This window comes from Morganella sp. GD04133, assembly GCF_029835375.1.
Lineage (GTDB): Bacteria > Pseudomonadota > Gammaproteobacteria > Enterobacterales > Enterobacteriaceae > Morganella > Morganella morganii_B.
In genome coordinates, this window is record NZ_JAODZS010000003.1 from 57672 (window position 1) to 115342 (window position 57671).

Genomic DNA, 57671 nt, shown 5'->3' on the forward strand with positions numbered 1-57671 from the left:
GAGCGCAATGCCCGGTTGCTGCACGATAACCGCTGGGCACAACAGTTACGTGAACGCCCGCTGGCATCGGTGCTGTATGACTGGTATCGTCAGGGCGTTTTTGCTGATCTCAATGAAGTTCAGCGGCAGCAGCGGGTGGAACAGCATCTGCACCATAATGCTTTTGCGATTGCGGATATGCTCTCTGACACTTCCCTCGGGCATCAGCCGCAGCTGGCGGAGAAACTGCATAACCTGAATCTGCCGCTGCTCTATCTTTGTGGTGAACGGGACAGCAAATTCCGCGCCATTGCAGAGGCACACCATTTTCCGTTACGGACTATCCAATATGCCGGGCATAACACCCATCAGGCAAATCCCGCCGCGTTTGCGGAGGCAGTCCGGACATTTTTATCATTACATTCTGTTTAAGGAACTCACCGCTATGATGTATCCGAGCGAAGAAAAGCTCTCTGCCCCGGTTGAATGGGTCGACTGTACCGGCGATTATCAGGATATTCTGTTTCATAAATCAAAAGACGGGATCGCCAAAATCACCATTAACCGTCCGCAGGTGCGCAACGCGTTCCGTCCGTTAACAGTGAAAGAGATGATCAGCGCGCTGGCGAATGCCCGTTATGATGACGGCATCGGTACCATTATTTTTACCGGACAGGGCGAAAAAGCGTTCTGTGCGGGCGGTGATCAGAAGATCCGCGGTGACTACGGCGGCTACCGTGATGACAGCGGCACACATCATCTGAATGTCCTCGATTTACAGCGCGATATCCGCACCTGTCCGAAGCCGGTTGTCGCCATGGTTGCCGGTTACGCTATCGGCGGCGGTCATGTGCTGCACATGATCTGTGATCTGACTATTGCGGCAGATAATGCAGTATTCGGTCAGACCGGGCCGAAAGTCGGTTCATTTGACGGCGGCTGGGGTGCCTCTTATATGGCGCGGATTGTCGGTCAGAAAAAAGCCCGTGAAATCTGGTTCCTGTGCCGTCAGTACAACGCGCAGGAAGCGCTGGATATGGGACTGGTCAACACTGTTGTGCCTTACGCGGAACTGGAAAAAGAAACCGTGCGCTGGTGCCGTGAGATGCTGGAAAACAGCCCGATGGCGCTGCGTTGCCTGAAAGCGGCACTCAATGCGGATTGTGACGGTCAGTCCGGTCTTCAGGAGCTGGCGGGTAATGCCACCATGCTGTTCTACATGACCGAAGAAGGTCAGGAAGGGCGTAACGCATTTAACGAAAAACGCTCACCGGATTTCTCTAAATTCAAACGTAACCCGTAATGCGCCACGCCACATTATACAGTTTCAGCCTGCCGATGGAGGCAGGCGTTATTTTGCGTAATCAGCGCCTGAAAACCCGTGACGGGCTGCTGGTCTGTCTGCGGGAGGATGGTCGTGAAGGGTGGGGGGAAATCTCCCCGTTGCCGGAATTCAGCAGCGAAACCCTTGCGCAAGCACAACAGGCGGCAGAAGCGTGGATCGCGGCCTGGTGTCAGGGCAATAATCCGGCGGAAAGCCCGCTGCCGTCAGTCGCATTCGGCCTGAGCTGCGCACTTGCTGAGCTGGATGATACGCTGCCGCAGATCCTCAGCACCCGCAAAGCACCGCTCTGCACCGGTGACCCGGATGATCTGATCCTTGCGCTCGATGCCATGGACGGTGAGAAAATCGCCAAAGTGAAAGTCGGGCTGTATGAGGCAGTCCGGGACGGCATGGTGGTGAATCTGCTGCTGGAGGCGGTGCCTGATCTGCGTCTGCGTCTGGATGCCAACCGCAGCTGGACCCGCGCCAAAGCGGACGGCTTCGCGAAATATGTCGCACCGGAACACCGCACGCGGATTGATTTTCTCGAAGAGCCGTGCAAAACGCCGGAAGAGTCCCTGTGTTATGCACAGGACACCGGTATCGCCATTGCCTGGGATGAATCTGTCCGTGAACCGGGATTTACGGTAACAGCACAGCCCGGTGTGGCAGCGATTGTGATCAAACCCACGCTGACGGGCAGTATCGCCCGCTGCCGTGAACTGATCACTGCGGCGCACCGCGAAGGGTTGCAGGCGGTGATCAGCTCCTCGGTGGAGAGCAGTTTCGGCCTGACACAACTGGCGCGTCTTGCCGGATGGCTGACCCCGGATACCCTGCCGGGGCTGGATACGCTTTCCCTGATGCAATCACAGCTGGTGCGCCCGTGGCCGGGCAGCACACTGGCGCTGATAACGACAGAACAATTAACTCAGACAGGACAATGGTAATGACGGCAGCACAATGGCCGTGGGTTGCACATGCTCAGCAGATGCCGCATAAAACCGCGCTGCGCTGTGCGGACTCATCGCTGACATGGACAGAGCTGACGGCGCTGGCGGATGCCCGTGCCGCCGGGTTTTATCAGCAGGGATTGCGGGAAAGTAACTGCGTGGTGCTGCGCGGCAAAAACAGCACAGCGCTGGTGATCGATTTTCTGGCGCTGCTGCGCTGCGGGGCGGTGATTCTGACACTCAATCCTGCGCTGCCGCGCGGGTTACAGACGGAACTGGTTGCGTCACTCGATGCGGATTATGTGTGTGACCGGAGCGACGGCACAATCGCGCTGCCGCTGAAAACACTGGATCCGTCTGTGAACGGCACAGCACCGCCGGATGTGATTCCGCATCCGAAACGGCTGGCAACACTGATCCTGACATCCGGATCCACCGGGTTACCGAAAGCCATTGCCCACCGTCCGGTCGCGCATCTGGCTGCGGCACAGGGCGTGGTGTCGCTGCTGAACTATCAGGCAGGTGACAGCTGGTTGCTATCGCTGCCGCTGTGTCATGTTTCCGGACAGGGGATCCTCTGGCGCTGGCTGTTACAGGGCGGTGAAATGGTGGTGCGGGCAGACGGTGAAACGCTGGCGGAATCACTGCGCGGATGCACGCACGCCTCACTGGTGCCGACTCAGCTCTGGCGTCTGCTGCAATCACCGGAACCTCTGCCGCCGCTGCGGGATGTTCTGTTGGGTGGTGCGGCTATTCCTGTTGCGCTGACGGAAGCGGCAGAAGCCCGCGGGATCCGTTGCTGGTGCGGCTACGGCATGACTGAATTTGCTTCAACTGTCTGTGCCAAACGGGCGGACGGCAAACCGGGTGTCGGGCATCCGCTGTCCGGCAAAGGTATTCGACTGGATGAACAACAGCAAATCCTGGTTAAAGGTGACAGTTTTGCCGCCGGTGTCTGGCTGAACGGCGCACTGCATACACTGCCGACCCATGACGGCTGGTATCCGACCCGTGACAAAGGCCATATGCAGGACGGTGAGCTGGTGATCGACGGCCGGCTGGATAATCTTTTCTGCTGCGGCGGCGAGAATGTGCAGCCGGAAATGACAGAAAAGCAGCTGATGCACTACCCGTTGATCACGGAGTGTCTGGTGGTACCGGTCAGCAGTGACGAGTTTGGTGCTGTGCCGGTGTATCTGATCCGTGATTATGATGACTGGACAGAGGAACAGCGGCAGCATTTCAGTGACTGGTGTCAGGCGGAACTGCCTGCCTTTATGCGTCCGGCGGCCTGCTATGCATTACCGGAAGCGGATGCGGGCAGCGGCATAAAACGTACCCGTGCGCCGCTGATCCGGATGGCGCAGGATCGTTTTCATACCCGTTGAATGCATATAAAAAAACCGCTGCGGTCACGGACCGCAGCGGTTTTGTCATGTTATCACACAATTATTTTTTCAGTTTTGCGATCGCGGCTTCCACACCGGCACCGTATTCCGGATGCACCTGTTTAAACAGGGCTATCTGGCGTGCCTGAGTCGCTTCTGCGGCCTGCACCAGCTCACCGGCGATACGGGCAAACATACGCTGATGCTCGGCGTCGCTGAGTAATTCATACAGCGCGCGCGGCTGGCTGAAGTAATCGGTATCTTCACGGTGGTTCCAGTGGTCGGCGGCACCGTCAACAGACAGCGGCGGCTCACTGAAATCCGGCTGTTCCTGAAAGAGACCGGCACTGTTCGGTTCATACGTTTCCGCATTACCGCTGTTACCGTCGATACGCATTGCGCCGTCACGGTGATAGTTATGGAACGGGCAGCGCGGTTTATTGACCGGGATCTGGTGGTGGTTGACCCCTAAACGGTAGCGGTGCGCATCACCGTAGGAGAACAGACGCCCCTGCAACATTTTATCCGGCGAGAAACCAATGCCGGGAACCACGTTGGCCGGGCTGAATGCTGCCTGTTCCACATCGGAGAAATAGTTTTCCGAGTTACGGTTCAGCTCGAAATAACCGACATCCATCAGCGGATAATCCGCATGCGGCCATACTTTGGTCAGATCAAACGGGTTATACGGGACTTTTGCCGCATCGGTTTCCGGCATCACCTGAATTTGCAGGTTCCAGCGCGGATAATCGCCTTTCTCGATCGCATTGAACAGATCACGCTGTGAACTTTCACGATCTTTCCCGATTAACTGCTCTGCCTCATCATCCATCAGGTTGGCAATACCCTGCTGGCAGCGGAAGTGGAATTTCACCCAGAACCGCTCATTATCAGCGTTGATAAAGCTGTAAGTATGACTGCCGAAACCGTGCATGTTGCGGTAGCTCTGCGGCAGACCACGGTCACTGACATCGATGGTCAGCTGGTGGAGGGATTCCGGCAGATGGGAGAAGAAATCCCACTTATACGCCATATTGCGCAGGTTGGTGCGCGGGTCACGTTTTACCACGTGGTTCAGATCCGGGAATTTCAGCGGGTCACGCAGGTAGAACACCGGCGTGTTGTTACCGACCATATCCCAGTTACCTTCCTCGGTATAAAATTTCAGGGCAAAGCCGCGGATATCCCGCTCTGCATCTGCCGCGCCGCGCTCACCGGCCACGGTGGAGAAGCGGGCAAACATATCGGTTTTTTTGCCGACCTGAGAGAAAATTTTTGCGCGGGTAAAACGGGTAATATCATGGGTGACAGTAAATGTACCGAATGCACCGGAGCCTTTGGCGTGCATACGGCGCTCCGGGATCACTTCGCGGTCGAAATGCGCCAGTTTTTCCAGAAACCACACATCCTGTAACAGCATAGGGCCGCGTTTTCCGGCGGTCATAACGTTGTTGTTATCAACAACGGGGGCGCCCGCAGCTGTTGTTAATCCTTTCTTTTTCATCACATATCTCCAGTCGGTAAAGGGAAAAAGACACTGATTGCAGAAATCGGCGCGATGTGCAAAATCAGCATGGTAAATCATAAATTGTACTGAGCGTTGTTGTTTTTATCTGTATTTATGACTTGCTATAAAATATAGCACTGTCATAAAAAGAATGTATCGATTTGATGGATTGGCGTGACCTATTGATTAAATATATAGATAACTTTACATAAAAATCAGAATATTAACTTTCAAACAGTGACAGTTTCGGGGAGAATGCCCGAAACCCTGTCTGAATTTATGTGGTGGCAAAAATGAAAAAATATAAAGCAGCTGTGGCTGCAACACTGATGCTTGCGGCAGGTGCTGCAAATGCAATCTCGATGGACGTTGAAGCCGGTAAAAAATATACCGATATCAATGTCGGCGTAGGTGACCCGTATTCCGGTCTGTCATTTGACGGTAACTGGGCACGCAGTGATCATCAGGGGCAGTTAGGCGGCGCACGTGCCAAATTTGCCTTCCCGCTGGGCTCGGTTTCCGCGAGTGTCGGCGGTAAAGCCGTATACCTGGACCCGGACGTGGGTAAAAAAGGCATGGCCGTTGCACCGGGTGTCGGTGTGGCGTGGAGCATCCTGCCGTCAGTGCGTGTTTACGGTGAGTTTTACGGCGCGCCGTCAGGGCTGACTTCCGGTAATGATTCATACAAAGAAGCGGATGTGGGTGCGAACTGGACAGTATTTGCGCCGCTGAATGTGAAAGCCGGTTACCGAATGATTGAAGTTGAATCGAATAACGGTCATGAAAACCGTATCGCGGATGGCGCTTATCTGGGCGCGGGTCTGAGTTTCTGATCCCCCGTTTTGCAGACAAAAAAAACCCGTTCACTGAACGGGTTTTTTTATACGGGAGAGCCGTTATCAGGCGTGACGTTCACCGATAGGTAAAATTGTCCGGCCATACTGCTCATTCAGTACTTCAGCCATTGCCAGATAAAATGCAGTCGCACCACATAAAATACCTTCATAACCGGCAAATTTCAGTAATGCAGCATTACCGGTAGCATTACCGATAACCAGCAGGGCGAATAAAATCACCAGTAAAAAGAAAACCGCGCGCAATGTCAGGTTTGCTTTCAGTGTGGCAATAAACATAAAGAACGAGAAAATACCCCACAGTGCCAGATACACAGCCAGGAATTCATGGCTGGTTGCTTCGCCGAATCCCATTGACGGCATAACCAGGATGCCGACCAGACTTATCCAGAAAAAGCCATACGATGTAAAGGCAGTGGCAGCGAAAGTATTTCCTTTCTTATATTCAAAAAGACCTGCGATGACCTGCGCAATGCCACCGTAGAAAATCCCCATGCTCAGAATAACAGAAGCCATCGGGAAGAATCCGGCGTTGTGGACATTCAGCAGGATAGTCGTCATACCAAATCCCAGTAAGCCCAGCGGGCCTGGATTCGCGATACGGTCAGAGCTCATAGAACCTCAATCAGATATATAAAAAGAGAGACACGCTATTCAAAGGCGCGGATGATAAGGGGAAACGCGCAGGAATACAACTATAAAAAACTGTTTACTGCAGGGGGAATGTTAAATATTAATATTTTGTAAAACAAGATGTCTTGTTTACGACAGATTTGTTTAAAAACATAGCGAAACGAAAGCCTTTTTCTGTGTGACGGAATAACCTGTTTATTTTACCGTTAATAAGTGTATTCAAATTATGATTAAGCGTAATTACGCGAAAGTATTTTATAATCTTATTAAATAAAGAGAATAGGGTAATAATAGAGCAGAGGGTGTTTATTCCTGTTACTAATAAAAATATAATTAACTATGGCAATAAAACTACGTATTATAGGTGTGATGTATATCGGTTAATACGTATATCCCAATATTGTGTAAATACCCTTATTCCCACATAAAGAGTAAAGGAATAATGTGAACCACTGCTTGTTGACGGAGCGTTGAGATTTTATATGATTATAATAATCCATAAATGAGTACGACGAATTTATTTAATCTTGTTTATTTAATGCTTAAAAAAGGACGTTATTTATGCAGGTAAAAATTGATAAATTTATGTATTTTAATAGCGAAAAAGCACATATCGCATGATATAGTATTAACGAATAAACAACCAGAAAGTAACAATCCACAGCAATGGTCACACGTGCTTTTCATAACCGTTTGATATTAGTAACTTTTCTGTGTTTTTAAAAAGTATTTTCCGGAATAATATGTTTTTCTTTGAACATTAAATGCAATGTGACGATAATAAATATCAAGGGACTTTTAGATAATTCTTACCGGAGAGCCAGTCAACAGCAGTGCCGGTATGTCTTAAGTAAAGATGGACAGGCTGTCGTTATATTAAAAATAAATAGGCACAAATATGATTTCAGAACGAGTTAGCGACGCATATGTTTATGGCGAAATTTGCCAGGCAATCGGCAGAGCCGCTGTCCTTTTATGCAAAAGTGGCGAGCCGGTGACTAAAGAAGCCATTCAGGTAATGCTGGAAATATATTGGGAACAGCAGAATGATGATTTTATGAATGTCATCTATGAAAAGGCTATCAATGCACTGGATTGATGGTTGTCAGTACTGATTTTGAATAAAGGAGAACTCAGCCGCACAGTCTTTCCCTTTTTGTGGTTGAGGTTCTCTTTTATAATGTCCGCATAATAATTATCTTTCGGGAGTGTCAGGTTTCATATGCGTTCTCTTTCTCAGCAGAGGTATGTATGAAATCATCACAATCAGGTTCGTTCCGTCTTTTTCTTACCCGTCATATCCGCCGTCGTATTTGTCAGCGTGGTTATGCACTGGCGCCTGAAATAAATGCACTGTGGCAGCAGCACGGCAGTTCTCTGACATGGGGACGGCTGATATTATGGTGTCTTGTGGTGACTGCGGGAATGTTATGGTTCTGAACGCAGTCAGAACAGCGAGAATAAAATCACCACCGGCAGTGACATCGGCCAGGTGAGCGCTATCAGCAGGCAACTAAGCAGGCGGAAAAACGGGTTCGGATCTTTTGTCAGAAAAAAAGTCAGAATGAATGAAAAAAGACCACCTGTTGCGTAGATAGCCAGTAAAATCTGTGCAGAGGACATAACGGTTACATTAGTTAAACTGAAGCGGGTAGTGTACCTCACCCGGCATGATAAATCATGGCGGATCTGCTGCCGGCACCGGAATTTTTGCGATTTTCCGTGCCGGCAGTGGTGTTTTACAGCCCGGCTGATAAGAAAATGCTCCCGTGAGGGAGCAAAAATAAAGAAAAATAACGAAGAAATGCACGATTATCTGTTCTGATAATAATGGTTAATAACAAAATTACTATACGGTTATTCCTGTCTTTATGCTAAATACAAGGCGGGATCACATTTCATTAGTCGTAATCTGACAGGACAGGCAAAAAAATTGCCGATCAGCTGACCGGCAAAAAATATATTAAGAGCAATGTATACAATCCGGCATATAACAGATTATATAGCGCTATGGTAGCGGAAACCGGTCAGCAGCGAAAGCTTTTTTTCACGAGAGTGTGCCGCAGAGCAAAGTTTGGCCCGGAATCAGTATCCGCCAGTGATGAACCGCGATGAGCGGGATACCCGGATTGCGCTTCTTATGCTGTGTTGCCGGTAACTGAAAGCGGGAATATTGCCCGGCAATAATGCCGGGATTTATTATTGGTCAGAAATATGGGATTTTATTATTAAGTCTTCCCGTTACTTAAAATAGTAAATAAAATAACACACGCTTTTAAAATAACAGGCAACACATTTTTAGTTTTCAGACTAAATGTAATCATATGTTTTAATTCAGACGATAAAATAAATTATGGCGGTAAATTGAAAGAAGCCCGTTATTTATCACGCCATAAAATAAGGTGATTCGTAACCATTTGTAATGGATGGAGTTTTTTGGCTTAGTTTTCGGCGTTTTTATTGAGTTAATAGATCACGTTAAACGCTGTATTAACGTGAAAAAGTAACGTTGATTAATAGAACGAAAAAAAAGAAATAAAAAAATATACAGGGAAATATTTCTTATGGTAAAGTTTGGCTGATTCTTAATAAGAGGTGTCTTTTTTTTAAACAATCACCATCAGATATGACAATACGGATATTACCTGTCATTCGTTAAGGGGCTTATTCGCCGCAAATCAGCACAGCAATATAAGAGGTATAACTTTGACCGATATAATTAATACATTAAACGGACTGCTCTGGAACCACCTGCTCATCTATTTATTACTGGGTATCGGACTGTACTTCACATTTCGTACCGGATTTATCCAATTCCGTCACTTCGGACATATGTTCAGCGTGCTAAAGCACAGTAAGAAATCGGATAAATCCGGCATCTCGCCGTTCCAGGCGCTTTGTACAAGCCTGGCCGCGCGGGTCGGTACCGGAAACCTGACCGGGGTGGCGATCGCCCTGACTGCAGGTGGTCCCGGCGCTATCTTCTGGATGTGGGTGGTTGCCGTGATCGGGATGGCGACATCCTTTATCGAAAGCACACTTGCACAGCTCTATAAAACACGGGACGACCAGGGAAATTATCGCGGCGGACCGGCGTATTATATGGAACGCGGATTGAAAGCCCGCTGGATGGGCGTGTTGTTCTCAATCTTTCTGATTATTGCGTTCGGGCTGGTCTTTAATGCGGTTCAGGCCAATTCGATTGCCCAGGCGTCCAAAATGGCCTTTGGTGCGGATGCCGGTTATGTCGGTGCCGTGCTGGTGGTTATCTGCGGCGTGATCATTTTCGGCGGTCTGCGTTCGATTGCCCGTGTGGCGGAGCTGGTGGTACCGGTGATGGCGGTTGCGTATCTTATCCTCGCCTTCTGGGTGATGGGCCATTACGCAGAGCGTCTGCCGGATGTCTTTATACTGATTATCAAAAGTGCCTTCGGGTTACAGGAAGCGGTTTCCGGCGCTGTCGGTTACGGTGTGGCACAAGCTATGATTAACGGCGTACAGCGTGGCCTGTTCTCGAATGAGGCCGGTATGGGTTCCGCACCGAATGCCGCCGCTTCCGCAGCACCGTTCCCGCCACATCCGGTTTCGCAGGGGTATGTGCAGATGCTGGGTGTTTTTATGGACACACTGGTTATCTGCAGTGCCACTGCAATGATTATTCTGTCCTCCGGTGTGCTGGATAATCCGCAGGGGAATATCAACGGGATTGAAATCACACAGCTGGCGCTGAGCTCGGTTGTCGGCAGCTGGGGTTCCATCTTTGTGGCTGTCGCTATTTTCTTCTTCGCCTTTACCTCCATTATTGCCAATTACGCCTATGCAGAGAGCAATATGGTGTTCCTTGAACATAAACACACCAAAGGGCTGTTTGTGCTGCGTCTGGCGGCGCTGGGTATGGTGATGTTCGGGGCGTTGTCAGAAATGCCGCTGGTCTGGAAAATGGCAGATTTCTCGATGGGGCTGATGGCGGTGACGAATCTGATTGCGATTCTGTTGTTATCCGGCGTTGCATTTAAGCTGGCGAAAGATTATAACCAACAGCGCAAAATGGGGAAATTACCGCAGTTTGATATCAACCTTTATCCTGAAATCCGTAAACAGGTCGAAGACGGCATCTGGGAAGAAACACCGGAATCGCTGGTTGAACAAAAAGTTAACTGATGATGGCACCCGCGAAAGCGGGTGTTTTTCTGTATGGGAGAGAATGATGGGCAACCCCCGGCTGAAACGGGCGAGGATAACCCGGTGTGATGTGCTTTGAACGCGGGTACATCACCACAGAATAGCGTTCTGTGGTAACGATTCATTTAATAATGAGATTTACCATGAAACAAAAACACTGGTCTGTCTGTGAACGGCTGCATGAAACCGTCACAAACCCGAATATTCATATCAAAGGTACGCACAGTTATTACAGCGATTGCTGGGATAACGGCTTTGAAGCCTCTGTTGTCCGCTATTTGCAGGGCGATGAAATCAGCCGTGACTGGCAACTCAGCTGGAAAGTGGATGAGCTGTATATCGGGGATTATGTCTGTATCGGGGCCGAAGCCGTGATCCTGATGGGGGGTAATCATACACACCGCCATGACTGGTTCAGCCTTTATCCGTTTCCGGATATGATTGATGAGGCTTATACCGGCAAAGGGGATACCCGTATCGGTGACGGCGCCTGGATAGGTATGCGGGCCATGATTATGCCCGGTGTGACTATCGGGGAGGGTGCGGTGATTGCCGCGAACAGTGTGGTTGTCCGCGATGTACCACCCTATGCCATTGTTGGCGGTAACCCGGCGGCCTTTATCCGCAGCCGGTTTGATGGAAATACCATCAGCGAATTGCTGGCCCTGTCTCTTTATGACTGGCCGCAGGCGAAGTTTGATGCGCTGAAGCCACTAATTTGTTCGGCGGATCTTGCCGGGCTGAAAGTGGCGTCAGAACGGTATGACAGGACAGAAAAACTCACTCAGTCATAACTGACTTATTGAATACCCGCCGCGGCGGGTATTTTTTATCGTGCGTGTTCAGCCGCCTGCTGCAGAAAAACATCATGATGATTCGCGCTCAGAGCATAGCACTGCCGCAGTGAAGTCGTCATAATACCCGCCCGTGATAGTCTGTCCGTTGTGAATAATCCGGTGGACATATTTTCCGGTAAAGGGGCTGTGCCGGCATCGTGCCGGATAACATTGAACAGGATAAAGAAAGATGTGGCGTAGTGTGTGTCTGGTGTGTGTGCTGATACTGACAGGATGCAGTAATCAGAGCCGGTATATTGATCGTGGTGAGTTTATTGTTGATCAGCGGAATATCAAAGAACCGTGGTTATCCAAACCGAATAATTATCTGGTTTTTCATTATACCGCGCTTAATGATGAGGCATCACTGCGTGTGCTGACCGCAGGCGGGGTGAGTGTTCAGTATCTGGTACCGACAATCCCGGCTGTCCGCGATGGTAAACCGGTGGTATTGCAGCTGGTGCCGGAGGGCAGTGAAGCCTGGCATGCCGGAAAAAGTTACTGGCGCGGCGAAAGCAGCCTGAATAAAAGCTCAGTCGGGGTAGAGATTGTCAATCCGGGGACAGTGAAAATGTCTGTCGGGCAGCGCTGGGTGCCGTATCAGACCGCTCAGATAGATCTGATTGTGAAACTGGCACAGGATGTGATCGCCCGGCGTAATATTGCCCCGCAAAATGTGGTCGGGCACAGTGATATCGCGCCGCAGCGCAAACTGGATCCGGGGCCGATGTTCCCGTGGGAATACCTGGCAAAACGCGGGATCGGTGCCTGGCCGGATGCGGCTGATGTGAAACGTTTTCTCGGCAACCGTCATCCGTCGGATAACATCAGCGTTGGAGAGTTACAGCAGGCACTGAAAAAATACGGCTATGAAATGACAGTAACCGGTAAGGCGGACGGAAAAACCCGTAATGTGATTAAAGCGTTCCAGATGCATTTTCGCTCTCATAACGTTAACGGGGAAGCGGACGCGGAGACGCTGGCGCTGATGAAAGCCCTTCTGAAAAAATACGGCGCACAATAACCCTGTTATCTGTCAGGTGATAAATTATGCTGTTTTGTTATGGTAAGGGCATTCACAGGAACGGTACAACAGGAGTGACAGAGTGAAAAAACGCATTCTGATTGGCTTATCCGGTATTATTTGTCTCTTATTGATAACAATGGCGAAAGGTATGGCAGAAACACATAAAACTGAGATGGTCACTGCCGCAGAACAGGGTGATCTCGTGACGGTTCAGCAGTTAATCGGAGAGGGCGGGGATATTGAGCAGCGTGATAACCGTCTGCGCACACCGCTGATGGCGGCAGTACACGGTAACCGTATTATCGTGGCACGCTATCTGATTGAACAGGGCGCCGATGTGAATGCCGCAGATGCCATTATGGATACGCCGTATTTATATGCCGGCGCGCGCGGGTTACAGGATATTCTGGAAATGACGCTCAGTCACGGGGCAGACCTGAAAAGTACAAACCGTTATGGTGGCACGGCACTGATCCCTGCGTCAGAGCGCGGACATGTCAACACAGTGAAGACGCTGATTGATGCCGGGGTGAATGTTAACCATGTCAATAATCTTGGCTGGACAGCGCTGATTGAAGCGATCATCCTCGGCGACGGCAGTCAGAAGTATGAGGATATTGTCACGTTGCTGATTGAAGGCGGAACGGACGTTAATCTGCCGGATGGCTCCGGAGATTCACCACTGACCCTGGCAAAACGTCATGGCTACCGTAATCTGGTCGCTGTTCTGGAACAGGCGGGAGCACACTGAACTGCCGCACATCATAAATAACGGAAAAAAAGCCCGGTCAGATGACCGGGCTTTTGTGTGTTTACGCAGTCACATCCGGCTGCGGTTTTGCCGGTCTCATATTGCCGGCAACAAACGAGATGATAAAGGCAATCACACCCGGCAGTAACCAGCCGATCCCTTCTTTAAACAGCGGCATCCGGTGTAATACCGCCAGCACATTTTCACTGAGCAGACCGATGTTATTCAGGGTGTCGAACGCACTCATCACCACCAGCACCGCGACAGTAAAGCCGTAGGTAAAGCGCGGGTTACGCATTTTACGGCGCGCAAACTGCAGGAACACCAGCGCAACGGTGGTCGGATAAATCAGCAGCAGCACCGGAATGGTGACGCGCAGCAGCGTATCCAGACCGAAGGTGGAGACAATGGTGGTCAGCAGTGTGGATACCACTACCCAGAAACGGTAGTCCAGGCGCGGGTTGAATGTCGCGAAGAAATCCGCACAGGCACTGGTCACGCCGACAAAGGTGGTCATACTGGCGAGCAGTACGATACCGCACATCAGCCAGGTACCGAGCGCGCCGTAAAGGGCATCGACATAACGGGAGAAAATCTGTCCGCCGTTGGTGGCTGTCTGTGACACCGCATCACTGGTTGCACCCAAATAAAACAGACAGATGTAGAGTGCAGCCAGCAGGCCGACCGCAATCAGCCCGGCTTTGATAGTGATAACCACCACTTCCTGCGGTGAGGTGATCCCGCGTGATGCCAGGGCTCGGGCAACAATACCGCCGAATGCCATTGCCGACAGCACATCCATGGTCTGATAACCATCAACGATGCCGGAGAAGAACGCAAAATCCACATACTGATTGATCGGTTCATTAATCGGTGACAGCGGTGTGCGCACCACGGCGATCCCCACAGCGACCAGCAGGAACAGCAGCGCCGGGGTCATAAACTTACCGATGGCACTGATCATCGTTCCCTGTTTAAGCATAAAAAACAGGGAAACGAAGTTAAACACAAAGGCAAAAATCAGATGGCTGGCGGTGCTTTTCTCAACAAAACCGAGCGGCAGAAAACCCAGTTCATACGCGGTGTTGGTGACACGCGGCATGGCGAATGTTGAGCCGAGGATCAGATAGAGCGCTACCCAGAATGTCACCGAAACCCAGCGCGGCAGATCGACAGAAAGCCGTTCACCACGGCCTTTGACCGCAACAGTAATCAGGGTGAGAAACGGCAGAACGACGCCGGTGACGATAAATCCGAGGGAGGTACTGAACCAGTCAGTACCCGAGTGATAACCCGCCATCGGCGGAAAAATGATATTGCCCGCACCCAGGAAAAGCGCAAAAACCATCATCCCGAGAACGAGCATGTCTTTTGTTGAAAACATAAAACAACCTGTACATGTTAAAATTAAATACTGTGATTTAGTTATTTTTTAAATGAAACCGTCAAAATAGTAACAAAATACAGGTTGATTAAAAGACGCTGAAGAGTAAACGGAACAAATTCCCTGATTAGGGGAATTTGAAAAAATATAATCCCGGTCACACAAACTTTTCTATGGCTGCCGCCACACCATCCTCATCATTGGAGGTTGTCACATATCCGGATTTCTGCTTGATGTGGTCAGCGGCGTTGCCCATAGCGACACCCACTCCGGCGTACTCCAGCATGGAAATATCATTGTTCTGATCGCCGATACACATGACTTTGTCCGGTGTCAGCCCCAGTTTTTCAGTGACCAGTGCAACGGCACGCCCTTTGGTGGCATTTTTGGCCGAAATCTCCACAAAATGCGGCGCCGTCCGCAGAATATTGTAACTGTCAAAGGAGATCTGCGGGATATACCCGGCGGCTTCACTCAGACGCACCGGGTTATCAACCATCATAAACTTGCTGAACTGCATTTCGCTGCTCATTTCCGCCAGCGGGCAGTAGTACAGTTGTGTTTGTGTCAGATAAGCATCCATCAGAGTATAGTGGCTGATATCACGGTTTGTGGTGAACATTTCGCCGTTACTCAGCACGTGGAAATGTACGTTTATGTCGCGGGCGAGCGCTTCAAAATAACGGTAGTCCTCAAAATCCATCAGCGTTTCAATAACCGGTTCGCCGGTTTCAGCATCATGAATCACCGCACCGTTGTTACTGATACAGTAATAACCGGCCTGATCCAGCCCTAATTCTCTGAGATAGGGCAGAATGCCGTTAAACGGGCGGCCGGACGTCAGGATGATATGAAGACCTTTCTCTTTTGCGCGGGTGACAGCAGCACTGACAGCGGGGGTAATCTGATGGTGAGAGTTAAGCAGGGTGCCATCGAGGTCAATGGCGATAAGTTTTACGGACATGCAGGCTCCTGAAAACAGCGGCAACAAAATAACAGACAGTTAAAATGTTATGCCGCCATTCGGGGGGGATGTCAATAAAGTCGCCTGTTGTGCGATAAGATTGCCGTTATTCATCAAAAACAGCTGAATACGCCGTATATTGTGCTGTGGCAGGAATTTCTCCTGCCGATCCGAATGCGGAATGGGATAGTTGAAATCATATGGCTAAATATAATTTTGTTATTAATTGTTTAAGTTGCCTTAGTTACAGTCGTGAGTGAAATGCCACGGCTCTTTGATATCCAGGATGATATCCGGGTTTTGGCGGTAGTCGTAAGGGGTGATGTTATATTCTTTGCGGAACATATAGGTGAAATGAGATTGTGACCCGAAACCGAAATCAAGGGCGATATCAAAGATAGTCTGTTCACTCTGGCGCAGGGCGTTAACCGCACCGGCCAGACGGCGCTGACGGATGTATTTGCCGAGCGAGATACCGGCAACTTCTTTGAAGATCTTCTGCATATGCCAGAGCGAGTACCCGGAATAGGCAGCCAGTTCTTCGAGGTGGATGACACGACCCGTGTGGTTTTCTATCCATTTGCTAAGTGCGCACACAAGTGCGACATGATTATCTTGCGGCATTGATGATTTCGGCTCAGTTTCAGGGTTTTCCAAGTATACAAGTTTATTTCATTATGACAAAACAGGGTGTTATCTGTTTATGCGCTTCCTGCTGATGAAATGAATTTTTTTGTGAAACAGCACACTCATTCCGCTAAAGTATGTGACGATACCGGAATGTAACGAAATCTTGTTAACGGGTATAATTCAGATGAAAATAGGCGAAACATGAAAAAAATCATAATTATCCTGCTGCTGATTGTTGCCGGTGTATTTTTTTATATTGCGGCGCTCGATAAGTACTGCGATCAGCGTGAGGGTTTTATGCTGGGAATCTGTGAGATTACGAAATTTATTCCGTCAGACAAGGGCTGAGTTTTGCCTTTTCCCTCTGATTATCTTGTTGCTAACGGTATTCAAGGCAGCAAAATGATGTTTTAATAACGGGCTTAAACTTTTCAGGATGCAGTGATGCACGACGCAGAATAATAATATAGCCGTTACAGAGGATCTAATGTCAGAAGTACAGCAGGAGCAGACGCTCAAGCGCGGATTAAAAAACAGACACATACAGCTTATCGCTCTGGGTGGTGCTGTGGGTACGGGGCTGTTTCTGGGAACAGCCACAACGATTCAGATGGCGGGACCTTCTGTCCTGCTCGGTTATGCAGTCGCCGGGTTTATTGCGTTTCTGATCATGCGCCAGCTTGGCGAAATGGTGGCGGAAGAGCCGGTGAGCGGGTCATTCAGCCATTTTGCCCATAAATACTGGTGTGGTTTTGCCGGCTTTTTATCCGGCTGGAACTACTGGGCGATGTTTGTCCTGGTCGGCATGGCGGAACTGACGGCGGTCGGCGAGTATATCAAGTTCTGGTGGGATGTTCCGACCTGGATCTCTGCGGCAGTTTTCTTTGTGCTGATAAACCTGGTTAATCTGGTGAACGTCAAGGTTTACGGAGAAACTGAATTCTGGTTTGCCATGATCAAAGTGGTGGCCATTCTCGGCATGATTGCCTTTGGTGCTTATCTGCTGATCAGCGGTAACGGCGGCCCGCAGGCTTCTGTCACTAACCTCTGGGAGCTCGGCGGATTTATGCCGCATGGCTGGAGCGGTCTGCTTTTCGCAATGGCGATTATCATGTTCTCCTTCGGCGGCCTCGAACTGGTCGGTCTGGCGGCAGCGGAAGCGGAAAACCCGCGTTACAGCATTCCGAAAGCCATCAATCAGGTGGTTTACCGTATCCTGATTTTCTATATCGGTTCCATTACCGTTATCCTTTCTCTCTATCCGTGGACAAACATTGTCGAGAACGTCAGTCCGTTTGTGCTGATCTTCCGTGAAATCGGCCATGCTTTTGGTGCCGCGGATTCTGTGCAGGGCAATATTAACCTGTGGATTGCTCATGCGCTGAACGTGGTGGTACTGACCGCCGCTCTCTCTGTTTATAACAGCGGCGTTTACAGCAACAGCCGCATGCTCTACAGCCTGGCCCGGCAGGGCAATGCGCCATCCTTCCTGCAGCGTATCAGCCCGCGCGGGGTGCCGGTAAACTCGATTATGCTGTCCGGCCTGGTCACCTCAGTGGGGATCCTGATCAACTACCTGCTGCCGAAAGAAGCATTCTCGCTGCTGATGTCGCTGGTGGTCACCACGCTGGTGATTAACTGGATCATGATTTGTATCTCTAACCTGAAATTCCGTCAGGCGAAGATAAAAGAGGGCGTGGAGCCGTTCTTTAAGGCACTGTGGTATCCGTGGGGCAACTATATCTGTCTTGCGTTCCTGGCCTTTATCCTGGTGCTGATCGCGCTGATGGAGCCGTTACGGATATCAGTGATCCTGCTGCCGTTCTGGATTGGCTTCCTGTGGCTGACATACCGCTATTATGAACGCCGCCGTGCCGCGAAAGCATAACTGCTGATAATAAAAAACTGGGGAAAAATCCCCGGTTTTTTATGTTCAGGAATACTTAAAACTGCCAGCGGGCCCACATAAACAGGACGTTACCGTTATTGTACGTGCCCGGAATATAAGTGGCCTGAATCGCCAGGCGGTTATATTCCACCGATGCCAGCGGCAGCGGTACCGGGATCGGGATATAGTGATAGTCATCCCGCGCAGTCACACCAATGGTAAAGCCGACACCGGCTTTGAAACCATCCTGTCCCTGCGGCATCCACATCTTCTGGAACCCGTAACCGACAATCGGCTCCCATTTATTGTGTGAATCCTTAAACGCCATGGCGTACAGACTGTGCCAGTCGTTATCCTCATCATAGTAGGATTTGCCGAACCCTGCCCCCCACGGCTTTTCATTGTATTTATCTGTTTTTTCTTTGTCGTAGGTCAGACGGTTATGCCATGTCCAGAACGGAACATATAAATCATACTGGTCTGACTGCCAGACGTTGGTGACATTGCGTTTAAATGTTCCCCACAGTCCTTCTGAAGCTGCTGTATCATTTGTGACGCTGTCACTCTTTGATGTGTCCTGCTCCTGTGCTGCTGCGGGCTGTCCGGCCATCAGCAGGGAGGTAAGCGTCAGGGCGCTGATTGTGCTTAAAGAAAGCTTCATGAATGACTCCTGGTGTGACAATAATCATTTATCCTAAAACGATTATTCTGCTCATAACAAAAGATTGTAATTAATAGATAACAATAATAATAACATATATTTCATATTATTTTTATACTGCCTGTCCGGTTTAAATCTAAACAAAATATCAACGGACCCCGGTACCCGGCAGATTCTTAGCACGGAAATAATGAAGTAAGGCAGCTTATCGTTCTTGCAGAAAAGACACAAAGTTGTAATTTCTTTATATGTTTAAACACAAGCGGTTATCAAATTTGCGTATAACGTTACCGGAACATGTTATTAATATTTCTAAATATGTGCACCAGATCTTCCCGCTGAAAAAATCGCTTGATTTCCGACCTGTCCTATGTGATAACTCAAATGGGTAAACGAGGTACGCTTCTGTTTTTTAAGCAGTAACGACTAGTTTGTATACGCCGGTTATCGGCAAATTTGTAGGATAGGAATTTTATCAATGGCTAAACTTAAAGGCACCGTTAAGTGGTTTAACGAATCAAAAGGTTTTGGTTTCATCACTCCGGCTGATGGCAGCAAAGACGTGTTCGTACACTTCTCTGCAATCATGACCGATGGTTTCAAAACACTTGCTGAAGGCCAACAAGTTGAATTTGAAGTGCAGGATGGTCCTAAAGGCCCTGCTGCTGCCAACGTCACTAAAGCATAATTATCGCCGGCAGCAATACTGCCTCTGATAGTTGGTTTTACCAGCGTGGTTAACGCGACAGCCTGATAGCCGTTTCAACAACGAGTGTATATCACTGACGCAAATTCAGACCCTGTGCCCTTGCGGCATGGGGTTTTTTATTGCCTGTTCTGCGGTGGTTTCCTGTCAGCGGATGCGTATAATTCACTATACAGAGTGGTTCAGCAAACAGGAGATATCAGGGTGAGAATCAACGCATTAACCATTGCAGGAACGGATCCGAGCGGCGGCGCAGGTATTCAGGCAGATTTAAAAACCTTTTCCGCACTGGGCGTTTACGGCACCACGGTAATGACAGCGCTGGTGGCACAAAATACCTGTGGCGTGAATTCTGTTCATTCTGTCCCGCCGGAATTTGTCGCAGCACAACTGGATGCGGTACTGACGGACGTCAGAATTGACAGCGCCAAGATCGGTATGTTGTCTGACGGCGGTGTGATCCGCACCGTGGCTGAGAAATTGCGTCAGTATCCTGTGCCGTATGTGGTGCTGGACACAGTGATGCTGGCGAAAAGCGGCGATCCGCTGCTGAAAGCCGAAGCGGTTGATTTACTGATCTCTGAATTATTACCTCACGTTTCGATTATCACCCCCAATCTGCCCGAAGCGGCGGCATTACTGAAAACGGCTGCCGCCACAGATGAAAAAATGATGCAGCAGCAGGGCGAGGCACTAATGGCCGCCGGGGCAAACGCCGTATTGCTGAAAGGCGGTCATCTGGATAACGCTGAAAGCCCTGACTGGCTGTTTCTGCCGGAAGGCCGTCACCGCTTTACCTCAACCCGTATTCCGACTAAAAACAGCCACGGCACCGGCTGCACATTATCTGCGGCAATGGCGGCATTGCGTCCGCAGTGTGCGGACTGGGCGGAAACCACGGAGGCGGCAAAACAGTATCTGCACGGGGCGCTGGCGGCGGCAGACAGCCTTGAAGTAGGCCACGGACATGGTCCGGTTCACCATTTTTATCAGTGGTGGTGATATCGCACGATAATTGGTGTATATTGCGCGCTTTTCAGGGGGGAAGATATGGAAACGGGTTCATCTGTGCGTCTTAATAAATACATCAGCGAAAGCGGCATCTGCTCCCGCCGGGATGCGGACCGCTACATTGAGCAGGGATTGGTCCTGATCAACGGCAAACGTGCGGCTATCGGCTCACAGGTGATGCCGGGTGATGTGGTTAAAGTCAATGGTCAGCTGATTGAGGCGCGGGAGCAGGATGATCTGGTGCTGATTGCCCTTAATAAACCGGTGGGCATTGTCAGCACCACCGATGACGGCGAGAAAGACAATATAGTCGATTTCGTCAATCACAGCACCCGTATCTTCCCTATCGGTCGCCTGGATAAAGATTCTCAGGGATTGATTTTCCTGACTAACCACGGCGATCTGGTCAACAAAATTCTGCGTGCCGGTAACGATCACCAGAAAGAGTATGTGGTGACGGTCAATAAACCGATCACCGATGATTTTATCCGTGGTATGGGCGCGGGTGTGCCGATCCTCGGTACGGTCACCAAAAAATGTAAAGTGAAGCAGGAAGCGCCGTTTGTTTTCCGCATCACGCTGATTCAGGGGCTGAACCGTCAAATCCGCCGCATGTGTGAACATTTCGGCTATGAAGTGACGAAACTCGAGCGCGTCCGCATCATGAATATCAGCCTGACCGGGATCCCGGTGGGCGAATGGCGTGATTTAACGGATGATGAGCTGGTCGAACTCTTTGATGCGATTGAAAAATCCTCCTCTGAAGATAAAAAAGTCAAAAAGCCGGCTGCAAAACCACAGAAGCGCGATAATAAAATTAAAGTAGCTCCGCCGGTTTATCCGGGGTCAGACAAACAGCAGAAGAAGAAAGAAAGCGGTAATGATAATAACCGCCAGCGTTTTGCTCAGGCAGGGCGGAAGAAGAAGAAACGATAATTATCTGTCTGCTGAAAAGTAATCTGCAGCTCCCCGGAACAAACAGGGAACACAAAAAAATCAGGCCGGTTATCCGGCCTGTTCTGCATTTAAGCAATCGTCACTTTCTTATCGAGATACACATCCTGCACCGCATTAATCAGTGCCACCCCGTCTTTCATCGATTTCTTAAAGGCTTTACGGCCCAGGATCAGCCCCATACCCCCGGCACGTTTGTTGATCACCGCAGTACGGACCGCATCCGCGAGGTCATTATTACCGGATGCACCACCGGAGTTAATCAGCCCCGCACGGCCCATATAGCAGTTCGCCAGCTGATAACGGACCAGATCAATCGGGTTATCCGTGGTCAGCGTGCTGTAAACACGCTCATCAGTATGGCTGAAGCCGATAGCTTTAAAGCCGCCGTTATTTTCCGCCATTTTCTGTTTGACGATATCCGCACCGATTGTCGCCGCAAGGTGGTTTGCCTGGCCGGTTAAATCCGCGCTGGCGTGATAATCCACCCCGTCTTTTTTGAAGGCCGGGTTGCGCAGGTAGGCCCACAGTACCGTCACCATGCCCAGTTCATGGGCGCGTTCAAAGGCCGCAGAGATTTCCTCTATCTGACGGCGGGATTCCGGTGAACCGAAATAAATCGTTGCCCCGACTGCCACTGCACCCATTTCGAAAGCCTGCTCAACACTGGCGTACAGTGTCTGATCATACTGCGCAGGCAGGCTCAGGGTTTCATTGTGGTTGATTTTGACAAGGAACGGGATGCGGTGTGCATAGCGGCGGGCAACAGACGCCAGTACGCCGTAAGTGGATGCCACGCAGTTACAGCCTGCCTCGATAGCCAGCTCGACAATGTTTTTCGGATCAAAATAGAGCGGGTTAGCGGCAAAAGAGGCCGCCGCAGAGTGCTCAACGCCCTGATCCACCGGCAGAATGGAGAGGTAACCGGTTCCCGCCAGACGACCGTGATTAAACAGCGACTGCATGGAACGCAGCACGGTATTCGGCCGGTTATTATCAATCATCACACGGGTGACAAAGTCATCGCCCGGCAGATAAAGATTGTCTTTGGGAATGGTGGTGCAGGTATGTTCAAGAAGAGATGATGCATCATTGCCTAACAACTTAACGATATCAGTCATGGTATATAAACTCCGATTCCTGTAGCGTGTTATAAAATTGTCACGGATTGTCGTGGATTGTGTTTAAGATAACAACCCGCAGTGTGGCGGTAACCGGCACTGGATCGCTTCAGGCAGCACGGAAACGGTGAATTGCTGACCTGTCAGCGGTTCGCCGTCGAGATTAAACACCATCTCATGTGCCGCGCTGATAGTGATCCGTGTGCTGCGCTTCATGATAACGCCTTCCGCTTCACCCTCATTAAAGAGGCTGTTCCAGAGTGAGCGCGGCCAGTTGCGTTCCGGCAGAATACTGAGGTTAAGCAGACCATCGTTGATCCGCGCATCCGGGCACAGTTTATGCCCGCCGCCCGCCTGGCAGCCGTTGCCGACACCAATCACCAGCGCGTCATCCTGCCAGTGGAAATCATCACAGCTGATCGTGCAGTGGTCCGCTTTCAGCAAATCGCTGCGTGTCAGGCCGTGGAGAAAATACGCGGCACCGCCGAAGGTACTTTTCAGGGCTTCCGGGGTATCTGTGGTAATTTTCGGGCCGAATCCGCCGGTGGCCATATTGATGAAATAATGAGATTCATTGATACAGCCGATATCAATGGCGACCGCGCTGCTCCTGGCGGCCAGTAGCAGGGCTTTGGTTTTATCTGCCGGTATGCCGGCTGCGGTGGCAAAATCATTGGCGGTGCCGAGCGGCAGAATACCGAGAACAGGGCGTTTTTCAGCCGGATAGGTCATCAGAGCACTGCACACGGCATTAATCGTACCGTCGCCTCCGGCGGCAATCACGGTGGCGGTTTTCAGCTGACGGGCTTCGCGGACAAAGCGGGGAATATCTTCCGGTTCCCATGTCACCCGCACCTGAATGTCTTCTCCGCTTTCCCGTAAGTGCCGGACAGCCTGACGAATACCGTCATCACCGGCGCGTTTTCCGTTAAGAACCACTATATGCGTTTCCGCCATACCAGACTCCGTGTTCAGATTACGTCTTTTAAAGATAACAAACACAGACGGTTTATGCCCGGAAAAATGGCAGGGGGAAAAAAGGGAAGGGCACAAAAAGAAAAGGTTGGCTCAAGGGAGATTGAGCCAACCAAGGAGGTGGTTCCTGGTATTACATGTTGCGTTTTAGTTCTTCATTTTCTTGTCCGATACTACGAAATAACCAAAGTGATTGTTGTGATCGGATTCGAAAATTCAGAATTTTACCCGTTTGTGACCGCAGCATCGGTAAATTCCGGCATATGCGGATTACGGGTGCTGGTGCCCGGTAAATTACGGATCAGCAAGGCAAATTCCAGGTTCACGTCATCCGGTACCGGCAGATAGACAATATGACCGTTACCCGGCGCGACATCGGTGGCTTCCCCTTTGCGGTTATTCATGGCATCGAGGATAAAGCTGATATTGCCGTTCGGGGTCATCAGTTCCAGGCTGTCGCCGACGGAGAATTTGTTTTTGACATCCACTTCAGCGAGGCCGTTCACGCGGTTGCCGGTAAACTCGCCGACAAACTGCTGGGAATCAGAAACGGAATAACCGTACTCATAAGTCTGATAAGCGTCATGAGTATGACGGCGCAGGAACCCTTCGGTATAACCGCGGTGTGCCAGGCCTTCCAGCGTGGTCAGCAGAGACGGGTCAAATGGTTTTCCGGCAACGGCGTCATCAATGGCGCGGCGGTAAACCTGGGCGGTACGGGCGCAGTAATAGAAGGATTTGGTGCGGCCTTCAATTTTCAGGGAGTGAACGCCCATCTGTGTCAGTTTTTCGACATGCTCGATAGCCCGCAGATCTTTGGAGTTCATAATATAGGTGCCGTGCTCATCTTCGAACGCGGTCATATATTCCCCCGGACGCTGTGCTTCCTCAATCAGGAACACTTTGTCAGTCGGTGCGCCAACGCCGAGAGTCGGCTCAATATTTTTCACCGGGATAGGTTCCTGCTTGTGGACAATATTGCCGACCACATCTTCTTTGCCTTCTTCCACTTTATATTCCCAGCGGCAGGCATTAGTGCAGGTACCCTGGTTAGGGTCACGTTTGTTAATGTAACCGGAAAGCAGGCAGCGGCCGGAGTAGGCCATGCACAGTGCGCCGTGGACAAAGACTTCCAGTTCCATATCCGGCACATTTTTGCGGATATCGGCGATTTCATCGAGTGACAGTTCACGGGAGAGGATCACCCGGGTCAGTCCCATCTGATGCCAGAATTTGACGGTTGCCCAGTTTACGGCGTTGGCCTGAACGGATAAATGAATGTCCATTTGCGGGAAATGCTCGCGCACCATCATGATCAGACCGGGGTCAGACATAATCAGTGCGTCCGGCCCCATGGCGATCACCGGTTCCAGGTCACGGATAAACGTTTTCAGTTTGGCGTTATGCGGGGCGATATTGACCACGACATAGAATCTTTTACCCAGTTCGTGGGCTTCCTGAATGCCTTTGGCGAGGTTTTCGTGGTTAAATTCGTTGTTACGGACACGCAGGCTGTAACGCGGCTGTCCGGCATAGACGGCATCCGCACCATAGGCGAACGCATAGCGCATATTCTTCAGCGAGCCTGCCGGAGAGAGTAATTCGGGTGTAAACATAATGTATTCCGATCTGAGTTCAAGTCAGAACCTTCCCCGGAGGGGGAGGCGTAATCAAGGCGTTGGATTCTAGCGCGTCATCCGCCCGGTATCAAATGAATTACTGAAAATGGCATGAATATCGGATAACGATTTGATATAGTTTCGTTAAATTCAGTGACGCGGCGGAAAATCTCCGCTGCGTTATCATTTACTATAGTCTGTTACAGCGTGGATACATGGAAAAACGTCATATTGCAGTCTGGATCGGTCTGGTTCTTAACCTGGTTTTCCTGGGGATTATCTCCTATATTCCGGCGGCACTTGAGCCGTACCGGGATGAACTGGATTATCAGATGCAGCAACTGATTGAAGTCTTACCGTACGTGAAAATTCTGATGACCGGCGGGATTATTTTTATTCCGCTGGGCTTTATCTTTATCGTCGGTTACCTCTACGACTACAACCGTGTGATCTACCGTTCACTGAAAACAGTACCGAAACTGGCACAACTGCCGTTTGAGGTACTGCTGAAATTCAATAAACAGCGCCAGATCAATATGGTGATGCTGTACGGCGCGATCGGTGTGGTACTGCTGGTGATGGGGATGGATATCGGCGGGATCATGGTTGCTATGAGTATTGTCCTGCTGATTAACGCACGGCGTATCCAGTATTATCCGATGCTGGCAATTGTCGGCGATAACCTGCTGTTTACCCCGGGGCAGTATGCGGTCTGCTATGAAGCGCCGCTGAGTGCTTTCACTGTGATGACAAACAGCCGCTCGGTGCTGAAACTGCATATTAAGACCGGCGAACTGAACCGCGTCTTCCGTATTGCCAAATCCGATCTGGCAGAAGATGAAAATAACACGCTGGATAAAATCCTCGCACGGCTGGAACGTTCCACGCTGATACAGTAATCCGGAACCGTAAATAAAAAACGGCGGTCACGTCAGTTTCCGCCGTTTTTTACATCTCACCTCAGTCAGATTCAGATAATCGTGGCGGCAATAATCTCCGCCGGGCCACCTTCCCAGCGGTAACCCAGTCCGTAAACAGAATGAATAAAATCTCGGTCACTGTCCAGCAGCCCGAGCTTACGGCGCAGATTTTTGATATGGCTGTCAATCGTGCGATCTGTCACCACGCGGTAATCGTCATACAGATTATCCAGCAGCTGGTTGCGTGACAGTACCGTCCCCGGCTGTGACACCATGGTGCGCAGCAGACGGAATTCAACCTGGGTGAGATCCAGACTCTGTGCCCCGAAACGCACCTGATAATTCACCTCATCAATAATCAGGGTGTCACGTTTATCCTCTGCGGTATCGTTACTGCGCTGACAACGGCGCAGAATGGTTTTGATCCGCGCCACAACCTCACGCGGGCTGTAAGGCTTGCAGACATAATCATCCGCCCCGATTTCCAGCCCGAGCAGACGGTCAATCTCTTCGGTTTTGGCCGTGACCATCATGACGGGCACATCACTGAACTGACGGATTTCCCGGCAGAGTGTCAGGCCGTCTTTCTCCGGCAGCATCAGATCCAGTAAAATCAGATCCGGTCTGTTCTCCTGCACCCAGGCCGTCACTTCACCGCCGCGTGCCAGCCAGTGCGTACGGTAATGGGCTGCGTGCAGATAATCTGTCAGTAACTGAGCCAGTTTCGGCTCATCTTCCACAATAAGGATCAATTCAGCATGTTGTTCCATGCAGTCAACTCCTGTCAGTCAGGCGGGGCAGGATCAGGGTGATGGTCACGCCGCCGAGCGGGGACGCTGATGCACTTATCTGCCCGTGATGTGCTTCCGCGATTTTATCACAAATAGCAAGGCCGAGTCCGGATCCGCCGCTGGCCCGGTTGCGGGAGGATTCGCTGCGGTAGAAACGTTCAAAAATCTGTGAAAACTGTGCGTCGGTCAGCCCCGGCGCACTGTCTGACCAGTCAATTCGGATCTGTGTTTCATCCTGCTGCCCGCGTACTACAATCTGTCCGCCGCTGTCGGTATAGCGCAGGCTGTTTTCCAGCAGATTATGGAACAGCTGACCGAGCCGCGCGTCATCCCCGAAAACCATCAGAGTGTCCGGCAGTTCTGCCGTAACAGCGATATTTTTTTCCTGTAGCCGGTGGCGGAATACGCCGATGGAACGATTGATCACATCGGTCAGGTTACATAATTCTTTGCGGTAAGAGAGTGAGCCGCGATCAGATAATGAAAGCTGATGCAGGTCACTGACCAGTTTTGTCAGCGTCTGCACTTCCGCCAGCAAAGACGCCAGTGTTTCCGGTGTCGGCTGACGTATTCCGTCCTGAAGGGCTTCAAGTTCACCCTGTAACACCGCCAGCGGGGTACGCAGCTCGTGTGAGACATCCGCCATATAATCGCGGCGCATCAGCTCGTTTTTTTCCAGCGTGGAGGCGAGCTGATTAAAATCATCAGCCAGCCGGGCAATTTCATCTTTGCCGTGAACCGGCACACGGCTGCTGAAGTTACCTGCTGCCAGCTGGTGTGTGCCTTCCGCCAGCCGTTTGACCGGACGCAGGAAGCCGCGCGTCAGCAGCCAGGTGACCACCAGGGTGACCAGCAGAACCAGCGCCGAGACTATCCAGCTGGTACGTGCCTGCTGATGTGAAAAGCTTTGGTCGGCTGCCCGGTTGATCTTGTCATCTGCCGGCATGACCACCCAGCCGACGGTATTACCGTTATATTTTACCGGCTTACGGTAGAGTTCCCCTTTCGGCACCGGGCCGTGCCCGAACAGACGGCGATCATCCTCATCCAGCAGCCAGAAGCGCATTTTCCAGCCACGTTCCATATGCTGCATATGGCGGTCGGTATCCAGCGCCCGCAGTGCCTGCATAAAACCGCGCTGATTATTGCGCAGAAAATACCAGCTGCCGTAATCGGCATATTGTTCAGCGACAACATCGGCGATCATCTCCGTCCGGTCTTCGGCGGAGCGCTGAAGATAGCCGAGAAAGCCCTGTTCAAAACTGAAACGGATAGCCAGATGCATCGTCAGCACCACCAGCATACAGGTGGCAAAAATGGCAAGAAACAGTTTGTGGCCTATGCCGGTTTTCATGCATTTTCCTCCGTACTGAGAACGGATTGTCCGGCGGATCCACCGGTTTTTTTGCGGCGCAGCCGGTCAAAGAACAGGTAAATCACCGGCGTGGTATAGAGTGTCAGGATCTGACTGACCAGCAACCCGCCGACCACGGTTATTCCGAGCGGCTGGCGCAGTTCCGCGCCGTCTCCGCTGCCGAGTGCCAGCGGCAGCGCACCGAACAGCGCGGCCAGCGTGGTCATCAGGATCGGACGGAAGCGCAGCAGACAGGCCTGGAAAATCGCATCCCGCGCACTCTGCCCGCCGCGCTGGGCGGCAATGGCGAAGTCCACCATAATAATGGCATTTTTCTTCACAATCCCGATCAACAGCATTATTCCTATCAGCGCGATCAGGCTGAACGGCGTATCAAAGAAGCGCAGCGCCAGCAGTGCGCCGACCCCCGCGGAGGGCAGGGTGGATAAGATGGTCAGCGGATGAATAAAGCTCTCATACAGCATGCCGAGCACCAGATACACCGTGATAATGGCAGCGATAATCAGCAGCACCTGAGACTGTAATGTCTCCCGGAACAGCTGTGCGGTTCCGGCAAAGGTACCGCGCACCCCGGACGGCACACCCAGCTCCACCATGGTGCGCTCTACCGCCGCCACGGCATCTGACAGGGAATAGCCTTCCGCCACATTAAAGCCGATCGTTGAGGCCGCTGACAATCCCTGATGGTTAACACTCAGCGGTGCATTCGCCGGACGCCATTGTGCGAAATACGCCAGCGGAACCGGTTGTCCCTCTTTATTGATGACAAACATTTTGTCCAGCGCGCTGACATCCTGTGTATATTGCGGCGCGACTTCCATCACTACTTTATACTGGTTCAGCGGTTCATAAATGGTGGAGATCTGCCGCTGACCGAAGGCGTTATTCAGCAGGTTATTGGCATCATTAACACTGATCCCGAGCTGCGCCATCACATCACGATCATAGGTCAGCGCCATTTCCGCGCCTTTATCTTCTTTATCCGAGTTGACATCGGTCAGCTGCGGCAGTTCGCCGAGGGCTTTGCGGATTTTCGGCTCCCATTCGCGCAGCAGGGATAAATCATCCGCCAGCAGGGAATACTGATAACTGGAGTTAGACTGACGCCCGCCTGCCCGCACATCCTGTACCGGGATCAGGAACAGATTGGCACCCGGTTCATCCGCGAGGGTGATACGCAGCCGGTTGATCACATCCTGGGCGCTGTCTGTCCGCTCATCCAGCGGATTGAGTGAGATAAACATAAACCCGCTGTTTACCCGCCCGCCGCCGGTAAAGCCGGTGACACTGGCAACATCTTTATCACTGTGAATGCGCTGCATAAAGGTGCGCATTTTCTGCTCCATCGACTGGAACGAAATGCTCTGGTCAGCACGGACAAAACCCAGCAGTCGCCCGGTATCCTGATCCGGGAAAAAGGTTTTTGGTACAGAGATATAGAGCCAGACCGCGAGAGCAATGGTGCCGGTGAAAATCAGCAGCACCCAGCGGCTGTGTGCCAGTACCACGGTCAGGCTGCGCCCGTACCATTGCTGGATGCGGAACAGGATCCGGCCCGCGCCGCGTTTGCGCTCCCGTGCCGGTGCCGCACGATTTTTCAGCAGATGTGCGCAGAGCATCGGAGTGAGTGTCAGGGAGATCACCAGCGAGATAGCAATGGCGGTGGTCAGGGTGATGGCAAATTCGCGGAACAACCGCCCGACCAGGCCATCCATCAGCAGCAGCGGGATAAACACCGCCACCAGGGAGATGCTCATGGAAAGCACGGTAAAACCGACTTCGCTGACCCCTTTGAGGGCGGCTTCTTTCGGTTTCAGTCCGTTTTCAATATGACGGGCGATATTTTCCAGCACCACAATCGCGTCATCCACCACAAAGCCGGTGGCGACGGTCAGGGCCATCAATGACAGGTTATTGAGGCTGAAGCCACACAGATACATGGCACTGAAGGTACCGATAAGGGAGACAGGCACGGCCAGCGCCGGGATAATGGTGGCGCGTCCGGAGCGCAGAAACAGGAATACCACCAGGATCACCAGCCCCACCGCAATGGTCAGTGCGCGTTCCACTTCGGTCAGTGAGGCGCGGATGGTCGGTGTGCGATCCTGCGCGACCTGCAAATCCACACTGGCGGGAATGGCATCCTGTAATACCGGCAGCTGTTCGCGGATACGGGCCACGGTGGCGATAATATTGGCACCGGCTTCACGGCGGATCACCAGCAGGATCGCAGGTTTGCCGTTGCTCATTCCGGCAGCGCGGACGTTTTGTACCGAGTCTTTCACAGTGGCAACATCGGCCAGGCGTACCGCCGCGCCGTCATTGTAATGCACAATCAGCGGACGATAATCCTCCGCCGTTTTCAGTTCACTGTTACTGTCAATCTGCCAGCGGCGTTCATTGTCAGACAGCGATCCCTGCGGACGCAGTACGTTGGCATCGGTAATCACTTTGCGCACGCTGTCGAGGGAAACGCCCTGGTTAAACAGCTGTGACGGATTAAGCTCCACACGCACAGCAGGCAGCGAGCCGCCGCCGACTGAAACCTCACTCACGCCTTCAATCTGCGACAGGCGCTGTGCCAGCCGGGTGGAGGCGATATCATAGAGTTTGCCGGTATCGAGGGTGTCCGATGTCAGCGTCAGGATCATAATCGGTGCATCGGACGGGTTGGATTTATAGTAACGGGGGCGTGACGGCATCCCGGACGGCAGCAGGTTCTGCGCGGCGTTGAGTGCCGCCTGCACATCCCGTGCGGCACCGTTGATATCGCGGTTAAGCTCAAATTCCAGGGTGATACTGGTACTGCCGAGGGAGCTGGAGGATGTCATTTCTGATACCCCGGCTATCTGCCCGAGTGAGCGCTCCAGCGGCGTGGCGACAGAGGAGGCCATGGTTTCCGGCGAGGCACCCGGCAGTGAGGCCGTGACATTAATCACCGGATAATCCACCTGCGGCAGCGGTGCCACCGGCAGAAACAGGAAGCTGATCGCCCCGCACAGGGTGATGGCGAGGCTTATCAGCGTCGTCGCCACCGGGCGGGCGATAAACAGGGCGAACAGCCTCATGATGAGGCTCCTGTGTTGTCACTTTCCGGGGTAAACCGGGCGTTATCGCGCCAGTGAGACAGGCGGTCAAACAGCAGGTAAATCACCGGGGTGGTAAAGAGGGTCAGGATCTGGCTCATAATCAGCCCGCCGACCATACAGACCCCCAGTGGCTGGCGCAGCTCGGCACCAACCCCGGTACTGAGCATCAGCGGCACCGCACCAAACAGCGCAGCCATGGTGGTCATCAGGATCGGGCGGAAACGCAGAAGACACGCCTGATAGATCGCATCATACGGCGACAGCCCCTGTTCGCGTTCTGCGGCGAGGGCGAAGTCAATCATCATAATGGCGTTTTTCTTCACAATCCCGATCAGCAGAATAATACCGATAATCGCAATCACATCCAGCTCATTGCCCGCCATCATCAGCGCCAGCAGGGCACCGACCCCGGCAGTGGGCAGGGTGGAGAGGATAGTAATCGGGTGAATAAAACTTTCATACAGAATGCCGAGTACAATATACATTGCGACCACAGCGGCGAGGATCAGCCACAGGGTATTGGACAGGGCATTTTCAAAGGCGAGAGTCGCGCCCTGGAATTGGGTGGTGATATCTTTTGGCAGGCCGATACGCTGCTCTGCTGATTTCACTGCATTAACAGCCGCTTCCAGCGAACCGCCCGCCGGGATATTAAAGGAGAAAGTGGCGGACGGGAACTGCGCCAGATGATTGATCGCCAGCGGCCCGAAGCGCTGCGAGACAGTGGCAAAGGCTGACAACGGCACCGAATTGCCGTCTTTGTTGGTCAGACGGATACTGCTGAGCGCATCCGCGCCCGGTGTCAGCGCGGTGTTATTTTCCAGCACCACGCGGTACTGGCTGGCCTGGGTATAAATTGTGGAGATCAGACGCTGACCGAACGCATTATACAGTGCGTTATCAATGTTGGTCATGGTCAGCCCCAGCCGTGATGCGGTATCGCGGTCAATATCGATATAAGCCACCAGCCCTTTGTTCTGCCAGTCATTGCCGGTGTCGGTCAGGGCATCACTGCGCTCTAATTCTGTCATCAGACGCGGCACCCACAGATCCAGTTCCTCAAGGGAATTCGCCTGTAAGGTAAACTGATACTGGGTGCGGGAGGTCTGGGTATCGATAGTCAGATCCTGAGACGGCTGGAGATACAGCTTCACCCCGGGCAGGGTATCGGCCTTTTCCTGTAACCGCGTGATGATAGCTTCCGCGCGGTCAGCCCGCTCAGACAGCGGTTTCAGGGTGATTTGCAGACGCCCGGTGTTCAGTGTGGCATTGCTGCCGTCGATACCGGCAAAGGCAGCGATATTGGCGACCGCCGGGTCATCCGCCAGCAGACGGCTGATCGCCTGTTGTTTCTCACTCATAGCCTGAAACGACACGGACTGCGGGGCTTCCAGCGTTCCCTGAATCAGTCCGTTATCCTGGATCGGGAAAAAACCTTTCGGAATAAACAGATAGAGGATGACGGTGAGCGCCATGGTACTGAACGCAACGCCGAGTGTCAGCCATTGGTGGCGCAGCACCCACGTCAGCCAGCGACCGTAACCGGCAATCACCCGCTCAAAAAAGCGTTCGGTGGCGCGGTTAAAGCGGTTATGGCGGTGAGCAGATTCCGGTTTCAGGAACCGGGCGCACATCATCGGTGTCAGTGTCAGTGACACGATACCGGAAATCAGGATCGCCACCGCAAGGGTGATGGCAAACTCACGGAACAGGCGACCGACAATATCCCCCATAAATAACAGAGGGATTAACACGGCAATCAGTGAGAAGGTCAGTGAGATAATGGTAAAGCCAATCTCACCGGCACCTTTCAGGGCAGCGGTCAGCGGTTTGTCGCCTTTTTCCAGATAGCGGGCGATGTTTTCCACCACCACAATTGCATCATCCACCACAAATCCGGTGGCGATAGTCAGCGCCATCAGTGTCAGATTATTGACGGAAAAGCCGCAGAAATACATCACCGCGAACGTACCGACCAGCGAGAGTGGTACCGCCACGCCGGGGATCAGCGTCGCAGCCATATTGCGCAGGAACAGGTACATCACCATGATCACCAGCGCAATAGCTAAGAATAATTCAAACTGCACATCTTTGACTGAGGCGCGGATTGCATCTGTCCGGTCAGTCAGAACCGTTACGGTCACGGATTCCGGCAGCGTTTCCACCAGTTCCGGGATCAGAGCCCGGATGGTATCGGTGGTGGCAATTACGTTCGCGCCGGGCTGGCGCTGCACATTGATGACAATGGCCTGTTTATCATTAACCCAGGCACCCAGTTGGGTGTTTTCCGGCCCTTCCTGCACAGTTGCCACATCCCGCAGGCGGATTGGCGCATTGTTTTTGTAGCTGACAATCAGGTTCTGATAATCTTCCGCCGATTTCATCTGGTCGTTGGCGGACAGCGTTACCGATCGCGCCGGGCCGTCAAGGCTCCCTTTGGCGGAGTTGACGTTGGCATTGTTAATCGCGGTGCGGATAGTTTCACTGTCCAGCCCGTAAGCGGCGACAGCATTGGCATTTAACTGCACCCGCACAGCAGGGCGCTGACCGCCCGCCAGCGTCACCAGACCGACGCCTTCCACCTGGGAGATTTTCTGGGCGATACGGTTTTCCACCATGTCCTGTAACCGTGTCATCGGCATGGCATCGGAGGTGACGGCAAGGGTCAGTACCGGCGGATCTGCCGGGTTCACTTTGCTGTAAATCGGCGGATAAGGCAGGTCATTCGGCAGCAGATTGGTTGCCGCGTTGATGGATGCCTGCACTTCCTGCACCGCCACATCAAGCGGCAGGGAGAGCTGGAACATCAGGGTAATCACAGAGGCACCGCCCGAGCTTTGCGACGACATCTGTTTCAGTCCGGACATCTGCCCGAACTGACGCTCCAGCGGTGCGGTCACGGCGGAGGTCATCACATCCGGACTCGCGCCGGGATAGAGCGTGACGACGCGGATAGTCGGGTAATCCACTTCCGGCAGCGACGAGACCGGCAGCATGCGGTAGCCGACAATCCCTGCCAGCAGGATCGCCAGCATAAACAGGCTGGTGGCGACCGGACGCAGAATAAACAGACGGGACGGGCCGCCTGCACGGGTTTCAGGATTATGTCCGGACATCAGGCCTTATCTCCGGCTGCGGCTTTTTTTTCACCGGACACGACGTCCACCTGTGCGCCGTCAGTCAGGCGGTCGATTCCGTCAGTCACCAGGGTATCACCGGCGCTGACGCCGCTTTTGATCACCACGCGCTCCGGGGTCTGTAATTCCACATCCACAATCTGTTTGCGGACTTTATTTCCGGCTTCCAGAAGCCAGACATAGTTGCCTTCGGTGCCCATCTGCAGTGCGGCATTCGGGATCACCACGGCATTTTCCAGCTGCCCGACCTGCAGCAGTACATTGACAAACTGGTTCGGGAACAGCAGGTCATCATCATTGGTAAACCGCGCTTTGGCTTTGACTGTGCCGGTGGCGGCATCTATCTGGTTATCCAGTGTCAGCAGTTTGCCCTGTGCCAGGCGGATGCTGTTATCTTTGCTCAGTGCGGTGACGGTAAGTGCCGGCAGGGTGTGCTGCGCCATGCGGATCAGCGGGATATCATTTTCCGGAACGGTAAACAGTACATCGGCAGGTGCGGTCTGGTTGATCACCACCAGCGGCATGGCGGTTCCGGCAGTAATAAAGTTGCCGGTATCCACCTGACGCAGACCCATTTTTCCGCTGATAGGCGCGGTGATACGACTGTAGGTCAGTTGCAGTTTCGCGCTGTCGATAGCCGCCTGATCCACCTTAATACCGGCTTCTGCCGATTTGACGGTTGCCTGCTGGGTATCCAGCTCCTGTTGTGAAATCACATTAGTGGCCGCGAGTTTCTGATAGCGGCTCAGGTCACGGCGGGCATTGGCGAGCGTGGCCTGATCTTTGGCGAGCTGTCCCTGTGCCTGGGCCAGCTGGATCTCAAACGGACGCGGATCGATAGTGAACAGTAAATCACCGGCATTCACTTTCTGTCCTTCCTCAAAATGGATCTGCATCAGCTGGCCTTCCACGCGGCTGGTTACCGTCACGGAATTTGCTGCCTGTACGGTACCGAGTGCTGACAAGGTGCGGGGAATGGTCTCCGAAACGGCGTAGGCTACCTGTACCGGTGCCAGCGGCGGGCGGCCGGGACGGTTACTGTTTTTGCCTGCGGAAGCGCCCGGCTTGCCGGCAGCAGGCGGGGTAGCCGGTGCCGCAGAGTGAAAGTAATGATAGGTGCCGTAACCGGCTGCGCCCAGAAGGAGAACGGCAATCGTAATGCCTGTGCGTTTCTTTCTCTTTTGTACATTATTCATTTTGGGATTACTCATCATTCCTTTTTACCCGGTGCTGCCGGGGTACACGTAAGGGCGCAAAACAGCCTGAATTATGATAGGGATAGTGTACTGGTAAATCTGATTGTAAAAATGGAAGAATTGTGAAAATAACGTTGATACAGGTAAATATATGTGATTTCAGCGGAGTCTGCCTTTATGTCAGTCGCTTTATCATCCCTTAAGGAAATATTACCGGTGTGGTTTACTCAATTTATGATGTGCAGTAATATTACGCATTCTTAACGAACTGATAATAAACACCATAATGATGAAAAACAGGCTTATTCTTATCTCTGCGCTGCTGCTTTCCGGCTGTTCTTCTGTCTGGGTGGAAGTGCCGGGCGGATCCGAATACACACGGGCAGAGGCAAATGCCTTCTGTGAACCGGAATCACACCAGCGTTATCCGGTTAAAAATGAAGTTGCCCAGCGCAGTGTGATGCGGGATGTGGAGAAACGCTGCAAAAAGGATGATGACTGCGGTAACAGCAAAACCTACAAAGAGCAGACCCCGGTAACGGAAAGTTATGTGATGGATGTGAATGAGGACAGCCGCAACCGCTATTTCTACAGCTGCATGAAAACAAAAGGCTGGGATCGGGAAGACCGCTGGATGTGGGAATAACAGGGAATATCAGGGCAGATATTGCGCTGCCCTGATCAGATATCACCGCTTATTTCTGTGATTTTTTGTGCAAATTCCTGTTTGGCTTTCGCTAACTGTGCCTGAAATGCCGGGTCGGAATGTAATGTCGCGACAGCGGCTGAACCGGCAATCCGCCCGGCATCCACATCACTCTGCCAATGATAGCCGCAAATCACGCGGCTCTGTCCGAACTGATAACCCCGTTCCAGAATCGCATCCTGATTTGCCGGATTGACTTCCGCCAGCACCAGTGCCGTTGCCCAGCCGATAGAGGTATGACCGGACGGATAAGATCCATTCGTTGATATTACTTTTTGATCTTTGGTATTACAGGTTTCTGTACCGTAAAACACAAACGGCCGGATGCGCATGTAATGCTCTTTGGCGGAGCGGGTGGCCAGGTCTCCCGTATCTCCCATCATATTAGTCAGCAGTTTATACAGTTCCGGTAAGTCTTTTTTCGTTATCGGATACCCGAATGCCCCTGAAAATGCGGTCGCTACACTGCCGTCAGCCAGATCGGCATCAGTATGAGCTTGTTTTCCGCGTTCCGTATCACGTAGTATCCGGGTTTTTTCATACATTGCCTGATCATTTAAAAACTGAATACTGCCGACTTCCGGCGGTGGCGGTAACAGTTTCAGACTGTCGATAGCCTGTTCATTTTTTAGATAATATAAATCCGGATTGGTGGTGGTATCATTGCCCGCCGGGATCGCGGGTACGGAAAGGGAATACAGTGAGAGCAGACAACCTGCAATAATATTTTTTTTCATAATATCTCCTTATCAGATAAACCAGTATTACTCAGGAACCGGCCTGACAGGCAGAATGAAAAAAAGCAGCTTATTGTTAATTTAAAAAAAGTGGTGAAACAATCCCTGAATGAGTAAGTATTTTTGATGATGATTTTCAGATAATTTGACAGAAACAGCATGGCTTTTGTTAAGAAACTGATAAATAAGACCCGGGCGATAGCATTAAAAAAGATAACACCCAGATATTATAAGAAAATATAAAGCGTTGGGTTTTGTTTTTGCCTGCATATTCTTAACAATTAAAATAAAGGACGTTTTCCGGTTTTCACCGTCACGGAATGTTGCCGCTACCGCTTTGCGTATCACTGCGTATACTCACAATGAGTAAGATTCTCATTCAACAGGGGTATATTATGACAGGTGTAATCAACAGGCTGTTATCACACGACGATGCCGGGAAATTATTACTGCGGCTGGCGGTCGGCGGATTAATGTTGTTTCACGGTATCGGTAAATTACTCACCGGTGCAGCGGGGATAAAAGGGTTGCTGGCTTCTTTCGGGTTACCGGAATTTATCGCTTACGGTACTTATCTCGGGGAAATTGTCGCTCCGGTCTTTATTATTCTCGGTATTCTGACGCGGCCGTCCGCATTGCTGGTGTCTTTTACCATGGTGGTCGCCTGGCTGATGATAGGTGTGAATAAGACCTTTATGCTGGATCCGACAGGGGCGTGGGCGATTGAAAGCCTGATGTATTTCTTTATCAGCGGTATTGCGCTGGCCTTTATTGGTCCGGGTAAATATTCGGTGATAAAAAACCCGGCCTGGCGCTGATTCAGAAGACGGAAAGAAAAAGGGCGGATCATGTTGATCCGCCCTTGCTGTTTTATCGGTTTCGTTAAGACGGCTGTGCCGCGACCGTTTTCGTACTTTGAGCTTTACGCGCTGTCCAGCCTTTGTGTGCCAGCGGTAAGAAGCCGATGACAATCGCCAGTACGGACACACCTGCCACATAATACGCCGGTGCCATTGCACTTTTCTGCAACCAGGCGCCGGTCAGCATCGGCGTTAAGCCGCCGAATACCGCGTAAGCCATGTTGTAGGCAAAAGACAAGCCGGAGAAACGGATTGCCGGCGGAAATGCCCGCGTACTGATAATTGGCGTGGTGGCAATCGCGCCGACAAAAAAGCCCATTACTGCATAGTTAATCACCAGTGAAGCCGCTGCGATATCCGGTGACAGCGCACTGTAGAAGTGGAATGCGGTGATCGCTAATCCGCCCCAGGACAAGGCCAGTGTCACACGGCTGCCGATCTTATCTTCCAGCCAGCCCCAGAAAATACAGCCGAGGGTTAAGGTCAGCGTAGCCACGCAGTTTGCCTGTAATGACAATGTGCGATCAATACCGTACATCTTTTCCACCACAACGGACGGGGTCATCAGAATGATCACCACGATAGCGGTGGATAATGACCAGGTCAGCCCGGCAGTCACAAAACAGGCCATTTTATGGTTTTTCAGAACCGTTTTCACCGGCATCTCTTCGGATAATGCCCGTTGGGCGGCCATCTCTTTAAAGATCGGGGTTTCCTGTAAAAAACGGCGCAGATACACGGAAATCAGCCCGAACACTCCACCGAGGATAAACGGAATACGCCATGCCCACGCAGTGACTTCAGCCGCAGTATACGAGGACTGAACTGCGATAGCGACCAGCGAACCCAGCAAAATACCACCGGTGATCCCGGAGGTCAGCGTACCGACACCCAGCCCGTAGCGCTGTTCCGGTGTGTGCTCCGCGATAAATACCCATGCGCCCGGCATCTCACCACCGATCGCCGCGCCCTGTAAAATCCGCATCAGCAGTAACAGGACAGGTGCCGCCACACCGATGCTTTCGTAGGTCGGCAGCATACCGATGACCAGTGTCGGCACTGCCATCAGGAAGATACTCAGGGTAAACATGCGCTTGCGGCCGATAATATCGCCGAAATGCGCCATAATGATCCCGCCGAGCGGACGCGCCAGATAACCGGCGGCGAAAATTCCCAGCGTTTTCATCTGGGCGATAAATTCGTTATCACCCGGGAAAAACAGGTGGGTTAGCGTACCGGTAAAAAACACAAATATGACAAAATCATAGAATTCAAGCGTGCCGCCGAGGGAGGATAATCCCAGTGTTTTATAATCGTTTTTATTTAATGGCCTTGCCTGAGGCTGACTTAATGGCGATGTATCGGTTGTCATAATTATGTCCTTTTATTTACTCATTTATTCAATGACGGGGGTCGTGTCATTTTTTTTCTCATTTGTGTTTCCCAAAAGAGAGGTGGCGGCAACACAATCCCAGTTATCACAGGGATAACCGGAAATAAAAAACGGAAATTATCTGTTACCGGAGGGTATGCTTTGTTATAGCAAGAAATTCCGTATATTGTAAACAGTACCTGCTAAAACAAGATGAATATTCTGACTGTATATTGTAGGGTGAACTATTGAACTAAATATGATTTGCGTCACGGATGATAACGTTAAGGAATACGGAATGACAGCATATTATGAAAACCGGAACAGATAATTAACGGCATAATGAAATGTTCAGCCCTTATTATTATTTACCGGGAATACGGGTTTATAAAATACGATTAATGCCATTATATGAATAAGGCTTATCAATATACTTATGAATGAACAGCAGTAAATAAATATAAATAAACGTGAACGGCATGATGATTATTTCAGAGCAGCAGTAAAGAAGTGATCATATTCACCGGATATTGTCAGTCCGGCATCATAATCCTCTGCGGCGGGATAATGACAAGAGGGGGAAACTCAGCGGGAAGAGATTAAAACAGCCACGGAGAGCAGAAGTAAAGCTTCTCTTTCCGTGGCTGCTGAGATTATCTGAGCAAAAATCAGACCAGGAACAGGGTGGCGAGACCTAAAAAGATGAAAAATCCGCCGGTATCGGTGATCGCGGTGATCATCACACTGGAACCGAGTGCCGGGTCGCGTCCGAGTTTCATCATCGTCAGCGGGATCAGCACCCCCATGATGGCAGCCATCAGCAGGTTAAGCACCATAGCCAGCGTCATCACCGCACCCATGGCGATATCGCCGTAGAGTAGGTACGTGACGACCCCCATAATCCCGCCCCAGACCACACCGTTGATAAAGGCAACGCCGAGCTCACGCAGCAGCAGGAAGGAAAAACTGCCTTTCTGGATCTGGTGAAGCGCCAGAGCGCGGACAATCATGGTGATGGTCTGGTTACCGGTGTTACCGCCGATACCGGCGACAATCGGCATCAGGGTGGCAAGTGCAACCAGCTGGGAAATGGTATGCTCGAACACCCCAATCACGCGGGAAGCGACAAATGCGGTACAGAGGTTAATCGCCAGCCACGCCCAGCGGTTTTTCACCGCCTGACCGACCGGGGCAAACACATCCTCTTCCGGGCTTAAGCCCCCCATACGGCGGATGTTTTCTTCGCTCTCTTCATTCAGGTTATCAACGATATCCTCAACGGTGAGCCGCCCGAGCAGCCGCCCGTTATTATCGACAACCGCGGCAGAGATTAAGTCATAACGTTCGAACGCACCGGAGGCATCTTCGCCTTTTTCATCCGGCAGGAAGGTGACCGGCTCGGTTTTCATCACATCAGAGACCAGTTTGTCCGGTGACTGGGTGAGAATGGTGGTCAGCGGCAGCTCGCCCTGCAAAATATTATTGCTGTCGATAACAAAGATTTTATCGGTGGCTTCCGGGATATTGCTGCGGTAGCGCAGAAAACGCTGAACCGTTTTCAGCGGGACATTACCGCGCACGGTGACAAACTCAAAGTCCATCATCTGCCCGATACTGTCCGCCGGGTACTGAAGAACCGTACGGATGCGGTTACGCAGACTCGGTTCCAGATAGGTCAGCAGGCGGCGCATGGTATCGCGCGGCAGGTGCTCGGCGATATACGCCTGCTCATCCACATGCAGAGTGGCAACGGCGCGCAGCAGCTCTTTGTCTGACATATCTTTAATCAGGCTGTCCCATACGGAGACAGAGGCTTCCACCAGCACTTCCCCGCGCTGGTGGTTATCAATCAGATGCCAGAGCGCGAGACGTTCATCATAGGGCAGCGCTTCCAGCATATCCGCAAGGTCAGCGGCGTGGAGGTCAGTCAGCAGATTTTTGACTAACTTCGATTTTGAATGCAGTTCATCATCACTGAGCCTGGCATGTTCATCGGCGGTGCCCAGAATGGTTTCCACAAACTGTGAGTCGTTGAGGAACAGGGGCAAAACCTGCTGACGAATGTGAGCCAGCCGCTGGGAGTGCGGATTGACCGGTGATGAGTTATCAATGGCGAAAGTGTGTTCAGACATGATTTTCCTTTACACATAAAACTTTTAAACAAATAAGACTGGCCGGGGATTCTCCCTGTTAGACGTCTTCTTCTTTTATACCGAGGTGCCAGCCGGGCACATCATCCCAGTAAGCCTGCTCTTTTTCCAGATCAAGCTGCATTAATGTGTTGATAGTCAGATAGCGGCGCGGAAAAAACAGTGTCCAGTGTCCCTCATGGGTTTCCAGACGCAGTGAGGAGCGTTTGGTGGTGGACTGACGCTGATTATTCAGTAATACCGCGAGGCGCAGGATCTGTATCAGGGGGATGACCTGTTTTCGTTTAAACAGTGTGAATTTCGGGATATCGTCACTTTTTACCGCTTTGCGGTGGTAACGCACCAGTGTGGCGAGCAGCAGCTGCTGTTCCTGGGTGAATCCCGGTAAATTGGTGTTTTGCAGAATATAGGCCGAATGACGGTGCAGGCCGGAGAGGTTGATGCTCAGCCCGACCTCATGCAGCCAGACCGCCCAGACCAGAATCGCTTCCAGCTGCGGATCAACCAGGGACGGATTCTGCTCCGCCCATTGCCGGTACAGGTTTTTCATGGTGGTGAGGACACGCAGTACCTGGGCGTTGTCCACATTATAGTGTTCCACCAGACTTTGTGCGGTGCGCTGGCGGATGTCCTGATGGCGGAAACGGCCTTCCATCTCATACAGCACCCCTTCACGCAGGGCACCGGCAGACAGGCGCAGTTCGGTAATGTCCAGCGCGTCAAACAGACCGCACAGAATTGCCAGACCCGGCACAAACACTTTTTTGCGATCGTCAGACAGCCCCGGTAAATTCAGGGCATCAAACCGCTTATAACGCAGTACCTGCTTGACCAGCATTTCCAGGCGGACAGGGGTAATAATGCCGTCCCGTTCCCCCAGTTCACGCAGGATCTCACAGGCCGCTTTGATGGTACCGGATGCGCCGAGGCAGACATCCCAGCCCTGAACCCGAAAAGCAATTGCCAGGTTTTCCAGTTTGGAAACGGCCATCAGCCGGGCGCGGTTAAAGTTGGCTTCGGTGATTTTACCGTCCGGAAAAAACTGACGGCTGAAACTGACGCAGCCCATACGGCGGCTTTCAATTAAAATCGGCTCAAAACGTTCGCCGATCACCAGCTCGGTTGAGCCGCCGCCGATATCGATCACCAGTTTACGGCCTTTTTCCGGTTGTGTGTGCTCAACACCCATAAAAATCAGGCGTGCTTCCTCATGACCGGAAATAATTTCAATCGGATAGGGGATAACAGACGCGGCGCGTTCGAGAAACTCGTGCGCATTGACCGCCTCACGCAGACTGTGTGTCCCGACAATCGTGACCTGTGCGGCGGGAAAGCCCTGAAGTCGCTCGGCAAACAGTGCCAGGCAGGCCAGCCCGCGTTCCATGGCGTCTTCACTCAGCTCATTCTGATCATTTAAGCCTTCAGCCAGATACACCCGCTGTTTCAGGCGGCTGAGAACCTGGAGTGCGCCGTTGACAATACGGGCAATCACCATATGAAAGCTGTTTGACCCGAGGTCGATGGCTGCGATTTCCAGCGGACGATCTTTTTCCGTGATCAGTGATAATGGCATGAACGGGCCTTTTAATTATCCGGTTGTTCCAGGGAACGAATATAGTCATAAACCGCCATCTGCGAGCGGACTTTCCGCTTGTTGCCGCGTGGCACATAATGGTTGGACATCTCTTTATCGAGATAACGCGCCTTCTCATTATCACTGAACTGAATATCCAGAATATCGAGCACCCGGCGGCGCAGCACCGGATCGAGCAGACGAACCGCTACTTCAATCCGGTAATCGATATTGCGGGTCATCCAGTCCGCAGAGGAGAGATAGACTTTTTCATCCCCTTTATTGGTAAATACATACACCCGGTCATGCTCCAGGAACCGGTCAACGATACTGGTTACCTGGATATTTTCACTGTACGGCGCCTGTCCCGGCACCAGCGCGCACATACCGCGCACCAGCAGACGGATTTTCACCCCGGCTTCTGAAGCATCATAGAGACGTTCGCTCAGCTGTTTATCCACCAGATTGTTGATTTTCAGCGTGATCCCGGCGTCATGCCCGGCCAGCGCATTGGCAATCTCATCATCAATCAGCTGATTCAGCATCGCCCGTGAATTCTGCGGCGATACCATCAGGTTATCAAAAGAGACCGGGCGGTATGGGTTTTCAATAAAGTTGAATACGCGCCGGACTTCATTGGTGATCTCTTCGTTGGCGGTCAGCAGTGAGTAATCCGTGTAGATACGCGCGGTTTTTTCGTTGAAGTTACCCGTACCGATATGGGCATAACGGCGGATCACATCCCCGTCTTCCAGCCGCGAGATAATAAACAGTTTGGCGTGAATTTTCAGCCCCGGCGCGGAGAAAATAACATGCACCCCGGCAGCGGTCAGGTGCCGCGCCCAGTGAATATTGGCTTCTTCATCAAAACGCGCCTGTAACTCCACCACCACGGTGACTTTTTTGCCGTTGTGTGCCGCGTGGATCATGGAATCGATAATGCGGGAGTCCTTGGCGACACGGTAGATATTCATCTTGATGGAAATCACGCTCGGGTCAAAGGAGGCCTGGCGCAGCAGTTCCAGCACATGCTCAAAGGTGTGATACGGATAATAGAGCAGTACATCCCGCTCACGGATAGCATCAAAGCCGTTGCGGTGATGATCAAACCAGACATGACGCAGACGCGGCAGCGGTTTGTTTAATAAATTCTTATTGCCTTCATTCGGGAAGCGGATGAAGTCCTTGAAGTTATGATAGCGCCCGCCGGCAATGACCGAGTCATCATTGGTCAGGCCGAGTTTTTCGCGCAGCAGCGTCACCATTTCATCCGGCATATCGCGCTGATAGACAAAACGGACCGGCTCGGCGGTCAGACGCTGTTTCAGGGTCGAAGACATCATCTCCAGCATGCCCGATTCCATTTCGGTGGCGAGGTCATATTCGGCATCGCGGGTCATTTTCATGGAATAGGCGTTGAGGGCATCGAAATCAAAGAAACCCTTGAAGATTTCATCCAGACAGTAGCGCAGAATATTGTCGATAAGGATCATCGACTGGCGGCGGCGGCCGTTTTCGGTCGGCAGATTGACAAAACGCGGGACTTTATCGGACGGAATTTCCAGCAGTGCATAGCGGGTCTCACGGCCGGACTTGACAATCTCCACCACCAGATAGGTGTAATCGTCTTTGAGGAATTCAACCAGATCGGTACTGGTCTGGATCATAATCGGCGTGATGTGCTGGCGCAGATGCTGGCGGAAATACTGCCGCAGCCAGATTTGCTGTTTTGGTGAAATCTGGCGCTCGTTGATCAGGAAAATCTGATTACGCGCCATTTCCAGCAGCAGGTCGTTATACAGGGTATCAAATGCCTGATCCTGTTTTGCCACTTTGGTTTCAATTTTGCGCAGCAGATGGCGCGCACTGGCGCCGGAACCGCGCTGTTCCTCATTAATCAGGATACGGCGTTTCACATCCGCATAGCGGACTTTATAAAACTCATCCAGGTTATTTGAGTAAATGCCCAGAAAACGCATGCGTTCGATCAGCGGGTTGCGTTTGTCGGCGGCCTCCTGAAGAACCCGTTCGTTGAACGACAGCCAACTGAGTTCTTTTTCCATATAGAGCCTATCTTGGGACATTGTTACTCCGGAACGGGTTACGCTGAATCTGGGTTAAACACAGGGTACAGTTTACTAAAAAAACATTACAGGTTCTGCTTTACGCGGGCATTTTTTTCAACGTAGCTTTCCGCATCCGCTGATTTATTTTTCATCACCAGATATTCCGGCTGAAAAATACACATCCGGATGGCAGTACGGTATTCCCCGTTGACGAAAAACTCATCAATTAACTGGCCTTCGGTATGGAAGCCGAGCTTTTTATAAATGTGGATCGCTTTTTCGTTTTCCACATCCACAATCAGATACAGTTTATATAAGTTGAGGACAGAAAACGCATAATCCATAGCCAGACGGGCGGCGCGGGAGGCAAATCCGTGACCCTGATGTGACGGGGCGATAATGATCTGGAATTCAGCGCGGCGGTGTACATGATTAATTTCCACCAGTTCCACCAGCCCGACTTTGGTGCCGTCACTTTCCACGATGAAGCGGCGTTCTGACTGATCGTGAATATGCTTGTCGTACAAATCACTTAATTCAATAAAGGCTTCATACGGTTCCTCAAACCAATAACGCATAATGCTGGCGTTATTATCCATCTGATGAACAAATGCTAAATCTTCACGCTCAAGCGGGCGCAGTTTTACAGGCGGAACAGCAGTACCACCGGACATAAATCACCTCGGTATTCATTGTATTTTATCAGACAGTGTAACACATAACAGAAACGGAATTATCCGGGGATCCGCTTTTCGGCATCATTGCAGGGAGGCGTGTGTAAAATTATAACAATTACCCGTTATTTGGGTACCGGTCGCGGCAGACTGATGATAAAGTATGTGATAATACGCATGCCATTAATAAATACCGGATATTTCTATGAACCCGACAAAAGTGTGCCGCACCCGTCTTAATACGCTTACTGACCTGCCGAATATCGGCGAAGCGATGGCGGAAGATCTGCGTTTGCTGGGGTATGAGACGCCGCAGGATATTACCGGTTCAGACCCGGTGATTATGTATGAAATGCTTTGCGCGGTAACCGGTGTCCGTCAGGATCCCTGCGTTATTGATGTATTCTGGTCAGTGACCGATTTTCTTGCCGGACAACCGGCACAGCCATGGTGGAATTATACCGGGCAGCGCAAAGCGTATCTTAATGATATGGCGAAACTGCGGTAGTGATGAAAAAACGCCCGGGAAAAACCGGGCGCAGGGTATCAGATAGTATTGTGAGAGTGTAATTTCCCGTCCAGATACACACCATCGTCCTTCAGCGCCAGACGCCCCTGCACAAACCAGTTAACCACCTGCGGATAGATGCGGTGTTCTTCCTGTTGTATCCGTGCGGTGAGGGTGTCTTCGGTGTCATCCGGCAGAACGGCAATGCGTGCCTGCAAAATCACCGGGCCACCGTCCAGTTCTTCCGTGACGAAGTGCACGGAAGTGCCGTGTTCGGCATCGCCGTTTTCCAGCGCTTTGCGGTGCGTGTGCAGGCCCGGATATTTCGGCAGCAGAGACGGGTGGATATTCAGCATTCTGCCGTGGTAATGGCGGACAAAGGCCGGTGTCAGAATCCGCATATATCCGGCGAGAATCATTAAGTCCGGCTGATATTCATCAATCTGCGCCTGCAATGCGGCATCAAAATCATCCCGTGAAGAGAATTCCGCCGGGCTGAGCGCCAGTGCGGGAATACCGGCCTGTTGTGCGCGGAGTAACCCGTAAGCGTCTGCTTTATTACTGAAAACCGCGACAATGTCCGCATTGAGGGCTTTTGAATCGCAGGCGTCAATCAACGCCTGCAGATTACTGCCGCTGCCGGAAATCAGGACAACAAGGCGTTTTTTCATCAGCGGATGATGACCTGCGGTTCATCTTCGCGGCACACCGCGATATCACCAATCAGCCATGCATTTTCACCCGCTTCTGTCAGCAGGGCGAGGGCGGCGGGTACAGATGCTGCCGGCAGCGCAATCACCATACCGACACCACAGTTAAAGGTGCGGTACATTTCATAGTCTTCCACATTCCCGGCTTTTTGCAGCCAGTTAAAGACAGACGGCCACTGCCAGGATGACGCATCAATCCGTGCCTGAGTACAGGCCGGTAATACACGCGGGATATTTTCCTGGAAACCGCCGCCGGTCAGGTGAGCGATGGCGTGAACATCGGTATTTTCGATCAGTTTCAGCACAGATTTAACATAGATTTTGGTCGGTGCCAGCAGATGATCCGCCAGGGATTTGCCGTCAAGCTCTGTGACTGCCGGGTCAGTTTTGCTGACTTCCAGGATTTTGCGGATCAAAGAATAGCCGTTGGAGTGCGGGCCGCTGGATGCCAGAGCGATCAGCACATCACCGGCGCGGACTTTGCTGCCGTCGATGATTTCTGATTTTTCCGCCACGCCGACACAGAACCCGGCCACGTCATAATCATTACCGTGATACATGCCCGGCATTTCAGCGGTTTCACCGCCGACCAGCGCACAACCTGCCTGTTTGCAGCCTTCGGCAATACCGGTGACCACACGGGCGGCAGTATCGACATCCAGTTTGCCGGTCGCGTAATAGTCGAGGAAGAAGAGGGGCTCAGCACCGGCGACCACCAGGTCGTTCACACACATGGCGACGAGGTCGATACCGATAGTGTCATGACGCGCCAGATCCATCGCCAGGCGCAGCTTGGTGCCGACGCCGTCAGTGCCGGAAACCAGCACCGGCTCTTTATATTTCTGCGGTACCGCACACAGCGCACCGAAACCACCCAGCCCGCCCATCACTTCAGGACGGCGTGTCTCTTTGACAACATGCTTAATACGGGAAACTAAGGCATTACCGGCATCAATATCAACACCGGCATCTTTGTAACTCAGGGAAGTTTTGTCAGTCACTGCGGCCCCCAACGGCGATTGCAAGTAAGTGGGTGTATCGAAAACGCGGCTATTCTAACAGGCCACGCAAACGTTTGCGAGAGGATTTACGCCGGTTTTTTTCAAAATGCGTCAGATCACACTTATTCATGTAACGAACATGAAAAGCGTGATAATTGACTATAATCAACAAATCCGGGGTGGCGCTGCGAAAGAAAAGCGGTATAATCTCGCGATTTTTTTGTCCGCCAGGGCTTACACAGTAGGAGAACCCATGAAAGTCGTCGAGGTAAAACACCCGCTCGTTAAACACAAACTTGGCCTGATGCGAGATCATGATATAAGCACAAAACGCTTTCGTGAACTGGCCTCAGAAGTCGGTAGCCTGCTGACCTATGAAGCAACTTCAGACTTAGAAACTGAGAAAGTGACAATTGACGGCTGGTGTGGTCCGGTCGAAATTGAACAAATCAAGGGTAAAAAGATTACCGTTGTGCCAATCCTGCGTGCGGGTATCGGTATGATGAACGGTGTACTGGAAAGCATCCCGAGTGCCCGTATCAGTGTTGTCGGTGTTTACCGTGATGAAGAAACACTGGAGCCGGTACCGTACTTCCAGAAATTAGCCTCTAATATAGAAGAGCGCATGGCGCTGGTGGTTGACCCGATGCTGGCAACCGGCGGTTCGATGATCGCTACTATTGACCTGCTGAAAAAAGCAGGCTGCACCGCGATTAAAATCCTCGTGCTGGTTGCGGCACCGGAAGGTCTGAAAGCGCTGGAAAAAGCCCATCCGGATGTTGAGCTGTACACCGCATCCATCGACGATCACCTCAACGAACACGGTTACATTGTACCGGGCCTGGGTGATGCGGGTGATAAAATATTTGGTACGAAATAAGTTAATGAGCCGACTGAGAAGTCGGCTTTTTTTTGGCATATCCCTGAGTAATCATTAAGAGGTTTAAGATGACGCGCCGCGTTATTGAAGTCGATGAACGCCCACCACTGCTGGTCACCATTCCGTTAAGTTTACAGCACCTGTTTGCGATGTTCGGTGCCACTGTTCTGGTGCCGATCCTGTTTCAGGTAAACCCGGCCACGATCCTGTTATTTAACGGTATCGGGACGCTGCTGTATCTGTTTATCTGTAAAGGAAAAATCCCGGCGTATCTGGGCTCCAGCTTTGCCTTTATCTCACCGGTGCTGATTTTACTGCCGCTCGGTTATGAACTCGCTCTCGGCGGGTTTATCATCTGCGGGCTGTTATTTATGCTGGTGGCGGGGATTGTCAAAATCGCCGGACGCGGCTGGATCAATGTGTTGTTCCCGCCTGCGGCCATGGGGGCGATTGTGGCGGTCATCGGTCTTGAGCTGGCCGGTACCGCTGCCGGTATGGCCGGGCTGAAATTCGAGAACGGCGCAACACCGGACAGCACCACGCTGATTATCTCTCTGACCACACTCGGGGTGACGATTCTCGGTTCTGTGGTGTTCCGCGGTTTCCTGGCAATTATCCCGATCCTTATCGGGGTGCTGACCGGGTATGCGCTGGCCTTTTTTATGGGCGCGGTGGATTTAACCCCGGTAAGTGAAGCACCGTGGTTTGCACTGCCGACATTCTACACCCCCCGTTTTGAGTGGTTCGCCATTCTGACCATTTTACCGGCTGCGCTGGTGGTGATTGCCGAGCACGTTGGTCACCTGGTGGTCACCGCGAATATTGTCAAACGTGATTTGATGAAAGACCCGGGTCTGCACTGTTCAATGTTTGCCAACGGCTTCTCGACGGTGCTGTCCGGCTTCTTCGGCTCCACACCAAACACCACGTACGGTGAAAACATCGGTGTCATGGCGATCACCAAAGTGTACAGCTCCTGGGTTATCGGCGGGGCAGCGGTACTGGCGATTCTGCTCTCCTGTGTCGGTAAACTGGCTGCCGCGATTGCCGCTGTCCCGGTGCCGGTGATGGGCGGGGTATCACTGCTGTTGTACGGGGTTATCGGTGCATCCGGTATCCGTGTGCTGATTGATTCCAAAGTGGATTACAATAAGCCGCAAAACCTGATCCTGACAGCGGTTATCCTGATTATCGGTGTCAGCGGTGCAACCATTCATATCGGTGCTGCCGAACTGAAAGGAATGGCACTGGCAACGGTTGTCGGGATTGGTCTGGCACTGGTATTTCGTCTGGTGAATATTATCCGTCCGGAAGAGCGGGTTGTGGATGTGAATCTGGATGAAGTGAAGAAAGACAGTTAAAACAGAACCGGTGAAGTCGTCGCGGCTTCACCGGTGTGATAATTTAATACTGCCGTGAAAGGTTTTTCCTTTCGTGAGCATCATTCAAAACAGTAATTAAAAAGAGTGACCATTTTTAAATTTTATTTTACCTTTTCCGGATAAATTAACTGCATCACGCAGAGTAAAGGAGATGTTATCTCCGGATATTTTCCCTTCATTAATGATATCTGAAACAAGAAGTATTCCGCTTACATTACCTTTGATAGTACCGTAATTAGAAATATCGGTATCGATAATATTAAGTTTGATATTGTTGGATTTTATTGTTGATTGCTTATCAAGGGTTATACTGTTTCTTAACGGGCTGCCATTCATATGGTTAAACATATTAGAAAACTGAAGATAGTCTGTCTTCACATGGCTGTTGCTGATTTCAATATGCTGGCTGTTAAGTATCAGACGGTTTGCAATTTTTTTTGTGGTATCTTTGATGATCAATTTTGTATCACCCGGAGAATGCCCGATAACCCGGCCATCGGCAAGCATCATTTTTCCGGTAACCAGATTCACTGAAGTCATATTTCTGAAGCTGCATGCGCCGGCACAAACGATTCCGTTAGGGTTGATCAGCGTGTATTTAGCCTGTTTGCCTTTGATACGGATTTCACCATTCAGTTCAGATACGGATTTGGATGTAACTTCGTTGATAATCGTATCAGCACCGATCTGGTTATTAAAAATCACACCTTCGCTGCCGACATTGAATTTATTATATTTAATATGTGCCAGATTTGAATTGTCTTTTTCTGAAACAGTAATAATATTTTTATTCCCGCCATGACTGAGTTTTGCTGCGTTATTTACAATGCTGATATCTGTTGTCTGCGCCAGAGCAGAGGGTAATGCAGATGAAACTAAAAGTGAAAGTAACAGTCCATTCTTTTTCATTGTGTATCCTTTTGTGTATTTGAGTGTATTTTTTATCATAAAAAGACATCGTGTTGTAATGAAAAGATAATAGTTTAAATAATACGGTTGTTATTTTAAATTTAAATGGGGTGTGATTGCGGGTTTATTTAAAATAGTAATGATAGCGCGGGTTATATTGATCGAATACTCACATTGTTATGCGGGGTGTTTGATTTTTATAAACAAAAGCAGGCAACAGTTTAGTTGCCTGTTGAATTCTGTTTTTTTAATTACCAATGTCTAATTTACTGTAACTATCTTTGTAGCTGTTATATTTATAAATTTTTCCCTTGTTTTTAATTTTTAGGTTATCACTATAAAACTCACCGGAGAGCGGGTTTATACCGGAATAATCAATCAGTTCAGAAAGGTAAATAGTCTTATTGTTCGTGAGTTTGGCATTCCCTGTATGCTCAATAGTTATCCCTGAGGTCCTGATATAACGGTTGTTAATGAATTCGGAATTTCTTATCTTCAACTTAATACTTCCACCAGCAACATTATTCTTTTTTATAACATTATTGTTAATGAAAGTACTGTTATTCAAGTCAGCATTTATATGGCCGGTAATAATACCATCATTAGTAAATGTGCTTTTTGCTGTAAATACACCGTTTGATGAATCCTGATATGGTGCTGTTTTTATATTTAACAGTTTACTGTTTATTTTACCTTTGTTAACCATAGTCATTTCAGGTACTGCTAAAGAATTATGATGGAAGCTATCTTTCCTGATGGTATTTTCAATCGTCAGGTGTTCACTCTCTAACGTTCCTTTATTGGTAAACAATGACTCGCTAAGCTTAAGGTTTATTTTATTTGCCTTTAACGTGGTGTTTTTATTAACGGTTAATGATGATTTAACCGTGTTGGCATCTCTGGCTGAGTTGAATTTTTTTCCGCCGTCAAGATAAGCAGAGCCAAATAAAGAGTTCCAGCTAACATTGTCACCATCATGGCTGATTAATTCAACATTGATCTCTGGTACATTTATTTTACTCCGTGAAATTGAAATATTATCAGAGATAAGCGATAGTTTTTTCAGGTTACCTCCTTGCGTGTTTGTATTGATATCAGCATCAGTGATATGAATCCCGCCTTTGCTGTTCTTAAAGAGATTCAGACCAGAGTAAGAAGATAATTTTTCAATACCGGCATTTGCAAGTGTCACGTCAGCGATATTACTGAAATTACATCCGTTGCAGGTAATGCCATTAGGATCGGCAATAATCAGAGTGCCAAGCTTACCGACGATATCAATATTACCTCTCAGTAATGACGGAGAATGGCTGACCACTTCGGTGATAATAGTATTGGCGCCTTTGTTATTGCCAATATACATACCTTCTTTACCGACATTAAATTCATCAAAGTAATTATGAGATATTTTTCTTTTATCAGGGTCAGCAATTGCCAGAACCGGCTTGTTTTTGTAAATCCGTAAGTCAGACCCGGTACTTTTTTCATTCAGTCTGATTTTTAAACCATCAGAAAATGTCTGTTCAGTTTCAGAAAAAGCCGTGGCAGAAAAAGCAGTTAAGATAACTGCAGATAATAACTTAAACTTCATTATATATATCCTTATATAAATATTGTGCGTCATGCGAAGGCTACGATACCAGAGCAGAATTACATAAAATATCAGGAATCGTTGTGTCATTCCGGTATGGGTGTTTTATGCAATTATTGGTATTTGAATTATTGATGGTGAAACCTGACGGAGAGTAACTGTTGCAAATTTCTGCATCCGGTGAGGTTTTGCCGGGAACAGGTTCATTTAGCCGGTGAATTTATGGTAAACTAGCGGCGTTTGTTCACCCGTTGGCCGAGGTAACTCTGAACACGCCATCACAGCTGTCACTACCGCTCTCTCTCCCTGATGATGAGACTTTCAACAGTTTCTATGCGGGGGAAAACGCATCCCTGTTATCCGCTATTCAGGCGGCGATCAGTCAGCCGCACGGCAGTTATCTTTATTTCTGGTCCCGTGACGGCGGCGGAAAAAGCCATCTGCTGCATGCTGCCTGTGCCGACGTTTCTTCCAAAGACCGGGCGGTCGGTTATGTGCCGCTGGATAAACGCGCCTGGTTTGTGCCGGATGTGCTGGAAGGTATGGAGCATTTGTCGCTGGTTTGTATTGATAATGTGCAGTGCATTGCGGGGGATGAAGAGTGGGAAATGGCGCTGTTTAATCTTTACAACCGCATTCTTGAGACCGGCAAAACCTGTTTATTGATCACCGGGGACAGACCACCGCGTCAGATCCCGCTGCAGTTACCGGATCTCGCTTCCCGTCTTGACTGGGGGCAGATTTACAAACTGCATCCGCTCAGTGATGATGAAAAAATTCAGGCGCTGCAACTGCGGGCAAAACTGCGCGGGTTTGAGCTGCCGGAAGATGTCGGGCGCTTTATCTTAAAACGCCTCGATCGTCAGATGCGCACACTGTTTGATATGCTGGACCGCCTTGATCATGCGTCGATTGTCGCGCAGCGTAAGCTGACCATTCCGTTCGTCAAGGATATTCTGCGGCTGTGACCGTCAGTTAAGCAGGGCAATCACCGTTACCCCCCACTGAAGCACCATGCAGAGCGCGCTCTGCTGAAACAGCCGTTTTGTGCCGCGCCAGCGTTGCGAGAAGTGGGTGTGCTGTGCTCTGCCGGGAAACAGTGTGGTCAGGGATTCATCAAAAATATCCGTGTCGGACGATTGTGCCAGGCGGCGGAACAGATGGTGATCCAGCCACAGCCGGAAGATAAAGTACGCAGCACACAGAAAGAACAGGATCCCCGCCGCCATCGGATACTCACCGGAAAACCCGGAAAGATAAAGCAGAAACTGCGTCAGAAAAGCCATCACCGATAAGGCAGCCAGAAAACGCCAGCCCGCCGTAAAAATCACAATAATCTGTTCGTCATGAGGTCTGTTATTCATCGTTTTTTCCGTAACGGGCTGCCCAGCGGGTCAGGGCGGCAATTGTCTGTTCCCGCAGGACAATCTGCGGCCTGGCCTGTCTGACGGCTGCCAGTGCCTGTTCCACATTGTCTGCCAGCCCGGCGCGTATCAGCCAGGCAACTACGATGGTCGTACTGCGGGTGTAACCCAGTTTACAGTGTACATAAACCTGGCCGGATTGCGCCAGGCGACCGAGAGAATTTACCGCCGATTCAATCTGCATTTCTGTCAGCGGGAACAGATCCAGTTGCGGCTGACAGTGATAAGCCAGCCCGGTGGTATAGCGGCTGCGGGGAAATTCCCCGGTCATATCCAGTACGGCGGCAGCCGTCAGTGGTGCTGCGGGGTAACCACCCAGCGCGATATGTTCATTGACCACACTGGTGTGACGGCACTGTTTTGCATACCAGTAATAGCTGATTTGTGCGGCAATCCGGTAAGGCAGCAGCAGGAGTGCCGCAGACGGCGAAATTTGTCCGGTGCTGTCTTTCTGAAATACCGATGCGCCGGCACCGAGATAACCAACGGTGATACATAAAAATGCCAGCCCCGGCCACAGCAGCCACCAGCCCTGACCGCCAATCACGACAGCTGCCGCTATCAGTACCAGCGAAATAACGGCGTACCGTCCGGCCAGCTGATAGCCGCGGCGGATACGATGCGGTGACCACCGCCAGCGTGTTTTTACCGGCAGCAGATAGCTTATCACCACACCGGTGGCGGCACCGGTGATCACATCAATAAAATGGTGCTGCCAGGTAGTCAGTACAGAAATTAAGATCAGAATTGACCACAGATGCAGAAACCAGCGCCATTTCTGTGGTGTATGCGCCCGGAAACGCAGCCACAACAACCACAGCAGAATGATATGCAGAGAAGGAGCCTGGTTAAACGGCAGATCAAACATCTCCAGTTGGTCGAACATCCAGCCGGCGGTACCGTCTGTTTGCGGGCGGAGAAAACTGAATTTCAGCGGAAACAGCAGAAAACCGGCACAGGCTGCGAGTGACGCAACTACCAGCCTCAGCCCGTGAATACACTGTTCGCGCAGAGAGGTGCAGATAAACAGGGATAATCCGTAGAAGAGATCGATGCTCCAGTACGGGATGATTGTCCACGGCAGAAACGGAATATGCGTTTCCCAGCTGAACGCAAAAGAAGGAACTGACGGCAGCGAAGCGGTATAGGTATTGACCTGTCCGTAAGTCAGAAAAAAGAAAGGGGCCAGAAGCAGCAGCCAGAGCAGGGCAAATCCCCGCAGTTTACGGCGGGAGGCAGGCAGCGGCAGAGCGGCATCAGTCATCGTTTTTCGTTCCCTGTAAAACAGAAGATGCGCAAAAAGGCGCATCTTCATCAGTGTGATAACAATCAGCGGCGTCTGGCGACTGAGACACTGAAAATGCCCCAGTTATCAATGAGCTGATCCAGTTTTTCAAACCCGGCCTCATCCACCAGCGCATCCATTTCCCCCTGGCTGCGGCAGCGCATCACCCAGGCTTTGCCGCCCTGATGGCTCGGCAGAACGCGGGCTATCATCTCTACCTGCGGGTGCCACGGCTGACAGGTGTAGACAAGATAACCGCCGCTTTCAATTGCCTGTGCCAGCCCGGCAAGGGAATCGCGCAGCAGATGGTTTTCCGGGAACAGTTCATATAACCCGCTCACCACGCCGAGAGTCGGTTTCGGGCTGACCGCTGCCAGATCGGCGGTATCAAAGGCATTGCCCTCTTCAAAGCGGATTTTGTCTTCCAGGAAGCGCTCTTTGATTTGCAAACGACCCTGCTCCACATTGATGGTGCTGTAATCACGCATCAGAACAGATTCTATCCGGCTGTAATCATTAATGGCATCAAAGAGATAGCGCCCCTGACCGGCGGCGATATCCATGATCCGCACCGGCCGGCCTTCTTCCTGTAATGCGCGGATGGTGCGGCGCAGGATTTTTTCGATATTGACTTTGCGCTGGCGGATCCCCTGCCAGCCGATACTGTTGAGATACTGGCGGTCAATAATGCGGCCGAAAATGCCTTTGCCCTGAGCCTGATTGCGGTAGACATAATCGAGTGTGGAGCCGGAATCAAAGCCTTTGTCATAGCCGATACTGACCCCTTCTGAGGCTTTGCCGAGAGTGGACATCGCTTTGCTGAGCAGTTTATAGCCGATATTTTTCGGGCAGTAATCCGGCAGCGGAGCCTGCAATTCACGATAAGCATCGGCACCGGCGCTGCAGACATCCTCAAACCGGTAGTCGTGCTGATAGCGCGGCTGTTCAAACAGGGTGGTGACAAAGCGGCGGATTTCCGCCAGCGGAATATGACGATCTTTTTCGCCCAGCGTGTCGTGATAGAACCCCGGCAGAATATGTTTTTCTTTATACGGCGTGTTAAGCCGCGCATAGAACTGATTCTGCGGCTTGCGGTGTACTACGTGGTCACTGCCGGAGATAAACAGCTGAGTCGGCACCGTTATCGCGGCAGCATCCGCCACCAGCCGGTCAGCGGTTTTGTAGAGCTCCAGCAGAATATTGACGGCGATCGGCCTCGTGATCAGCGGGTCCCGCTCAAATGAAGCGATACGCACCGGGTCGTGAGTCAGGTATTTGGCTTTGACATAGGAATTAACATAAAACAGCCCGCGTATTTTCTGCATCAGGGTCAATCCGCTGCGGGCAAACGGCACATAAAGTTTGACTTTAAAGGCCGGAGAAGCCAGTACCAGCCCGCGGATTTTCGGTGCGAAATCATGCACCCAGCCGGTCAGGGTGACAGCACCGACACTTTGTCCGAGCACGACCATGTTTTCGACCGGAATTTCATATTCGGATGAAATGAAGTTAATAAATTCATTGATGTCACTGATGGATGTGCCCATCGACGGACTGTAGCCTCTCGGCCCGTCATTACGGCCGTGACCCCGGGCATCCCAGGCAAATACCGCGAAATCAGGCAGCGCCAGCTCATCCGCCAGATGCGCCACCCGTCCGGAATGCTCATGTCCCCGGTGAAACAGCACAATAGCTTTCTTTTCCGCCGTTGCGGAAGGCCAGTGGCGGAAAAACAGCTGTTGCTGGTCACTGATGGTAAAGTGAGATTCAATGCATTCGCGCTGAGTCGGATAATCAGAAGATACACTCATAATCAGTCCTTTTGAGATGCGCTTTGTTGCGCAGATTCCTGCAACGCACGCCGGATACGGTGATAGCAGGTCAGAAACAGCAGGGCGGTAAAGACCGCAAACAGCACCGGAAACAGGACGGAGTCAAGAGATGCGGGAAAAACCGCTGCCCACAGACCCAGTGCGCCGAACAAAAAG

52 protein-coding genes (2 of these 52 cut by a window edge) are annotated in these 57671 nt (G+C 51.1%); 23 read left to right on the plus strand and 29 right to left on the minus strand.

Annotated features, from left to right (window positions below):
• The 4 genes in view from menH to menE are tightly spaced (at most 13 nt apart) and all read left to right on the plus strand, a layout consistent with a single transcriptional unit that may run on beyond the window.
• Positions 1-411: the 3' portion of a 2-succinyl-6-hydroxy-2,4-cyclohexadiene-1-carboxylate synthase gene (menH, locus tag N7387_RS01880; protein WP_279796394.1), read on the plus strand. It extends 363 nt beyond the left edge of the window; 411 of the gene's 774 nt are visible here — the last part of the coding sequence; its start codon lies off the left edge, out of view; it ends in the stop codon at positions 409-411.
• 13 nt (positions 412-424) lie between these two features.
• Positions 425-1282, plus strand: a complete 858-nt coding sequence (menB, locus tag N7387_RS01885) for a 1,4-dihydroxy-2-naphthoyl-CoA synthase (RefSeq protein ID WP_143971230.1) — start codon at positions 425-427, stop codon at positions 1280-1282.
• Entirely contained in the window at positions 1282-2253 is a 972-nt protein-coding gene (gene menC, locus N7387_RS01890; RefSeq protein WP_279796397.1) for an o-succinylbenzoate synthase, read from the plus strand. Before menB ends, menC begins: the two co-directional genes overlap by 1 nt.
• Positions 2253-3644, plus strand: coding sequence for an o-succinylbenzoate--CoA ligase (gene menE / locus N7387_RS01895; RefSeq protein WP_279796399.1), 1392 nt, complete (start codon positions 2253-2255; stop codon positions 3642-3644). The genes menC and menE overlap by 1 nt, the downstream gene beginning before the upstream one ends.
• A 61-nt stretch (positions 3645-3705) precedes the next feature.
• Here the strand turns inward: menE and N7387_RS01900 are convergent, their stop codons facing one another.
• Positions 3706-5148: a catalase gene (locus tag N7387_RS01900; protein ID WP_279796401.1), complete on the minus strand. Its 1443-nt coding sequence runs from the start codon at positions 5146-5148 to the stop codon at positions 3706-3708.
• A gap of 296 nt (positions 5149-5444) precedes the next feature.
• On the opposite strand from N7387_RS01900, the gene N7387_RS01905 reads away from it, so the two are divergent.
• Positions 5445-5984 (plus strand): YfaZ family outer membrane protein, encoded by a 540-nt coding sequence (locus tag N7387_RS01905; protein WP_279796404.1) that lies wholly within the window; start codon positions 5445-5447, stop codon positions 5982-5984.
• Positions 5985-6050: 66 nt separating this feature from the next.
• Here the strand turns inward: N7387_RS01905 and satP are convergent, their stop codons facing one another.
• Positions 6051-6620, minus strand: coding sequence for an acetate uptake transporter (satP, locus tag N7387_RS01910; RefSeq protein ID WP_025154967.1), 570 nt, complete (start codon positions 6618-6620; stop codon positions 6051-6053).
• 916 nt (positions 6621-7536) lie between these two features.
• Here satP and N7387_RS01915 point away from each other — a divergent pair.
• Together N7387_RS01915 and N7387_RS01920 are read left to right on the plus strand one after the other, a co-directional pair.
• Entirely contained in the window at positions 7537-7737 is a 201-nt protein-coding gene (locus N7387_RS01915; protein ID WP_004235196.1) for a hypothetical protein, read from the plus strand.
• Between the two features lie 152 nt (positions 7738-7889).
• On the plus strand, positions 7890-8078 hold the full coding sequence (locus tag N7387_RS01920) for a hypothetical protein (RefSeq protein WP_262861462.1): 189 nt from the start codon (positions 7890-7892) through the stop codon (positions 8076-8078).
• Between the two features lie 6 nt (positions 8079-8084).
• Here the strand turns inward: N7387_RS01920 and N7387_RS01925 are convergent, their stop codons facing one another.
• Entirely contained in the window at positions 8085-8261 is a 177-nt protein-coding gene (locus N7387_RS01925) for a GhoT/OrtT family toxin (protein WP_279796412.1), read from the minus strand.
• A gap of 1083 nt (positions 8262-9344) precedes the next feature.
• Here N7387_RS01925 and N7387_RS01930 point away from each other — a divergent pair.
• The 4 genes from N7387_RS01930 (at position 9345) to N7387_RS01945 (ending at position 13434) form a co-directional block, all read left to right on the plus strand.
• Positions 9345-10799, plus strand: coding sequence for an alanine/glycine:cation symporter family protein (locus N7387_RS01930; RefSeq protein ID WP_279796414.1), 1455 nt, complete (start codon positions 9345-9347; stop codon positions 10797-10799).
• A 164-nt stretch (positions 10800-10963) separates the two neighbouring features.
• Complete coding sequence (locus N7387_RS01935) at positions 10964-11614, plus strand: CatB-related O-acetyltransferase (protein WP_279796416.1); 651 nt, start codon at positions 10964-10966, stop codon at positions 11612-11614.
• A 232-nt stretch (positions 11615-11846) separates the two neighbouring features.
• On the plus strand, positions 11847-12680 hold the full coding sequence (locus tag N7387_RS01940; protein WP_279796418.1) for an N-acetylmuramoyl-L-alanine amidase: 834 nt from the start codon (positions 11847-11849) through the stop codon (positions 12678-12680).
• A gap of 139 nt (positions 12681-12819) precedes the next feature.
• On the plus strand, positions 12820-13434 hold the full coding sequence (locus N7387_RS01945; protein ID WP_347815223.1) for an ankyrin repeat domain-containing protein: 615 nt from the start codon (positions 12820-12822) through the stop codon (positions 13432-13434).
• Between the two features lie 61 nt (positions 13435-13495).
• Here N7387_RS01945 and brnQ read toward each other — a convergent pair whose 3' ends face one another.
• From brnQ to N7387_RS01960, 3 genes are all read right to left on the minus strand, one after another.
• Positions 13496-14818 (minus strand): branched-chain amino acid transport system II carrier protein, encoded by a 1323-nt coding sequence (gene brnQ / locus N7387_RS01950; RefSeq protein ID WP_279796422.1) that lies wholly within the window; start codon positions 14816-14818, stop codon positions 13496-13498.
• Positions 14819-14975: 157 nt separating this feature from the next.
• Positions 14976-15782, minus strand: a complete 807-nt coding sequence (yidA, locus tag N7387_RS01955; protein ID WP_279796424.1) for a sugar-phosphatase — start codon at positions 15780-15782, stop codon at positions 14976-14978.
• Positions 15783-16022: 240 nt separating this feature from the next.
• Positions 16023-16406: a helix-turn-helix domain-containing protein gene (locus N7387_RS01960; RefSeq protein ID WP_025154859.1), complete on the minus strand. Its 384-nt coding sequence runs from the start codon at positions 16404-16406 to the stop codon at positions 16023-16025.
• 207 nt (positions 16407-16613) lie between these two features.
• On the opposite strand from N7387_RS01960, the gene N7387_RS01965 reads away from it, so the two are divergent.
• Complete coding sequence (locus tag N7387_RS01965) at positions 16614-16760, plus strand: PhoP/PhoQ regulator MgrB (RefSeq protein ID WP_279796427.1); 147 nt, start codon at positions 16614-16616, stop codon at positions 16758-16760.
• Positions 16761-16899: 139 nt separating this feature from the next.
• A complete protein-coding gene (locus N7387_RS01970) occupies positions 16900-18300 on the plus strand; it encodes an amino acid permease (protein ID WP_262864103.1) in 1401 nt (466 codons plus the stop codon).
• Positions 18301-18355: 55 nt separating this feature from the next.
• On the opposite strand, the gene pagP is transcribed toward N7387_RS01970, so the two are convergent.
• Positions 18356-18961: a lipid IV(A) palmitoyltransferase PagP gene (gene pagP, locus N7387_RS01975; protein ID WP_275983600.1), complete on the minus strand. Its 606-nt coding sequence runs from the start codon at positions 18959-18961 to the stop codon at positions 18356-18358.
• 478 nt (positions 18962-19439) lie between these two features.
• On the opposite strand from pagP, the gene cspE reads away from it, so the two are divergent.
• The 3 genes from cspE (at position 19440) to rluF (ending at position 21614) form a co-directional block, all read left to right on the plus strand.
• Complete coding sequence (gene cspE, locus N7387_RS01980; RefSeq protein ID WP_004239901.1) at positions 19440-19649, plus strand: transcription antiterminator/RNA stability regulator CspE; 210 nt, start codon at positions 19440-19442, stop codon at positions 19647-19649.
• A gap of 222 nt (positions 19650-19871) precedes the next feature.
• Positions 19872-20669 (plus strand): bifunctional hydroxymethylpyrimidine kinase/phosphomethylpyrimidine kinase, encoded by a 798-nt coding sequence (gene thiD, locus N7387_RS01985; RefSeq protein WP_262867688.1) that lies wholly within the window; start codon positions 19872-19874, stop codon positions 20667-20669.
• A 48-nt stretch (positions 20670-20717) separates the two neighbouring features.
• Complete coding sequence (rluF, locus tag N7387_RS01990) at positions 20718-21614, plus strand: 23S rRNA pseudouridine(2604) synthase RluF (protein WP_279796430.1); 897 nt, start codon at positions 20718-20720, stop codon at positions 21612-21614.
• 89 nt (positions 21615-21703) lie between these two features.
• Here the strand turns inward: rluF and fbaB are convergent, their stop codons facing one another.
• From fbaB to yegQ, 3 genes are all read right to left on the minus strand, one after another.
• A complete protein-coding gene (fbaB, locus tag N7387_RS01995; RefSeq protein ID WP_004235228.1) occupies positions 21704-22753 on the minus strand; it encodes a class I fructose-bisphosphate aldolase in 1050 nt (349 codons plus the stop codon).
• Between the two features lie 63 nt (positions 22754-22816).
• The gene (yegS, locus tag N7387_RS02000) at positions 22817-23710 is read right to left on the minus strand and encodes a lipid kinase YegS (RefSeq protein WP_279796432.1); all 894 of its coding nucleotides are present in this window, start codon (positions 23708-23710) and stop codon (positions 22817-22819) included.
• 242 nt (positions 23711-23952) lie between these two features.
• Complete coding sequence (gene yegQ / locus N7387_RS02005; protein WP_262862029.1) at positions 23953-25344, minus strand: tRNA 5-hydroxyuridine modification protein YegQ; 1392 nt, start codon at positions 25342-25344, stop codon at positions 23953-23955.
• A 218-nt stretch (positions 25345-25562) separates the two neighbouring features.
• On the opposite strand from yegQ, the gene N7387_RS02010 reads away from it, so the two are divergent.
• Complete coding sequence (locus N7387_RS02010) at positions 25563-26246, plus strand: hypothetical protein (RefSeq protein WP_279796434.1); 684 nt, start codon at positions 25563-25565, stop codon at positions 26244-26246.
• A 71-nt stretch (positions 26247-26317) separates the two neighbouring features.
• On the opposite strand, the gene baeR is transcribed toward N7387_RS02010, so the two are convergent.
• The 5 genes from baeR to N7387_RS02035 are packed head-to-tail and all read right to left on the minus strand — an operon-like array spanning position 26318 to position 35855.
• Entirely contained in the window at positions 26318-27037 is a 720-nt protein-coding gene (gene baeR / locus N7387_RS02015) for a two-component system response regulator BaeR (protein ID WP_262881956.1), read from the minus strand.
• A gap of 4 nt (positions 27038-27041) precedes the next feature.
• Complete coding sequence (gene baeS, locus N7387_RS02020) at positions 27042-28412, minus strand: two-component system sensor histidine kinase BaeS (RefSeq protein WP_279796438.1); 1371 nt, start codon at positions 28410-28412, stop codon at positions 27042-27044.
• The gene (gene mdtC / locus N7387_RS02025) at positions 28409-31501 is read right to left on the minus strand and encodes a multidrug efflux RND transporter permease subunit MdtC (protein WP_279796439.1); all 3093 of its coding nucleotides are present in this window, start codon (positions 31499-31501) and stop codon (positions 28409-28411) included. Before mdtC ends, baeS begins: the two co-directional genes overlap by 4 nt.
• Positions 31498-34638, minus strand: coding sequence for an MdtB/MuxB family multidrug efflux RND transporter permease subunit (locus tag N7387_RS02030; RefSeq protein WP_279796440.1), 3141 nt, complete (start codon positions 34636-34638; stop codon positions 31498-31500). The genes mdtC and N7387_RS02030 overlap by 4 nt, the downstream gene beginning before the upstream one ends.
• Complete coding sequence (locus N7387_RS02035; protein WP_262859375.1) at positions 34638-35855, minus strand: MdtA/MuxA family multidrug efflux RND transporter periplasmic adaptor subunit; 1218 nt, start codon at positions 35853-35855, stop codon at positions 34638-34640. Before N7387_RS02035 ends, N7387_RS02030 begins: the two co-directional genes overlap by 1 nt.
• Before the next feature lie 286 nt (positions 35856-36141).
• Between N7387_RS02035 and N7387_RS02040 the strand changes: the two genes are divergently transcribed.
• A complete protein-coding gene (locus N7387_RS02040) occupies positions 36142-36501 on the plus strand; it encodes a hypothetical protein (RefSeq protein WP_262881961.1) in 360 nt (119 codons plus the stop codon).
• A 35-nt stretch (positions 36502-36536) separates the two neighbouring features.
• On the opposite strand, the gene phoC is transcribed toward N7387_RS02040, so the two are convergent.
• Positions 36537-37298 carry an acid phosphatase PhoC gene (gene phoC, locus N7387_RS02045; RefSeq protein WP_279796446.1) on the minus strand — a complete coding sequence of 254 codons (762 nt, stop codon included), beginning with the start codon at positions 37296-37298 and terminating at the stop codon, positions 36537-36539.
• A gap of 395 nt (positions 37299-37693) precedes the next feature.
• On the opposite strand from phoC, the gene N7387_RS02050 reads away from it, so the two are divergent.
• Positions 37694-38116: a DoxX family protein gene (locus N7387_RS02050; protein WP_025154842.1), complete on the plus strand. Its 423-nt coding sequence runs from the start codon at positions 37694-37696 to the stop codon at positions 38114-38116.
• 64 nt (positions 38117-38180) lie between these two features.
• Here the strand turns inward: N7387_RS02050 and N7387_RS02055 are convergent, their stop codons facing one another.
• From N7387_RS02055 to speG, 5 genes are all read right to left on the minus strand, one after another.
• Positions 38181-39530: an MFS transporter gene (locus tag N7387_RS02055; RefSeq protein ID WP_262859372.1), complete on the minus strand. Its 1350-nt coding sequence runs from the start codon at positions 39528-39530 to the stop codon at positions 38181-38183.
• 668 nt (positions 39531-40198) lie between these two features.
• The gene (gene mgtE / locus N7387_RS02060; RefSeq protein ID WP_025154840.1) at positions 40199-41662 is read right to left on the minus strand and encodes a magnesium transporter; all 1464 of its coding nucleotides are present in this window, start codon (positions 41660-41662) and stop codon (positions 40199-40201) included.
• Positions 41663-41720: 58 nt separating this feature from the next.
• Positions 41721-43253 carry an exopolyphosphatase gene (gene ppx / locus N7387_RS02065; protein ID WP_279796452.1) on the minus strand — a complete coding sequence of 511 codons (1533 nt, stop codon included), beginning with the start codon at positions 43251-43253 and terminating at the stop codon, positions 41721-41723.
• An 11-nt stretch (positions 43254-43264) separates the two neighbouring features.
• Positions 43265-45337 carry a polyphosphate kinase 1 gene (gene ppk1 / locus N7387_RS02070; RefSeq protein WP_279796454.1) on the minus strand — a complete coding sequence of 691 codons (2073 nt, stop codon included), beginning with the start codon at positions 45335-45337 and terminating at the stop codon, positions 43265-43267.
• A gap of 65 nt (positions 45338-45402) precedes the next feature.
• Positions 45403-45993, minus strand: a complete 591-nt coding sequence (gene speG / locus N7387_RS02075; protein WP_024473313.1) for a spermidine N1-acetyltransferase — start codon at positions 45991-45993, stop codon at positions 45403-45405.
• 205 nt (positions 45994-46198) lie between these two features.
• Between speG and N7387_RS02080 the strand changes: the two genes are divergently transcribed.
• Positions 46199-46501 carry a helix-hairpin-helix domain-containing protein gene (locus N7387_RS02080; protein WP_046893265.1) on the plus strand — a complete coding sequence of 101 codons (303 nt, stop codon included), beginning with the start codon at positions 46199-46201 and terminating at the stop codon, positions 46499-46501.
• A 38-nt stretch (positions 46502-46539) separates the two neighbouring features.
• On the opposite strand, the gene purN is transcribed toward N7387_RS02080, so the two are convergent.
• Both purN and purM read right to left on the minus strand, forming a co-directional pair.
• Positions 46540-47172, minus strand: coding sequence for a phosphoribosylglycinamide formyltransferase (gene purN, locus N7387_RS02085; protein WP_262859369.1), 633 nt, complete (start codon positions 47170-47172; stop codon positions 46540-46542).
• On the minus strand, positions 47172-48212 hold the full coding sequence (gene purM / locus N7387_RS02090; RefSeq protein ID WP_279796456.1) for a phosphoribosylformylglycinamidine cyclo-ligase: 1041 nt from the start codon (positions 48210-48212) through the stop codon (positions 47172-47174). Before purM ends, purN begins: the two co-directional genes overlap by 1 nt.
• A 253-nt stretch (positions 48213-48465) precedes the next feature.
• Between purM and upp the strand changes: the two genes are divergently transcribed.
• Positions 48466-49092: a uracil phosphoribosyltransferase gene (gene upp / locus N7387_RS02095; protein WP_004235255.1), complete on the plus strand. Its 627-nt coding sequence runs from the start codon at positions 48466-48468 to the stop codon at positions 49090-49092.
• A gap of 68 nt (positions 49093-49160) precedes the next feature.
• Complete coding sequence (gene uraA / locus N7387_RS02100) at positions 49161-50453, plus strand: uracil permease (RefSeq protein WP_279796460.1); 1293 nt, start codon at positions 49161-49163, stop codon at positions 50451-50453.
• Between the two features lie 96 nt (positions 50454-50549).
• Here the strand turns inward: uraA and N7387_RS02105 are convergent, their stop codons facing one another.
• Positions 50550-51383 carry a filamentous hemagglutinin N-terminal domain-containing protein gene (locus tag N7387_RS02105; protein WP_279796462.1) on the minus strand — a complete coding sequence of 278 codons (834 nt, stop codon included), beginning with the start codon at positions 51381-51383 and terminating at the stop codon, positions 50550-50552.
• Positions 51384-51630: 247 nt separating this feature from the next.
• Positions 51631-52974 (minus strand): filamentous hemagglutinin N-terminal domain-containing protein, encoded by a 1344-nt coding sequence (locus N7387_RS02110; RefSeq protein ID WP_279796464.1) that lies wholly within the window; start codon positions 52972-52974, stop codon positions 51631-51633.
• Positions 52975-53225: 251 nt separating this feature from the next.
• Here N7387_RS02110 and hda point away from each other — a divergent pair, with 251 nt between their 5' ends.
• A complete protein-coding gene (gene hda / locus N7387_RS02115) occupies positions 53226-53942 on the plus strand; it encodes a DnaA inactivator Hda (RefSeq protein ID WP_274369761.1) in 717 nt (238 codons plus the stop codon).
• Between the two features lie 3 nt (positions 53943-53945).
• Here the strand turns inward: hda and N7387_RS02120 are convergent, their stop codons facing one another.
• From N7387_RS02120 to N7387_RS02135, 4 genes are all read right to left on the minus strand, one after another.
• Positions 53946-54338: a hypothetical protein gene (locus N7387_RS02120; RefSeq protein ID WP_279796468.1), complete on the minus strand. Its 393-nt coding sequence runs from the start codon at positions 54336-54338 to the stop codon at positions 53946-53948.
• A complete protein-coding gene (locus tag N7387_RS02125) occupies positions 54331-55662 on the minus strand; it encodes a dual specificity protein phosphatase family protein (protein ID WP_279796470.1) in 1332 nt (443 codons plus the stop codon). Before N7387_RS02125 ends, N7387_RS02120 begins: the two co-directional genes overlap by 8 nt.
• 65 nt (positions 55663-55727) lie before the next feature.
• Positions 55728-57494 carry a bifunctional alpha/beta hydrolase/class I SAM-dependent methyltransferase gene (locus tag N7387_RS02130; protein WP_279796472.1) on the minus strand — a complete coding sequence of 589 codons (1767 nt, stop codon included), beginning with the start codon at positions 57492-57494 and terminating at the stop codon, positions 55728-55730.
• Between the two features lie 2 nt (positions 57495-57496).
• Positions 57497-57671, minus strand: the final stretch of a protein-coding gene (locus N7387_RS02135) for a CDP-alcohol phosphatidyltransferase family protein (RefSeq protein WP_279796473.1). 455 nt of this gene lie beyond the right edge of the window; 175 of the gene's 630 nt are visible here — the last part of the coding sequence; its start codon lies beyond the right edge, outside the window; the stop codon is at positions 57497-57499.

What these genes read in the sequence shown, in the direction of transcription:
- menB (WP_143971230.1), top strand. Translation starts at nt 425, where the DNA reads ATGATGTATCCGAGCGAAGAAAAGCTCTCTGCCCCGGTTGAATGGGTC.
- menC (WP_279796397.1), top strand. Translation starts at nt 1,282, where the DNA reads ATGCGCCACGCCACATTATACAGTTTCAGCCTGCCGATGGAGGCAGGC.
- menE (WP_279796399.1), top strand. Translation starts at nt 2,253, where the DNA reads ATGACGGCAGCACAATGGCCGTGGGTTGCACATGCTCAGCAGATGCCG.
- N7387_RS01900 (WP_279796401.1), bottom strand. Translation starts at nt 5,148, where the DNA reads ATGAAAAAGAAAGGATTAACAACAGCTGCGGGCGCCCCCGTTGTTGAT.
- N7387_RS01905 (WP_279796404.1), top strand. Translation starts at nt 5,445, where the DNA reads ATGAAAAAATATAAAGCAGCTGTGGCTGCAACACTGATGCTTGCGGCA.
- satP (WP_025154967.1), bottom strand. Translation starts at nt 6,620, where the DNA reads ATGAGCTCTGACCGTATCGCGAATCCAGGCCCGCTGGGCTTACTGGGA.
- N7387_RS01915 (WP_004235196.1), top strand. Translation starts at nt 7,537, where the DNA reads ATGATTTCAGAACGAGTTAGCGACGCATATGTTTATGGCGAAATTTGC.
- N7387_RS01920 (WP_262861462.1), top strand. Translation starts at nt 7,890, where the DNA reads ATGAAATCATCACAATCAGGTTCGTTCCGTCTTTTTCTTACCCGTCAT.
- N7387_RS01925 (WP_279796412.1), bottom strand. Translation starts at nt 8,261, where the DNA reads ATGTCCTCTGCACAGATTTTACTGGCTATCTACGCAACAGGTGGTCTT.
- N7387_RS01935 (WP_279796416.1), top strand. Translation starts at nt 10,964, where the DNA reads ATGAAACAAAAACACTGGTCTGTCTGTGAACGGCTGCATGAAACCGTC.
- N7387_RS01940 (WP_279796418.1), top strand. Translation starts at nt 11,847, where the DNA reads ATGTGGCGTAGTGTGTGTCTGGTGTGTGTGCTGATACTGACAGGATGC.
- N7387_RS01945 (WP_347815223.1), top strand. Translation starts at nt 12,820, where the DNA reads ATGGCGAAAGGTATGGCAGAAACACATAAAACTGAGATGGTCACTGCC.
- brnQ (WP_279796422.1), bottom strand. Translation starts at nt 14,818, where the DNA reads ATGTTTTCAACAAAAGACATGCTCGTTCTCGGGATGATGGTTTTTGCG.
- yidA (WP_279796424.1), bottom strand. Translation starts at nt 15,782, where the DNA reads ATGTCCGTAAAACTTATCGCCATTGACCTCGATGGCACCCTGCTTAAC.
- N7387_RS01960 (WP_025154859.1), bottom strand. Translation starts at nt 16,406, where the DNA reads ATGCCGCAAGATAATCATGTCGCACTTGTGTGCGCACTTAGCAAATGG.
- N7387_RS01965 (WP_279796427.1), top strand. Translation starts at nt 16,614, where the DNA reads ATGAAAAAAATCATAATTATCCTGCTGCTGATTGTTGCCGGTGTATTT.
- N7387_RS01970 (WP_262864103.1), top strand. Translation starts at nt 16,900, where the DNA reads ATGTCAGAAGTACAGCAGGAGCAGACGCTCAAGCGCGGATTAAAAAAC.
- pagP (WP_275983600.1), bottom strand. Translation starts at nt 18,961, where the DNA reads ATGAAGCTTTCTTTAAGCACAATCAGCGCCCTGACGCTTACCTCCCTG.
- cspE (WP_004239901.1), top strand. Translation starts at nt 19,440, where the DNA reads ATGGCTAAACTTAAAGGCACCGTTAAGTGGTTTAACGAATCAAAAGGT.
- rluF (WP_279796430.1), top strand. Translation starts at nt 20,718, where the DNA reads ATGGAAACGGGTTCATCTGTGCGTCTTAATAAATACATCAGCGAAAGC.
- fbaB (WP_004235228.1), bottom strand. Translation starts at nt 22,753, where the DNA reads ATGACTGATATCGTTAAGTTGTTAGGCAATGATGCATCATCTCTTCTT.
- yegS (WP_279796432.1), bottom strand. Translation starts at nt 23,710, where the DNA reads ATGGCGGAAACGCATATAGTGGTTCTTAACGGAAAACGCGCCGGTGAT.
- yegQ (WP_262862029.1), bottom strand. Translation starts at nt 25,344, where the DNA reads ATGTTTACACCCGAATTACTCTCTCCGGCAGGCTCGCTGAAGAATATG.
- N7387_RS02010 (WP_279796434.1), top strand. Translation starts at nt 25,563, where the DNA reads ATGGAAAAACGTCATATTGCAGTCTGGATCGGTCTGGTTCTTAACCTG.
- baeR (WP_262881956.1), bottom strand. Translation starts at nt 27,037, where the DNA reads ATGGAACAACATGCTGAATTGATCCTTATTGTGGAAGATGAGCCGAAA.
- baeS (WP_279796438.1), bottom strand. Translation starts at nt 28,412, where the DNA reads ATGAAAACCGGCATAGGCCACAAACTGTTTCTTGCCATTTTTGCCACC.
- mdtC (WP_279796439.1), bottom strand. Translation starts at nt 31,501, where the DNA reads ATGAGGCTGTTCGCCCTGTTTATCGCCCGCCCGGTGGCGACGACGCTG.
- N7387_RS02030 (WP_279796440.1), bottom strand. Translation starts at nt 34,638, where the DNA reads ATGTCCGGACATAATCCTGAAACCCGTGCAGGCGGCCCGTCCCGTCTG.
- N7387_RS02035 (WP_262859375.1), bottom strand. Translation starts at nt 35,855, where the DNA reads ATGAATAATGTACAAAAGAGAAAGAAACGCACAGGCATTACGATTGCC.
- N7387_RS02040 (WP_262881961.1), top strand. Translation starts at nt 36,142, where the DNA reads ATGATGAAAAACAGGCTTATTCTTATCTCTGCGCTGCTGCTTTCCGGC.
- phoC (WP_279796446.1), bottom strand. Translation starts at nt 37,298, where the DNA reads ATGAAAAAAAATATTATTGCAGGTTGTCTGCTCTCACTGTATTCCCTT.
- N7387_RS02050 (WP_025154842.1), top strand. Translation starts at nt 37,694, where the DNA reads ATGACAGGTGTAATCAACAGGCTGTTATCACACGACGATGCCGGGAAA.
- N7387_RS02055 (WP_262859372.1), bottom strand. Translation starts at nt 39,530, where the DNA reads ATGACAACCGATACATCGCCATTAAGTCAGCCTCAGGCAAGGCCATTA.
- mgtE (WP_025154840.1), bottom strand. Translation starts at nt 41,662, where the DNA reads ATGTCTGAACACACTTTCGCCATTGATAACTCATCACCGGTCAATCCG.
- ppx (WP_279796452.1), bottom strand. Translation starts at nt 43,253, where the DNA reads ATGCCATTATCACTGATCACGGAAAAAGATCGTCCGCTGGAAATCGCA.
- ppk1 (WP_279796454.1), bottom strand. Translation starts at nt 45,337, where the DNA reads ATGTCCCAAGATAGGCTCTATATGGAAAAAGAACTCAGTTGGCTGTCG.
- speG (WP_024473313.1), bottom strand. Translation starts at nt 45,993, where the DNA reads ATGTCCGGTGGTACTGCTGTTCCGCCTGTAAAACTGCGCCCGCTTGAG.
- N7387_RS02080 (WP_046893265.1), top strand. Translation starts at nt 46,199, where the DNA reads ATGAACCCGACAAAAGTGTGCCGCACCCGTCTTAATACGCTTACTGAC.
- purN (WP_262859369.1), bottom strand. Translation starts at nt 47,172, where the DNA reads ATGAAAAAACGCCTTGTTGTCCTGATTTCCGGCAGCGGCAGTAATCTG.
- upp (WP_004235255.1), top strand. Translation starts at nt 48,466, where the DNA reads ATGAAAGTCGTCGAGGTAAAACACCCGCTCGTTAAACACAAACTTGGC.
- uraA (WP_279796460.1), top strand. Translation starts at nt 49,161, where the DNA reads ATGACGCGCCGCGTTATTGAAGTCGATGAACGCCCACCACTGCTGGTC.
- N7387_RS02105 (WP_279796462.1), bottom strand. Translation starts at nt 51,383, where the DNA reads ATGAAAAAGAATGGACTGTTACTTTCACTTTTAGTTTCATCTGCATTA.
- N7387_RS02110 (WP_279796464.1), bottom strand. Translation starts at nt 52,974, where the DNA reads ATGAAGTTTAAGTTATTATCTGCAGTTATCTTAACTGCTTTTTCTGCC.
- N7387_RS02120 (WP_279796468.1), bottom strand. Translation starts at nt 54,338, where the DNA reads ATGAATAACAGACCTCATGACGAACAGATTATTGTGATTTTTACGGCG.
- N7387_RS02125 (WP_279796470.1), bottom strand. Translation starts at nt 55,662, where the DNA reads ATGACTGATGCCGCTCTGCCGCTGCCTGCCTCCCGCCGTAAACTGCGG.
- N7387_RS02130 (WP_279796472.1), bottom strand. Translation starts at nt 57,494, where the DNA reads ATGAGTGTATCTTCTGATTATCCGACTCAGCGCGAATGCATTGAATCT.